This window comes from Rhodoferax ferrireducens (assembly GCF_003347515.1).
GTDB lineage: Bacteria > Pseudomonadota > Gammaproteobacteria > Burkholderiales > Burkholderiaceae_C > Rhodoferax.
Genome location: NZ_QEII01000271.1, coordinates 1 through 54,700 on the forward strand (window position 1 = coordinate 1; position 54,700 = coordinate 54,700).

Genomic DNA, 54,700 nt, shown 5'->3' on the forward strand with positions numbered 1-54,700 from the left:
CCTGTTCGAGGCTGATGGCAATGGTCTGGCGGTCCTGGTAGTCCAGCTGGCTGTAGCGAGGTTCTGATTTCATGGGCACACCTTAAGGGAAATTAAAGGTGTGTTGCACTTCACTTTTGAGGCCGCTCCTGATAGAACCTGCGCAATTCGCTTCTTTTTTTGCAGCAAATCGCTATGTCGTTCGTTCAGCGTTTGCTCTTGGGACTGCAGTTGTTGCAGATGGCTGTTCAGCGCCTCAGCGTCGCTTTCCTTATCGACCAGAGCCAGCAGCTCAGCTTCGCGTTTGGCCAGTTCTTCCAGCGGGCGCTCGAAGTCGCGCGTGCTGTCGCGCTGGCTGGCGGCGCTGTCGCGCTCCTGCAGCAGGCGGGCTTCTTCAGCCTCGGCCTGGCTGCGCGCCTCCAGCAGGGTCAGCAGCTCGGCGTTCTTTTGCGCGCGCTCGGCCTTGGCCTGTGCGCTCTGGTGGCGTTGGCGGCGGTGTTCGCGGCTGCGCTCGGTCAGCTTTTGCCGCTGGCCGTGCCACTCCAACACAGGCAGCACTTCGGTGGCCAGGCGTTCGCGCTCGTGTACCAGATGCTGCCAGCGCTGGTAATTGGTGACCCTGTTTTGCAGCTCGGCCAGCTGCGCCTTGCTGTGGTCCAGCTCTTTGACGGCCTGCTGCATCTCCCGCGTGAGCTGTTGCTGGTGCTCGCGCGCGGTGTCGTAGTGGTTGAGCACTTCCTGGTCGCCAAACACGTCAAACACCAGGCGCAGCAGTTCCCGCGGGCTGTACTCACACAAGCGGTCGGTTTGGCCCTGCTCCAGCGACAACACTTTGGCAATGGCGGGCGACAGGCCGGCGTCGGACAAGACGCGATTCCAGGCCTCCACGCCCATGGTGCGCAGCTCTTTGTCGGGGCGCTCGGTCAGTTCTTCAATGCTGGCGTCGCCCTCCACCACCATGTAGCGGCGAGCCCAATCGCCGCCATTGCGGTCGATGCGGCAGGCCAGCGTGACCTGATCGCTGTACATGAGCTGGCGCGCGAATGGCCGGCTGGAAGTCTGGCGGGTGCGCGCACGGTTGTCTACTACCGCGCGCAGCCACGCCACGTTGGCGCCCGCATGGCGGGCATAGGTCTTGAAGTCGCGCGGCTGCGAACATTTCAGCCCCAGCAAGGTCCGCATGGCGTCCAGCAAGGTGGTTTTGCCCGAGCCGTTCGGTCCGGCGATGGTGATGATGGAAGCGTCCAGCGGCAAACTCACGCGCTGGCAATAGTCCCAATGCACGAGTTCAAGGTTTTGCAGGTGAAACATGGGATCAGTTCGGTGTCAGGTTGTCGGCGATGGCGGCCGTGGCCGCACTGTTGTCTTGCTCGGCCCGCTGGGCTTGCTCGCGGGCCAGGACATCGGCCAGCGCGCCATTGAGAATGCGTGGCGCGAGGACGTCATAGTCCAGCAGCACATCAAGCAGCGGGCCTTCCCGGATGTCGTCTTGCGCGCGGACGATGAAGCCATGGCGCTCCAGGAGCTTGAGGTTGGCGTCCAGCCGGATGCGTTTACCCAATTGGTTGCCATAGTCTTCCAGCAAGGCCTTGTAAGACAGCACCGGACTGACGCTGCGCGTTTGAGGCAACGGTTTGCTGCTGGCGAACATTTCGTTTTGCGGAACATCCGCCTCCACGCGACTGGCCTGGCGTTCGCGCTTCGGTAAAACGATGAGCGCCCACACCACCACCAGCAAGGCGACCGCATCACGCGGCAAATCCAGGTTGTTGTTGGCGTTGATGCCCGCGTCGCCCAGCACTTGGGCCAAGGGCGCGGGCAAGAGGGTCAAGGTAACGTGGTCGGCATACACGTTGTCCATCCAGCGCAAGCCCACTTGGGCCAGCCTTTGCTCCACAGCCAAAAACAATTCGGCATCGGAGAGTGCTTTTTTGACACGGGGATGGGTACGCGGCAGGTATTTGCGCGTCAGCAATTCTGCAATCAGGTGCGCGGCTTCGTCGGCAATATTAGTCATGGTGTTCGGGGGAAGGTGTGGCGTTGAGATGCTCAAGCTGGCCACTGCTCAAATGGGAAATAGCGGGGTGCGCCAAAGGCGTCAGGACGTTATGCCACTGCAGCCGCCAGGGTTGGCGCGCTAGGTCACCGGTCGCACCCGGCAGGTCTTGGGCCTGGGCATCGCCCAGCAAAGGCAAAAGCTGCGCCTTGTAGGCCACTTGGGCATAGCGCGCAGCCTGGCCATCGGCGTCCGCCAACAAAGCGGCGTGTACTGTGCGCAAAGCCAGACCCTCGGTGTCCGCAGTTGGGCTGTTGTTGATTTGTGCCCATTCGGCCAATAGCGCAGACAAGTCACCCAACTCTTGCGGCAGCGCCACCGCCGTGAGATCGCCCTCCGGCGCGATTTGCGCTGCAGGCAAAGACTCAAAGCGCAAGGCCTCGGGGCGGTCGCGCTCAAACTCGGCCTCGGTCACATCCAGCATTTCGTGCGGCGCCAGCACTGCAAGGGCTACGGGGCGGTGCAATGCCACTTCGGCCAGGCGCTCCAGGTGGGTTTGGGTTTGCAGCCACAGCTTCACATCGGTGCTGGCAATGCCGGTGGTGCCCAGGGTGACGCGCTGGCGATCGACTTGCTGCAAGGCCCGGTTGAATTGGCTGGCCATGGCCAACAAGCGCGATTGCGCCAGGCCCAGCGCGCGCGCCGCCTGCTCCAGGGCCCGCTGCCCCCGCGCATTGCTGATGATGGCAGTGATGGTGTCAGAAGCTTTATCAATCAGTCGCGCAGCCCGGTCATAGCGCTTGCGTGCTTCGCGCAAGCGAAACTCCGAACCGCTGGCAATCGCATCGGCGAATTCATGGTGCAAACGAAGCAGCTGTGCCTGCAACATGTGCACCTGATTGCCCTGCAGTGTGCCCAATTGATCTGCTCCCACGACTTGGCTAAGCAAACCGGCCAATTCATCGTGCACGGGCTGGCCCACGGGGGTGAGCATGGTCGCGATGTGCTGCGCCATGGGGGTGAGCCCATGCTGGCGCAGCGAATCGTCCCAAGTGAGCAAGGCGGCTTCGCGAAAGCGCTTGATCACACTGTCCACTGCTTCTGAACGGACCGCATAAAAAAGCTGGTCCAACTCCTCACGCACCAGGAACGCTTTGCCTTGACCGACCAGGGTGAACAGCATCCACAGCCGCAAGCGCACCAGCCCGGCAGGCCCCTGAAACAGCGAGCGCAAGGCATCAACCAAATCCGCATTGTTTTCAACCTGCCAAGCCACGGGGGAATCCATCAGGGCATCGGTGTCGCGAAAATAATCCGATAACGCCGACTCCCCTTCTGACAGCGTGCTGCGCAAGTTGGGCAGCAGGTCTTTATCCAGAAATCGCTCCACCTCGTCGCGCTTGGTGTTGGGTGTGCTCATGGCCAATATTCTCTTCAGGCGTAAGGGATGAATGCGTTGCCGTCATCGGCCAGCAACTGCATGAGTTTGGGGTGAATAAATAGCTTTTCTTTACCCGCCTGCACTTCGCGCAGGACGCCAATGGCGGTCAGCTCTTTCAGGTAGCGCGAGGCCGACTGACGCTGGGCAATGTTTTTTTCGACCAGGTTGCCAATGCGGCAATAGGGCTGCTCAAAGATCACGTCCACCAGCTCACGGGTGTAGATCTTGGGCAGGCGCTCGCGCACATGGGCGGTAGTGTGCTCGGCCAGCCTGCGGATGGCGGCAATCTTGCCGGTGGTCCACTTGGCGGTTTCTTCCACGGCCTGCAGCATGAAGATGACCCAAGGCTCCCAGTGGCCGGTGCGGGTGGTGTCTAGCAGCAGGCGGTAGTAGTCGGCCTTGTGGGCCATGATGTGGCGACTGAGATAGAGGATAGGCAGCGTCAGCAGCTCAGCCTGAATCAAATACAAAATATTCAGCACCCGGCCCGTGCGGCCGTTGCCGTCTGCAAACGGGTGAATGGCTTCAAACTGGTAGTGGCCCACCGCCATGCGGATAAGGGGGTCCAGATCAGTCTGGTTGTGCAAAAAGCGCTCCCAGTTGGCGAGCAGGTCGCGCAGGCAGGCTTCGCCTTCGGGCGGGGTGTAGATGACCTCGCCCGTGCGGTCATTCATGAGCTGGGTGCCGGGCGTGCGGCGGATGTCCAGGTCGGAGGCCTTGATGGTGCGACAAACTTCAACGGCCGTGGCGGTGCACAACGGACGTGCGGCCAAAGACTGATAACCCAGGTACAGCGCCGTGCGGTAGCGCAGTGCCTCTTTGGTGGCGGCATTGGCCAGGTTGTCGCCACCCTGGGCGTATTGAAACAGCTGGTCGGTGGTGGTAACGATGTTTTCTATTTCCGAGCTGTCTTTGGCTTCGAGCAGCGGAATGGTGTTGATGAGCATCGTCTGGTTGGGAATCAGCTCAGCGGCCTGCTTGAGCTCGGCCAGCGCTGCCCGGGCCGTAATGCACTGCTTGAGCACCAAGCGGGTCTCAAGCTCCACCGCCGGGGGCAGTGGCGGCAATTGGTTCCAGGGTTTGTCAGCGCGCCAAACAGGGCTTGAATCAGTCATGTCGATATTCGTTTATTTTTAGACATGAAGCCAATACATGTCGATGTCAGCGACATGTGGGCAGAACGTGTCTACATTTCTTAATTTAATCGACACATTAAACCACGGAGCAGCGAATGCAAAACAAGGGCTCGCTGCAGCTGGCGCGATGCCCCGCCTGTCGACCGTGGCGGTGGCCAGGCAAGCTGGTAAGCCCCAAAGTGACTATGGATATAAATAAAAAAGACCGCCAACCCTCGTCGAGACAGCGCGACACGCTATCGTTTGTGCAGCAAAAGTGTTACTTGCGTGCTGGCGGCGAATCCGTGCAACTGCCTTGCGCAATCTTCCCCGCGAAGCGAGAGCGCTGTCAGGCGCGCAAGGACCAACGTCCCAGCACCTCATGCACGCCTTTGCCTACATGGCTATTGACAAGGACAAATTCCTTCGCCGTCCAGGTGATGGGCTCAGTGGCGTGTTCGGCAATGGGGTGGCGATCATACAAAACAGTCATATGCGGCGTAAAGCTACGCTTCACAGGTAGGCCCGCATGGCCCATCGCCAGGCCAAGGCTCTGGCGGAACGCCGTGAGTTGGGCAATGCCAGCGCCACCACACAGAACGTAGGTTCTACTGCTCGGAAAACTCATCGCGCGGTCAAAGACCACATCGAATGCAGGTGCCGCCACAGCGTCACCGGCCTCTCGGGCCGTCTTGACCATGTCTGGCGGCAATTCGCCATACCCACCGAGGTCGTGCAGCGTGACGTGCAAGCGATGTGCCAGCAGCGGTTGGCCGACCAGTCCATGCGCGCGCCCCAAATGCGCTGCTTGAATCGCGATGGCCTTGGCAGCGTCGGCGTCCGGAAAAATGGCGAAGAACAAGGTATGGGGCGCCCGCCCGCGCGGAACTTTTGCCGATACTTTTGCCGAAGGTGGGACGCCTGACGGGGCGCCCTCAAACCCGGGCAACGTGGACTGGTCAAACATACAAACTCCTTACATCGAACCCGCGTTTTTGGCGCGAAGAAATAACTATTTTCGCGCTAAAGAAACGTCAATACAACGGCCGTAAGCAATCTCTGCCGCCATGCTGATACGTGAGGTGTTCGGTACCGCCAGGATGGGGTAGGGACAAAGGTAAAAGCAAAGAGCGCGAGTAGACGCAGTGTGAGGCCGACGACGCTACCCGGATGGATTGCCGCGCTTTCGCGCAAGCAATCTTGGGTTCCTGACTACGCGCCGGCGGTAAGTCGGTGCGACTACCGTGCGCCACTTCCACTGCCCAGAATTAGCATGCGCTTGGGGATAAAAGTCCAGTTTTCACCTGCGTTTGCAACCATGCAACAAACGTCTCCACCGCTGGACTTTGAGACTGTGTGCTGCGATAGCAGACATAGTAGCCGCGCCCGGTAGAGACAAGTAAGTTGAACGGCATGACCAATTGCCCTGTCGCCAGCTCGTTTTCTATCAAGCAAGGCTGAATCACCGTGACGCCCATGCCCGCGCATGCGGCGACGATGAGGTTGTTACCAAGGTCAAAGCCGGCACCCAATACCGGTTTAGCGTGACGCAAACCTGCACCGCGCAACCAAACCGCCCAATTGTCCGGGAAGTTGGTGTGGTGCAGCAGAGTCTCGGCCAGCAAATCTTGCGCTGTCTTTAACCTCGCGGCGATGGCGGGGATGCAAACTGGGGCCATCTCCTTGCCCAACAAATACTCAGCCTGATAGCCACGCGGCCACGCTTTGGGGCGTTTGACGTCTATCCAAACATCCACATCGTCGCGCCTGAAGTCTTCATCATGATGAAACTGCCGTAATTCCACCGCTATATCTGGGTATGCAGATTGAAATTGGGCCAAACGCGGCATCAGCCAGCGCGTGCCCAAGGTGGGAATCAAGCTGAGGCGCAGCTTGCTTTTGGACGCCACCATCGCCTTGTTCCCGCTGGTGAAGTGCGCCATCGCTTCCTCCAAGCCCGCCACATGCGTCTCAACCAGAGATTGAAACGCACGCCCGCGCGCTGTCGGCGTTACGCCAGCGGCTGTGCGGTCAAACAGATTGCATTCCAGCCGCTGCTCCAACCGCTGCACAGCCCGACTCACCGCAGCCTGCGTGACGAAAAGCACAAGCGCCGCGCGGCTAAAACTACCTAGCTGGCAAACAGCCAAAAACGCGTGCAGCTCAGGCAAAGAAGGTGATTTGAACTTCATTGGACTATTACATCATGTTATGACCCAGGATCAAAATGTCGTTTGTCCACGGGCTTTCATGTGAATACAGTCAATACATGGTCAAAATAGAACTACCCAAACTACTACATGCGCCCAACATTCCCTTGGTCTGCGACTCGCCCCATAGTGGCACGCATTACCCTGCCGACTTCAATTACGCCGTTGATTTGGCAGACCTGCGTAAATGCGAGGACACCCACGTTGAAAAGTTGTGGGAAGGCGTGCCAGCCGTCGGCGGAACACTGGTACACGCCACGTTCCCACGCAGTTATATCGACACCAACCGAACCGAGCACGATATTGATGTGACGATGCTGGCTATCGACTGGCCGGGTCGCGCCGAACCGTCGCCACGTTGTATTCAACTGGGCAACGGCCTGGTGTTTAGCAAAACAACAACGCTGCAGAATATCTATCAAAGGCAACTTTCCGTTGATGAGGTGCAGCACCGCATCAATTCCTGCTGGCGACCCTACCGCGAAGCGTTAACCCAGGCGTTAGCAGCAGCAAGCCAGCAGCACAACAAGCGCTGGCACTTGAACCTGCATTCCATGCCCAGCAATGCCTATGAGCGCCTGGGTTTGCCAAAGGGCAAGGTCTTGGCGGACGTGGTGTTGGGCGATTTGCATGGCGCGGCGTGCAGCCCCGAAGTTACAGATGTTGTTGCAGAGGCATTCAAACGACATGGATACACGGTCTCTGTCAACGACCCGTATGCAGGCATGGATTTGATTCGCCAGCACGGCAACCCATCACGGGGGCATAACAGTCTGCAGATTGAGCTGAACCGTGCGTTGTACTTGAACGAACAAACACGCGAACCACTGCTTCGATTTAGCCAGATCCAAAATGATCTGTCACAGATACTGGCAACCCTTGCCACCTATATTCGTCAACAACTTTAATCCCGGAGCAAGCATGATCTCAAGTAGCCAACAACACCCAAATCGCCGTCAATTTCTAGGCACAGCAAGTGCGGTCGCTGGTGCCATCGCCTTGCCAACTTATGCGCAAGAAGCCAAATACCCCAGCAAAACCATCACATTGGTTGTGCCGTTTCCGGCGGGCGGATCGGTTGACGTTGCAGGCCGTGCGATTGGCGAGAGGTTAAGCAAGGTTTTAGGTCAAGCCGTGATCATCGACAACAAAGGCGGCGCAGGTGGCGCGATTGGTAGCACCTTTGCGGCCAAAGCTAAACCCGATGGCTATACCTTGGTGGTTACATCGCAATCGTCGCACGTCGCCAATCCCGCCTTCACGCCCAACCTGCCTTACGATGCGATCAAAGATTTCGCCCCCATCACGCTGATTGAACGCCTGCCCAATGTGCTGCTGATCAACCCCGCGCTTCCAGTTAAAAACATGGCTGAGTTTGTGGCCTACGCCAAAGCCAACCCGGGCAAGCTGAACTACGCTTCTTCTGGCAATGGCTCCATGCTGCAACTGAACATGGAGTTATTGAAGTCTCAATACGGCATCTTCTTGACCCATATTCCTTACCGTGTCGCAGGTACGACGTTGACCGACTTGATGTCTGGCCAGGTGCACGCCATGTTCACCAACATACAAGCCAGCAATGTCAGCTTCGTCAAGCAAGACAAACTGCGTGCACTGGCGGTGGCATCACCCATGAGATCGGCTTTATTGCCTGATGTTCCTACGTTTGGCGAACTCAAACAACCGGAATTGAATATGACCTCATGGACAGGTCTAGCCGCACCTGCCGGTACACCGGAACCGATTGTTCAGCAACTTTATGAAGCAGTGCGCACCATCTTGCAAGACCCCAGCACCATAGCCGCATGGAAGCAGCGTGGCGCCATCGTGCCAGAGGCGGTGCGGCCCGCAGAGTACAAAAAAGAAATCGCGGATCGAATCGCCTTCTACAAGAAACTCGTTAAAACCAATAATCTCTCAGCGGAGTAAAAGGTATGAAGGAGTGCGCATGAATACCGTCCAAGCCCAAGCCGCCATCGACTGGCTGGCCGATCAACGCCCCGCGATGCAAGCGGCCCTGGCGACGCTGGTCAATATTGACTCCAGCAGCCACGACAAGGCCGGCACGGACCGCGTGGCCCAAGCCATGGCGGGCTGGTTGCAAGCGGCCGGCGTGGAGGCCGAGCACCGGGGTGACCCGGCCCAGGGCGATGTCCTGCTGGCGCGCCTGCCCGGAGCGCAACCCACGGCCGCGCCCGTGGTCCTGATGGGGCACCGTGATACGGTGTTTCCGACCGGCACCGTGACGCAGCGTCCCTGGCGCGTCGAAGGCGAGCGCGGCTATGGGCCCGGCGTGTCCGACATGAAGTCCGGCTTGGTGCTGCAATGTTTTGTGCTGATGGCGCTGCAAAAACTCCCCCTCTTGCCCTTCCCGGTGCTGGGCCTGTTCACGGCCGACGAGGAAATCGGCTCCCAAAACGGGCGCTTGGCCATCGAGGCGCATGCGCGTGGCGCGCGAGCCGTTTTCAATTCAGAGCCGGGCCGCGTCAGCGGCAATCTGGTGACCGAGCGCAAGGGTGGCGCGACCTTTCAGATCGATGTCAAGGGGCGTGCTGCCCACGCCGGCATGAACCATGCGGACGGCGCCAGTGCCATCGAGGCGCTGGCGCGTACAGTGCAGGCCTTGCACGCCTTGACAGACTACACGACCGGCATCACCACCAATGTGGGCTTGATCAGCGGCGGCATGTCCAGCAACACGGTGGCACCGACTGCGCAGGCCACGCTGGACGTACGCTTTCGCACGCTGGCCGAACGTGAAGCTGTTTTCGCAAAAATCCACGCACTTGCTGAGGTAACCGGCGTGCCGGAACCCCAAGTCAGCATCACGCAAACCTCGGAGTCATTGCCGCTGGAGCCCGAAGCAAGCCAGGACTTGATGCAGCGTTACCACGCCAGTGCGGCTGAGGTCGGGTTTGACGTGGCGGGTGAAGCCACAGGCGGCTGCTCAGACGCCGGGTTCACGGCGTCGCTGGGCATTCCTACGCTGTGCGGGGTCGGCCCGGTCGGGGCCAAAGCGCATACCGACGCGGAATACTGCTGCCTCGACACACTGGTGCCGCGTGCGCAAGCGCTGCTCAAAACCATTCTGGGATTGGAGGAAAAACAGCCACCAGCCCTCACGGAATCAGCGCGGAAAGCTACTGAATTTGTAGCGTATTAGGTGGCTTCCCGGCGTTACTTGCGCGCTGGCGGTAAATCCGTGCAGCTACCGTGCGCGACTTCCGCCGCCATGCCGATGCTCTCGCCCAGCGTCGGATGCGGGTGAATCGTCTTGCCGATATCGACGGCGTCGGCGCCCATCTCGATGGCCAGCGCGATCTCGCCAATCATGTCGCCGGCATGCGTGCCAACCATGCCGCCGCCCAGGATCTTGCCGTGGCAGTGGGCCTCGGGTGAATCGTCAAACAGCAGTTTGGTGACGCCTTCGTCGCGGCCATTGGCGATGGCGCGGCCGGAGGCGGTCCAGGGGAACAGGCCCTTCTTGACCTTGATGCCTTGCGCCTTGGCCTGGTCTTCGGTAAGGCCAACCCAGGCCACTTCGGGGTCGGTGTAGGCGACGCTTGGAATCACGCGGGCGTTGAAGGCGGCTGCGGCCAGTTCCTTGTTGCCTTGCAGTTCGCCGGCAATCACTTCGGCTGCGACATGCGCTTCATGCACGGCCTTGTGCGCCAGCATCGGCTGGCCGACGATGTCGCCAATGGCGAAGATGTGGGGCACGTTGGTGCGCATCTGGATATCGACGTTGATAAAGCCGCGCTCGGTCACGGCGACGCCGGCCTTCTCGGCGGCGATTTTCTTGCCGTTCGGTGTGCGGCCCACCGCTTGCAGCACCAGGTCGTACAGCTGCGGTGCCGGGGCGGTTCCGCCCTCTTCTGCCGCCGCGAACGTCACCTCAATGCCTTCGGGGGTGGCCTTCGCGCCCACGGTTTTGGTCTTGAGCATGATGTTGTCAAAACGCGGGGTGTTCATCTTTTGCCAGATCTTGACCAAGTCACGGTCGGCGCCCTGCATCAGGCCGTCCAGCATTTCGACCACGTCCAGGCGGGCGCCCAGCGTGCTGTAGACCGTGCCCATTTCCAGGCCGATGATGCCGCCGCCCAGGATCAGCATGCGCTTGAGCGCCACCATCGTGCCGTGTCGCGCTACCCGTGGGCCCTGCTACCGGCGCGGATAGACGAGGCCTTCCCGCTGCTGTGCCAGATCTGCCACGGACAGATACGGACCATCGCCTTCGTCAACGACTCCGGGTCGGTGGACCGAATACTCGATCAGCGTACGCTTGGTGACGAGTGATTTCCGCCCGCCACATGAGATCCTTGCGCGCCCCGGGGGCAGCGCTGGATTGATGATGCGACACTGGGAATTTTCCGGCACTACCGGTGTGAGTGCGGGCAAACGTTGGGCGGCTTTACGGGGGCAGTTCAGGAAAACTGGTATTGACTAGTTTTCGTCCGCCCAGGATACTCCGCTCACGCGGTTGGGTTGAAATCCCTAGCCCTCCGACCGCCAGGCGCTTCGCCCAGCCGCCACATGTCGTGGCCCCAAACCATGCACGTCGCGCTTACAGAGGAACCGTCATGCCCTTGAACAGCCTTGTCGACTCGGGAATTCGCCTGCCGCCACCGGATATCCAGAGAACCACGTTCTCTATCGACGGACTGGCACGGTTAACGTGCAATACGTGGGAGGAAATCCTCGGCGCGCAAGCCGGCAGCGAGTTCGATGTCGTCATCGTCGGCTCCGGCATGTACGGCGCCTACGCGGCGGCGAAGCTATTCGAGTTAGGCCGGAGAATGGAACGGGAGCTGGATGCGCCGCGCGTCCTCGTGCTGGAGTCGGGCCCGTTCCTCATCACCGAGCACATCCAGAACATCGCTCGACGGGATTCCGGTCTCGGTGCCACGGTCGCCGAAGACCTCGTCGACCCGGGCCAGACGAACGAGCCTTCGCTGGTCAAGCATTCGCGGTGCGTCGGCGGCAAGTCGATGTTCTGGGGCGGATGGGCCCCGCGTTACCAGGCGGAGGACATGCAACGGGTCGATGCGGCCGGCGATCGGCTCTGGCCGCAGGAGGTAGAGACCTACCTTTTCCAGACCGGTTACCGCGGTGGCTATGAGTACAGCGAGAAGGAGATCGGCGCCTATCCGGTTCAGGATTTCATCAAGGGACCGCTGTACGACGCCTTGAAGGCGATTGCCGAGAACGTCGTCACCAGCGCTGCGGTGCCGTCGCTGAAGGTGGTCGTGCCGCCGCCGATCGCCGTCCAGGGAGAGGCGCCCGGCTCGGGTTTGTTCAGTTTCGACAAGTACAGCAGTGTCTCGTTGCTACACGACTCGCTGCGCGAGGACGCCGAGATCAGCAATGGCGACGATGCGGCGCGCAGATTGTTCCTCGTACCGTGCTCGGAGGTTCTCCGTCTGGAAACCGTCAATGGCCGCGTGCAGCAGATCGTCGTCGCGCTGGCGGATCCGGCGGCCCCGCGCGACAAGTCAAGGGCGCGCGTGGTGCGCCTGAATCTCAAGTCGAGCGCGATGATCGTGCTGGCCGGCAACACGATCAACTCGACGCGCCTGGCGCTGAACTCCTTTCCACGCCCGGCGCCGTTGAATGTGAACGGCGAGCTGATGGGGCGCAATTTGATGTTCCACTCGCGCAGCAATTTCGTCTGGCGCGTCAAGCGCAGCGCGATGGGTCTGCCGCCGCCGGACCCGGCCAACATCACCACGGCAGCGCTGCACATCACCGGGTCCGCGGCGACAACCGGAAGCGGCGTGGGCCAATTCCACCTGCAGTTCTATGCCGCGCCCAGCATGGATGCGCCGATGTTTCCCGGAGCCGGCAAGGACCCGGAGCGTTTCCTCTATCAGATGGCGCCGAACATCGAAGACGTCGAGTCGATCCGGGAGGCGCAGACCGGTCTGGGCAACGACCGCGTTGCCATCGGCATCCGCACCGTCGGCGAGACCTTCGGCGATCGCGTGAGTCCTATCGCGAGCAATCTCGCGGTGAGCTGGATGAACGTCAGTCCGTTCGGCGGCTCCGGCGATGATGTCTATTTCGAAAGCGGCAATGCACTGCGCATTCCCAAGGCTTATGTGCACCTCGTGAAGACGAGTGACGATGATGACGTGCAGGCGGTGCAGGATGCGGCGGCTGTGGCCCTAATCAACGCGATGGCCAACGTGCCGGCAGGCGGCGGGGGACCGGCCCCGGCACCGGCCTTCGAAGTGATCGCCCAGGTGCCCGTCAACGTCATCCCGATCAACACTTATCGGACCGAGAACACAACCGCCGGTCGCATGTTCGTCGGCAGTTTCGGCGGACAGTTCCGGGTGGTAGACGGGACGTGCACGCACGAAGGCTGCTTCGTCAGTTGGTTCGCTGGCCAGAACCAATTCGATTGCCCCTGCCACGCGGCGCGCTTTGCTGCCGACGGCATGAACATCTCGGGGCCACCTCAGAGACCGCTGGACAAGCCCGGTTTCCGGATCCAGGGCGCCAACCTCGAAATCCTGCGTCCGATTTCCACCGAGCCAGTCGGGATTGTCAGCGGCGGATCGGACGGCATCGGCACCAGTTATCACGAAGCGGGCACCCTGTGGCTGGGCACGGATTTCACGAAATCCGTGACGGACGTGAATGGGCGTTTCCACCATGTCACCAACGCGTATTGCATCGATCAATCGATCTTTCCCTCGGTCGGTTCGGCCAATCCCGTGCTGACCGGGATTTCGCTATCGCGCAAGATCGCCCAATCGATGATCGATCGCTACGTGTCCGCCGACAACGCCGCGCCGGAAGCCGGATTTACCAGCTTGTATACGGGAAACTTCGCCGCCGATGGCTGGCAGATGGTGCCGGGAGGCGGCCAGAATTTCTTTGACGTGGCCGATGCGGATCACCCGGTGCTCGGCGTAGGCGTGGACAACCCGGTCGCCTCCTTGGGTGTGCTGCGGTACTCGGTCAAGACGTTCAAGGATTTCATCCTGAAACTCGATTGGAAGGCGTATGACGTCGCGGCCAATTCAGGCATCTTCCTGCGCATGCCCACCACGCCACTCGTTCTCGACGGCGGCTTCTATGACTCGACGATCGAAGTGCAGATCGACGAACACGGGTACGACGCCGGCACCAATGTCTACGGTTCCCCTTTGCACAAGACGGGCGCGGTTTACGAGGTATTCCCCGCCCGACTGTGGGCCGCAAAGGTTGTGCACCCCCGCGGTTCAGGCCGAACCACCTTCTGGAATAGCTGCGAGATCACGCTGCAAGGCACAAGCATCGAAGTCAAGCTGAACGGGCTGCCAGTTTCCAAGGGAGAGTTCCCGAACCTGTTGACTGCAAACGCGCCGAGTCTGGGCAAGACAAAACGGGATGAAGGCTTCATCGGGCTTCAGTGCCACACCGAGGTCGTACAGTTTCGCAACATCCGCATCAAAGAACTCTGAGCCCGATGCAGGAGCGCGCGCTTCAAATGCAACGCTGAAGACCATTGACTGCTCCGCGCCCGACCGGGACGGCAATGCCGGCAATCACCTGGCCGGGTTGATCGATGCACCGCTCAGCAGTGTGTTCATCGGCACCGGCGCGGCAGGGTTGGTCCGGGCGACTCGCGGCACCATTCTGTTCCCGCCATCAGGCGATCCAGCCCAGTTCCTCATCGGGATGTATTTGATTGGCGCTGCCGCAACGGGCACGTTCACCCCTAAAAAGCCCTGCCACCGGGTACGCTAGTCGCAGGACTACCCCGCAGCGAGTCTGAATCGCCGCTTGTGCCCCTCACCAATTGACGCGCTGATCAACCTCGTAGTCGGGTGCCGGTTGCGCAGCCAGATCCCAGTCCGGCTCGATTTGCGCCCCGTCGTCCACCTGCGCGTCACAGTCATCCCACAGCGGTGGCCCGCGTGTGGGGGATATGCGCGAGGGCTGGGAGTCGACACCGATGTGGTCCAGAAATCTTCCTGATTTGTGTGCCCTCAGCAATGAACGCGATCAGGCGCATCTGCCCACCGCACATCGGACACAGCAGCGGAAAAACCTCGTAGATGCGTGCGATCAAAACGGCCCACAGGTAGTGCGCCGGTGAGCGCTTGGGCGGCGCGGGCTCGGGCTGGATTTGGACAGTTTTGCCCACTGGCGCCACCGGTGCTGATGCGAATGTGGCTTTGCCTGCGACTACGCTGTGGTTATCGGCGAGTGACTGGCTAGTGGTGATCAGAGCTTCGGTATTGCCAGCACTCTATAGGCCTAGTAACTCCACAACCGGTCAGCGAGTTCTCGGGCTGCCAATGCCTCGTGCTACGCCAGCAGACGATGTTGAGAGCATCCCCCGCAAAGAGCAAAAAGCCCGGACGGTTTCCCGTCCGGGCTTTTGTCTTGTCAGAGTTAAGTCTACTTACTTGCGCGCCGGCGGCAAATCCGTGCAACTGCCGTGCGCGACTTCCGCCGCCATGCCGATGCTCTCACCCAGCGTCGGATGCGGATGAATGGTCTTGCCGATATCGACGGCGTCGGCGCCCATCTCGATGGCCAGCGCGATCTCGCCGATCATGTCGCCGGCGTGGGTGCCGACCATGCCGCCGCCCAGGATCTTGCCGTGGCCATGCGCTTCCGGCGAATCATCAAACAGCAGTTTGGTGACGCCTTCGTCGCGACCATTGGCGATGGCGCGGCCGGACGCGGTCCAGGGGAACAGGCCCTTCTTGACCTTGATGCCTTGCGCCTTGGCCTGGTCTTCGGTGAGGCCGACCCAGGCCACTTCGGGGTCGGTGTAGGCCACGCTTGGGATCACGCGAGCATTGAAGGCGGCTGCCGCCAGTTCCTTGTTGCCTTGCAGTTCGCCGGCAATCACTTCGGCCGCCACATGGGCTTCGTGCACCGCCTTGTGCGCCAGCATCGGCTGGCCGACGATGTCGCCGATGGCGAAGATATGCGGCACGTTGGTGCGCATCTGGATATCGACGTTGATGAAGCCACGGTCCGTCACGGCGACGCCGGCTTTCTCGGCGGCGATCTTCTTGCCGTTCGGTGTGCGGCCCACGGCTTGCAACACCAGGTCGTAAGTCTGCGGCGCTGGCGCGGTGCCGCCCTCCTCCGCTGGCGCAAACGTCACCTCGATGCCTTCGGGCGTGGCTTTGGCGCCGACGGTTTTGGTCTTGAGCATGATGTTGTCAAAACGCGGCGCGTTCATCTTCTGCCAGATCTTGACCAGGTCGCGGTCGGCGCCCTGCATCAGGCCGTCCAGCATTTCGACCACGTCCAGGCGTGCGCCCAGCGTGCTGTAGACCGTGCCCATTTCCAGGCCGATGATGCCGCCGCCCAAAATCAGCATGCGCTTGGGGACTTCTTTCAGTTCCAGTGCGCCGGTCGAATCCACCACGCGCGGATCGTTCGGCATGAAGGGCAGGCGCACGGCTTGACTGCCGGCGGCGATGATGCACTTCTTGAAGGCAATGGTCTGGCTCTTGCCGGTTTTCTCCTGGGCCGTGCCCGTGGTTTCTTCCACCCGCACATGGTTGGCGCCGACGAACGCGCCGTAGCCGCGCACCACCGTGACCTTGCGCATCTTGGCCATGGCCGCCAGGCCGCCGGTGAGCTTGGTGACGACTTTTTGCTTGTGGCCGCGCAGCGTGTCCACGTTGACCTTGGGCGCACCAAAGTCAACGCCGAGTGCCGCCATGTGACTGACTTCGTCGATAACAGCCGCCACATGCAGCAGCGCCTTGCTCGGGATGCAACCCACGTTCAGGCACACGCCACCGAGTGCTGCGTAACGTTCGACCAGGATGACTTTCAGGCCGAGATCAGCAGCGCGGAAGGCGGCCGAATAGCCGCCGGGGCCGGCGCCGAGCACCAGCAAATCGCAGTCCAGATCGGCGGTGCCGGCAAAGCTGGCGGCGGCAGGCGCCGCTGAAGCCGCCACAGCCGGCGCCGGAGTTGCTACCGTTTGCGTAGCTGCTTGCGCAGGAGCTGCGGGGGCTGCAGCCTGTTTTTTCTCCGAAACTGGCGCAGCGGCCTCGCCCGCCGCCTCCAGCACCAGAACCACAGAGCCTTCTTTGACCTTGTCGCCCAGCTTGACCTTGAGCTCTTTCACCACGCCGCCGTGGCTGGAGGGGATCTCCATGGAGGCTTTGTCGCTCTCCACGGTGATCAGGCTCTGCTCGGGCTGGATGGTGTCGCCTACTTTGACCATGAGTTCGATGACGGTGACTTCAGCGAAGTCGCCGATATCCGGTACTTTGATGTCTATGGATGCCATGTGGTGTCTCTCTTTATTACTTCTTCAACTTGACCGTGAACACTTCAATCGGTCCGGCGGAATTTTTGTCAAATTCGCAGCCGGCGTGAACGCCGATGCTGGCCAGTTCGCGCGCCGTCTTGGCGCTGCCCCAGCTTGCGTGCATGGCGCCCAGCGCAAAGCCGCGCCCGGAGCCAATGCCCCAGAATTCATTGAATTCAAACACTTCGCGGTAGCTGTACAGGCCATAAATGCCGGTGGCATTCGCAATCAGCACGCTGAACTGGCTGGACTCGTAGGGGTCGTTGTCGTCTTCCTTGGTCTGCAGGAAAAACGTTTCCTTCAGCAGCGGGTGCAGCCGGGTGAACGTGTCAAACACTTCGTCCTTGCTGCCCAGCTTGAGCTGGTCCTTGGGCAGGGCCGTCATGGCCTTGCGCAGCACCGGAAAGTGCGCCACGGTACCGGCCACGCCCACATAGCTCGGGCCCGCCGGCGTATCCACCTTGAACAGCTTGCTATTGGGCTCAAACCGGTGACTCAGGCGGGTATCGCCAAAAGTCACCAGCGTGTCCGCCGCGATGGCCACTTGCCCGGCCTTCTTGACAACGACAACGGTGGTCACTCCGAGCGCTCCGACAGCGGGTAAGAAACCGTCGGGTTCGTCATAGCAGGACCCGGCGGAAGTCGCCCAGGATCTGGCCCAGATAAACGTTGAAGCGCGCCGCCGCGGCCCCGTCGATCACGCGGTGATCCCAGGTCAGGCTCAGCGGCAACATCAGGCGCGGCTGGAAGGCCTTGCCATCCCACACCGGCTGGATGGTCGATTTGCAGACCCCCAGAATCGCCACCTCGGGTGCATTGATGATGGGCGTGAAATAACGCCCGCCAATGCCGCCCAGGCTGGAAATGGTGAAGGAGGCGCCCGACATTTCGGCCGGACTCAGCTTGCCATCGCGTGCCTTTTTGGCCAGCTCGCCCATCTCGATCGAGATTTGCATAATGCCTTTTTTGTCGGCATCCTTGATCACCGGCACCATCAGGCCATTGGGCGTATCGGCGGCAAAACCGATGTGGAAGTACTGCTTGTAAATCAGCGCATCGCCGTCGAGCGAGCTGTTGAACTCGGGAAACTTCTTGAGCGCCGCCACGCAGGCCTTGATCAGGAAGGCCAGCATGGTGACCTTGACGCCCGACTTCTCGTTTTCCTTGTTGGTGGAAACGCGGAAGGCTTCCAGGTCGGTGATGTCGCAGTCGTCATGGTTGGTGACGGCCGGAATCATGATGGCGTTGCGCAACAGGTTGGCGCCGCTGATCTTCTTGATGCGCGACATCTCCTTGCGCTCGGTCGGACCGAACTTGGTGAAATCCACCTTTGGCCACGGAATCAGGCCCAGGCCCGCACCGTCGTTGCCGCCTGCAGCGCTCTTGGACTGAGCGCTGGCGGCCAGCGTTTGAATGGCACCGCTCATCACGGAACGGGTGAACGATTGCACGTCGGCGTCGGTGATGCGACCTTTGAGGCCACTACCTTTAACCTCGTTCAAAGGCACACCGAGCTCGCGGGCGAACTTGCGCACGGAGGGCGAGGCATGGGGCAGACCCAGCGGCGCCGCGCCAGGAGTGTGGGCGGGAACCGTCTGCGCAGCGGCCGTGGGGGCGGATGCAGCAGCGGCAGCCGGGGCCGCCGCCACGGCGGCACCTGCCTGTGCAGCTGCTGCAACAGGCGCAGCCGGTGCCGAGGCAGCCGCAGGTGCTGCGCCTTCCAGAATCGCCAGCAAGTCGCCAATATTGACCTTGTCGCCAACCTTGATCTTGAGTTCCTTGAGCACACCGGCGGCACTGGACGGGATCTCCATCGCCGCCTTGTCGGACTCGACCGTGACCAAAGACTGCTCCACGCGGATGTTGTCGCCCGGCTTGACCATGATCTCGATCACGGCTACGTCCTTGAAGTCGCCAATGTCGGGCACGCGCACCTCGATCGGGCCACTACTGGCCGCTACGGAAGTAGTAGCTGCCTGCGCAGAAGCGACGGGGGCTGCAGCCTGTTTTTTCTCTGAAACAGGTGCGACAGGCGCCGCTGCAGCAGGCGCTGGCGTGGCAGCCGCCCCAGCCGCATCCGCCACTTCCAGCATCAGCACCAGGGAGCCTTCTTTCACCTTGTCGCCCAAGCCCACCCGGAGTTCCTTGACCACGCCGGCATGGCTGGACGGAATTTCCATGGAGGCTTTATCGGACTCGACGGTGATCAGGGACTGCTCGGCTTTCACCGTGTCGCCTGGTTTGACCATCAACTCAATCACGGTCACTTCGGCGAAGTCGCCGATATCCGGCACTTTGATTTCTATTAAAGACATGCGTGTCTCCTTGCGTTCTTGTTATTAGGCGTACAGCGGATTGACCTTGTCGGTCTGAATGCCGTATTTGGCAATCGCTTCCACCACTTTGGCGACCGGCACGGTGCCGTCTTCACTCAAGGCCTTGAGCGCGGCCACGACGATGTAGTGGCGATTGATCTCGAAGTGCTCACGCAGCTTGCTGCGGAAATCGCTGCGACCAAAACCATCGGTGCCCAACACTTTGTAGGTGCGACCCTTGGGAATAAACGGACGAATCTGCTCGGCATAAGCCTTCATGTAGTCGGTAGACGCCACGACGGGGCCGGTCGATGCTGCCAGTTGTTGCCCGACAAACGACACACGTTGCTCGGCAGCCGGGTGCAGCAGGTTGTAGCGCTCGGCGTCCTGGCCTTCGCGGGTCAGTTCGTTAAAGCTGGGGCAGCTCCAGACATCGGCGGCGACACCCCAGTCTTGCTCCAGCAACTCTTGCGCGGCAATCGATTCACGCAGGATGGTGCCCGAGCCCAACAGTTGCACGCGCGGAGCAGCCGACGCAGACGCGGCGCCTGGCTTGCACAGGTACATGCCCTTGATGATCTGCTCCTCGGTGCCGGCGGTGAGGCCAGGCATGGGGTAGTTTTCATTCAACAGCGTGATGTAGTAATACACATTGTCCTGCTTCTCCACCATGCGTTTGAGGCCATGGTGCAGGATGACGCCGACTTCATGCGCGAAGGTTGGGTCGTAGCTGACGCAGTTCGGAATCGTGCCCGCCATGATGTGGCTGTGGCCGTCTTCGTGCTGCAAGCCTTCGCCGTTGAGCGTGGTGCGCCCCGAGGTGCCGCCCAGCAGGAAGCCGCGCGCCTGCATGTCGCCGGCCGCCCAGGCCAGATCGCCAATGCGCTGGAAGCCGAACATCGAGTAGTACACGTAGAACGGCACCATGATGCGGTTGTTGGTGCTGTAGCTGGTGGCCGCTGCAATCCAGCTGCTCATGCCGCCGGCTTCGTTAATGCCTTCCTGCAGGATCTGACCCTTCTTGTCTTCCTTGTAGTACATCACCTGGTCTTTGTCGACTGGCGTGTATTTCTGGCCTTCCGGGTTGTAAATGCCGATCTGGCGGAACAGGCCTTCCATACCGAAGGTGCGGGCCTCGTCCACCAGAATCGGCACCACACGCGGGCCCAAGGCCTGATCACGCAAGAGCGTTGTCAGGAAGCGCACATAGGCCTGCGTGGTCGAGATTTCGCGGCCTTCGGCGGTGGGCTCCATCACCGACTTGAACGTCTCCAGCGAGGGCACAGTAAATTGCTCATCGGCCTTGGTGCGGCGGTGCGGCAGATAGCCACCGAGGGCCTGGCGGCGCTCGTGCAGATACTTCATCTCGGGTGTGTCGTCGGCCGGCTTGTAGAACGGAATCTCGGCCAGCTGGCTGTCAGGGATTGGGATGTTGAAGCGGTCGCGGAAGATCTTGATGTCTTCGTCCGTCAACTTCTTGGTCTGGTGCACATTGTTCTTGCCTTCACCACTCTTGCCCATGCCAAAACCCTTGACGGTCTTGATCAGCAGCACAGTCGGCTGGCCTTCGTGCTTGACGGCGGCGGCGTAAGCGGCATAGACCTTTTTCGGATCGTGGCCGCCGCGGCGCAAGGCCCAGATCTCGTCGTCGCTCATGTGCGCGACCATCTCCAGCGTTTTCGGGTCACGGCCAAAGAAATGCTTGCGCACGTAGGCACCGTCATTGGCCTTGAACGACTGGTAGTCGCCGTCCAGCGTGTCCATCATCAGTTTCTTCAAAGCGCCTTCTTTATCTCGCGCCAGCAGAGGATCCCAATCGCTGCCCCACAACAGCTTGATCACGTTCCAGCCAGCGCCACGGAACTCGCCTTCAAGCTCTTGCACGATCTTGCCGTTGCCCCGCACCGGGCCATCCAGGCGCTGCAGGTTGCAGTTGATGACGAAAATCAGGTTATCCAGCTTTTCGCGGGCAGCCAATCCGATGGCACCCAAAGACTCCACCTCGTCCATTTCGCCGTCACCGCAGAATACCCAGACCTTGCGGTTCGCGGTATCGGCAATACCCCGGGCGTGCAGGTACTTCAAGAAGCGCGCCTGGTAAATCGCCATCAGCGGACCCAGCCCCATGGACACCGTGGGGAACTGCCAGAACTCGGGCATCAGCTTGGGGTGCGGGTAGCTGGACAGGCCTTTGCCGCCGACCTCTTGTCGGAAGTTGAGCAACTGCTCTTCGGTCAGCCGCCCTTCGAGGTAAGCGCGGGCATAAACGCCCGGCGAAACGTGACCCTGAATGTAGAGGCAATCACCGCCGTGGTTTTCACTCTCGGCGTGCCAGAAATGATTGAAGCCGGCGCCAAACATGTGGGCCAGCGAGGCGAACGAGCCGATGTGGCCGCCCAGATCGCCGCCATCCACCGGGTGATGGCGATTGGCCTTGACCACCATGGCCATGGCGTTCCAGCGCATGTAGGAACGCAGGCGCTCCTCGATCTCGATATTACCGGGACAACGCTCTTCCTGATCCACCTCAATGGTGTTGACATAGCCCGTGTTGGCTGAGAACGGCATGTCAATGCTGCTCTGGCGGGCATGCTCCAGCAACTGCTCCAGCAAGAAATGAGCGCGCTCGGGGCCCTCGCTCTGAATCACGGCGGACAGGGCGTCCATCCACTCTCGGGTTTCCTGGCTGTCCGCGTCTTGCGCGGTAGAGCCTGATAGGTTCTCGGGAACTGCTGACATGCTTGTCTCCTAGGTTTTTCTAACTAATTGCGATTTTTAACACGACGATTTAATTTTCTCATATTTATTTGGAAATTTCAAATGGCGCTTAAACATTTCATATTAAGAAATAGAAACAATTTGACAGACACGTTTGAAATAGCCACGATGTCTCATCGGAACAGTGCGTCACCTACACTTGATCCATGCCTTTGCCCCGTCCGATATCATTTCCCAATCCCATGAAGCTCCCCCCTGTGGCCGGCTTGCAGAGTTGGTGGCAGCGCTTGACACCGCAACGGCAGGATCGTTTCGCGGTGCTGGCGCCGCTTGCCGCGGTACTCCTGTTCCTGGCCGCCATCGTGGCGGTGTTTGGTTATTTGCGCCTGGAAGAAATTGACCGTGAACAGGAAGCGGTCCAGAGGGATGTGGAATACACGCAACAGCGCCTTCGTCTGCGTCTGCTGGAGCGGCAAGAGCAGCTCATGCGCATCGCCCGCGAAATGTCCAACCGTGAGCTCGATGTCGACGAGTTCCAGAGTCGGGCGGAGGCGATGGTCAACCAGTACCCCGAATTGCAGGGCATGACCTGGATTGACAACCGCAAGCGCGTCAAAGCGAGCTTCGGCACCGCCAGCCTGGCGCCCAATCAGCTCCGAACAGTGGGAAGCACCCTTAAGGCGGGAGACACCGAAAATACCTTTCGACTGACTCAGGAACTCCAGCAACCGATTTATTCGCAAAGTGTGGCGGTGGCGGACACCCCTGGCACGCTGCAACTGCACATCCCTTTGAACGACCGGGCCGGTTTTGCAGGTATTTTGCTGGCCGAATATTCCGTCGACGGCTTGTTTCGCTACGGTGTTCCGGCCGAGGTGTCGGCGCGCTATGCGGTCTCATTCCACGACGCCAACGGGGGCCTCCTGGCCGGTACCAGCATTCCGTCGCGCAAGCGGGCCGCCAGCCTGTCGCCCTGGGCCCCTCCGGCCAACGCCTACGAAGTGCCGGTGTCGCCCGTGGGCAATGGGCTCGTGATACGGGGCCAGGCGTATCGGACGTCGCTGGGCGTGATCGGCAGCGGTCTGTTCTGGCTGGTCGCCGTCCTGAGCGGCATGACGGCCTGGATGCTGATCGCCAATTGGCGCCATACCCGCCGTCGCATGAAAGTCCAGCATACGCTGATATTGGAAACAAGCTTCCGCCGCGCCATGGAAAACTCCATGCTGACCGGCATGCGGGCGCTGGATATGCAAGGTCGCATCACTTACGTCAATGCGGCTTTTTGCCAGATGACCGGCTGGAGTGAGTCCGACCTGGTGGGGCAAACCGCGCCCTTCCCCTATTGGCCGGAAGAAGATCGTGATTCACTGGCCTCGCGGCTGGAGGAAGAGCTGGCCGGCAAGACCCTGCCGGGCGGCATTCAGGTGCGCGTGAAGCGCCCGGACGGGACCATCTTTGACGCCCGGCTGTATGTCTCACCACTGATAGACGCCCGTGGCATTCAGACCGGCTGGATGACCTCGATGACCGACATTACCGAACCCAACCGGATTCGAGAACAACTGTCGGCGTCACATGAACGCTTCACGACCGTGTTGGAAGCGCTGGACGCATCCATCTCGGTGGCACCACTGGGCAGTGACGAATTGTTGTTTGCCAACAAGCTATACCGGCTCTGGTTTGGCACCCAGGCGGGCGGCCATCTGCAGCTCGTCGCCCAGGCGGGCGTGCCCGAGACGCACCCCAGCGACGAGTCCCTGGACAACGTCGACGCCTTCGCCGGCCTGCCGACCAACCTGCTGCCCGACACGGAAGCCGAAAGCGCCGAGATCTATCTGGAAACCCTGGGCAAATGGCTGGAGGTTCGCACCCGGTACCTGAGCTGGGTCGATGGACGCCTGGCGCAGATGGTAATTGCCACCGACATCACGGCGCGCCGTCTTGCCGAGGAACAATCGGCGGCGCAGACCGAGCGGGCCCAGACCGCCAGCCGCTTGATCACCATGGGCGAAATGGCGTCCAGCGTGGCACATGAGCTGAACCAGCCGCTCACCGCCATCAACAACTACTGCAATGGCATGGTGTCGCGCATCAAGGCCAAGCAGATCAGTGAAGAGGATTTGTTGGGTGCGCTGGAAAAAACCGCCAAACAAGCACACCGGGCCGGTCAGATCATCCAGCGCATTCGCTCGTTCGTCAAACGCAGCGAGCCCAATCGTTCCGTGGCGAATATCTCGGGCATGGTGGACGAGGCGGTTGAACTGGCCGAGATTGAACTGCGTCGTCGCAACGTGCGGCTGACGCACTACGTGGCACCGCGCATGCCAACCCTGCTGGTAGACCCGATTCTGATCGAGCAGGTACTGGTCAACCTGCTCAAGAATGCGGCCGAATCGATTGACTCGGCCCAGCGACCCACGGCGCAACGCAGCGTCAAATTGCGGGTGGCTCCCACGCTGGTGGATGACAAACCGGTGATTGAGTTCAAGGTCGTCGACTCGGGCAAGGGACTCGCGCCCGAAGTGATGGCGCGCCTGTATGAAGCTTTTTATTCAACCAAGGCCGACGGCATGGGCATCGGCCTGAGTCTGTGCCGCTCGATCGTGGAATCGCACATGGGCCGAATGAAAGCCCAGAACCTCTACAATGGCGACGAGGTAACAGGGTGCTGTTTCTCGTTCTGGATTCCCGTCACGGAATCCATGTCGATCAGGGCACAGCTGCCGCTAAAACAACCAAGGACGCCAGAGTAAAACATGAGTTTGATACCTAAAAAGGGCACGGTTTACGTGGTGGACGACGACGAAGCGGTCCGCGACTCGCTTCAATGGCTGCTGGAAGGCAAGGACTACCGCGTTCGCTGCTTTGAATCCGCCGAGTCATTTTTGAGCCGCTACGACGCGCGCGAGGTGGCTTGTCTGATTGTGGACATCCGCATGGGCGGCATGACCGGCCTTGAGTTGCAAAGCCGCCTGATCGAGGCCCACTCACCGCTACCCATCGTGTTCATCACCGGCCACGGCGACGTGCCCATGGCCGTGGACACCATGAAAAAAGGCGCGATGGACTTCATCCAGAAGCCGTTCAAGGAAGACCAATTGCTGGCGCTGGTGGAACGCATGCTGGACCAGGCCAAAGACTCCTTTGCCGAGCACCAGAGCGCAGCCAGCCGTGGCGTGCTCATGGCCCGCCTGACGCTGCGCGAAGCGCAGGTGCTGGAGCGCATTGTGGCCGGGCGCCTGAACAAGCAGATTGCCGACGATCTGGGCATCAGCATCAAGACGGTGGAGGCGCACCGCGCCAACATCATGGAAAAGCTCAACGCCAATACCGTGGCGGATCTCCTGAAAATTGCTTTGGGACAAGCCGCCGCCAAAGCCTGACGCTACTTAATTTATAGCTATCTACGCCCGCCCAGTAAGCACTAGCGGGCTTTTTTACTTGTGGAATTGAAACTATGACAACCCAACAACGTGGCCAACTCATTGATGGCATCGCCCTCTCCGCCCGCCTGCGCGCGGACGTCGCCACCCGTGTGCTGGCACTCAAGGCCCGCGGCGTCACGCCCGGCCTGGCGGTCATTCTGGTGGGTGAAGACCCGGCCAGCGCCGTCTACGTGCGCAACAAGGTCAAAGGCTGTTCGGATACCGGTGTTCACTCGATCTTTGAGAAGTTCGACGCCACCCTGTCGGAGGTCGAGCTGCTGGCACGCATCGCCGCGCTCAATGTGGACCCGAGCATCCACGGCATTCTGGTGCAGATGCCTTTGCCCAAACACATCAACCCGCACAAAGTGATTGAAGCCATTTCCACCGCCAAAGACGTGGACGGCTATGCCACCTTGAGCGCCGGTGAATTGATGACTGGCCAGCCCGGCTTTCGACCCTGCACGCCCTATGGCTGCATGAAACTGATCGAGAGCACCGGCCTCGATTTGCGCGGCAAACACGCGGTCGTCATTGGCCGCAGCAACACCGTGGGCAAACCGATGGCGCTGTTGCTGCTGCAAGCCAACGCCACGGTCACCGTTTGCCATAGCGCCACCACCGACATCGGTTACCACACCCGACAGGCCGACGTGATCGTCGCGGCGGTCGGCAAGCGCAATGTGCTGACGGCCGACATGGTCAAGCCCGGCGCGGTGGTCATCGACGTCGGCATGAACCGCAACGACGAAGGCAAGCTGTGTGGTGACGTGGACTTTGCCGGTGTCAAGGAAGTAGCCAGCTTCATTACCCCGGTGCCCGGTGGGGTCGGTCCCATGACCATTACGATGTTGCTGGTCAACACCCTTGAAGCCGCCGAACGCGCCGCAAAATAAGCACTTATGAACAACCCCCTGCTTTCTTTTGACGATCTTCCCCTGTTTGACCGGATCGCCCCCGAACACGTCGCGCCGGCCATTGAGCAATTGCTCACTCAGGCCAATACGGCGTTGGAGACCGTGACAGCGCCCGATTTTCCGGCAAGCTGGACCGACATTGCGAGTGTGCTGGATGTCTCCACTGAGAAACTGGGGCGCGCCTGGGGTGTTGTGAGCCACTTGAACAGCGTGGCCGACACACCCGAGCTACGCGCCGCTTATAACGAAGCCCTGCCCAAGATCACCGAATTCTTCACCCGACTGGGGGCGGACGAACGTCTGTATGCCAAGTACAAGGCGATTGACCTGGCCACACTCAACGCCGAGCAACGCCAGGCCCATAAGAACGCCATGCGCAATTTTGTGCTGGGCGGCGCGGAACTGGTGGGGGCCGACCGCGAGCGTTTTGCCGCCATTCAGGAGCGCCAGGCCGAGCTGGGCCAGAAGTTCAGCGAGAACGCGCTGGATGCCACCGACGCCTTTGCCTACTACGCCGATGCTTCAGAGCTGGACGGCGTGCCGGATGATGTGAAGCAGGCCGCCTTGGCCGCGGCCAAAGCAGAGAACAAGGAAGGTTACAAGCTCACGCTGAAAATGCCGTGCTACCTGCCGGTGATGCAGTTTGCCCGCAGCAGTGCCCTGCGCGAAAAACTGTATCGCGCCTACGTGACCCGTGCCTCCGACCAGGCCGACACCGAGACCCGCAAGTTCGACAACTCCGCCCTGATTGCCGAGATGCTGGCCCTGCGGCTGGAAGAAGCCAAACTGCTGGGTTATCGCAACTTTGGTGAACTCTCCGTCGTTCCCAAAATGGCCGAGTCGCCAGAGCACGTCATCACCTTTTTGCGCGACCTCGCCACCAAGGCGCGCCCGTTCGCCGAGAAAGACCTGGCCGACCTGCGCGAGTTTGCAGTGCAACCGCTGAACCTGCCGAATCCACAAGCTTGGGACTGGCCGTATGTGAGCGAAAAACTCAAGGAAGCGCGCTACGCCTTCAGCGAGCAGGAAGTCAAACAGTACTTCCCGGCGCCCAAGGTCTTGGCCGGTCTGTTCAAGATTGTCGAAACGCTGTTTGACGTGAACATCAAAAAAGACACGGCCCCGGTGTGGAACCCCGGTGTCGAGTTCTTCCGCATTGAGCGCGCCAGCAGTCTGGTCGGCCAGTTCTATCTGGACCCGTCAGCCCGCACCGGCAAACGCGGCGGCGCGTGGATGGACGACGTGCGAACCCGCTGGTTGCGCCCCGACACGCACCAGCTGCAAACGCCGGTGGCCCATCTGGTCTGCAACTTCGCAACCGGCGTGGACGGCAAACCCGCCTTGCTGACGCACGACGATGTCACCACGCTGTTTCACGAATTCGGCCACGGATTGCATCACCTGCTGACACAGGTCAATGAACACGACGTGTCAGGCATCAGCGGCGTGGAGTGGGACGCGGTGGAATTGCCCAGCCAGTTTATGGAAAACTTCTGCTGGGAATGGGACGTTCTGCGCCACATGACCGCGCATGTGGAGACCGGCGAGCCGCTGCCGCGCGCGCTGTTCGACAAGATGCTGGCCGCCAAGAACTTCCAGAGCGGCATGCAGACCCTGCGCCAAATCGAGTTTTCACTGTTCGACATGCTGCTGCACACAGCCCACGACCCTGCGCAGGACTTGATGCCTCTGCTGAATCAGGTTCGCGCCGAAGTGGCGGTGCTGCAGCCGCCAGAATGGAGCCGCACGGCCCACACCTTCAGCCATATTTTTGCCGGCGGCTATGCTGCCGGTTACTACAGCTATAAATGGGCAGAGGTGCTGAGCGCCGATGCCTACGCCGCCTTTGAGGAAACCGTAGGCAGCGACGGCTTGCCCAATGTCGAGACTGGCAGAAAATACCGCCAGGCTATTCTGGAAGCCGGTGGCAGCCGCCCCGCCATTGAGTCGTTCAAGGCTTTTCGCGGGCGTGAACCAAGTCTGGAAGCCTTGCTGCGCCATCAGGGCATGTCTGAACCAAAGTGAAGGGGTCGATCTTGAGAAACACAAGCCATCAAACCAGCCAGAAAATCCGGGTTGTTTGTGCTGCCGTGCTGCTGATGGCAGGCCAGGCGCAGGCCCAGACGGTCTACCGAGTGGTCGGGCCCGACGGCAAGGTGACCTTCTCCGACAAGCCACCGGCCGCGTCCGAGCAAGCCACGGCCACGGGCGCTGGCGGCAAGCCACTGGGCAGTGGAGGCACGGCGCTGCCGTTCGAGTTGCGCCAAGTCGCCAGCAAATACCCGGTGACCCTGTACACGTCCAGCAACTGTGCACCCTGTGGCTCGGGTCGCGCGCTGCTCAGCAGTCGTGGCATCCCCTTTGCCGAGAAGACCGTTAGCACCAGCGAAGATTCCGACGCGCTGCAACGCATCAGCGGCGAAAGTTCGTTGCCCTTTTTGACCATCGGCGGCCAGCAGATCAAGGGCTACTCGGATGCGGAGTGGACGCAGTTTTTGGACGCCGCCGGCTACCCGAAAGCTTCGGTCTTGCCCGCCAGCTACCGCGGCCCCGCAGCCACACCCTTGGTTGCGGTGCAAAAACCGGCACCCGCCGCCAAGCCTGAAGAGACGCAGGCCCCGCGTGCTCCTGCAGCGCCCAGCCGCCCAGCAGTGGCCCCCCCGGCCAATCCGGCAGGCATCACGTTTTAGAACACATATAACGTCATTGCGACTTTACAGAAGTGCCGTCTAGAAGGTCAGCGTTTTGACGCCACTGACCGTGCCCAGCAGGCAAACCTGGGCTTTCTGGAAGGCGAACACGCCAACCGTCACCACACCCGGCCACTGGCTGACCTGAGACTCAAAGGCCAGCGGATCGGCAATCTGCAAGCCCGTCACATCCACAATGATCTGGCCGTTGTCCGTCACCAGGGGCTGGCCGTCTTTCAGGCGGATCTGCGCCTGACCACCCATGGCCGAAAACTGGCGCATCACGCGCTTGGCCGCCATCGGAATCACCTCGACCGGCAGGGGGAACTTGCCCAGGGTCTGCACCAGTTTGGACTCGTCCGCAATGCAGACAAACTTGCGCGACTGGGCGGCCACGATCTTCTCGCGTGTCAGTGCCGCGCCGCCGCCCTTGACCATGTTGCCGTGGCCGTCGATCTCATCGGCACCATCGATATAAACCGACAACTCGTCCACATCATTGGAGTCAAACACGGGAATGCCCAGCGCCAGCAAACGCTCGGTGCTGGCCACCGAACTGGACACTGCGCCCTTGATCTGGCCCTTCATAGCCGCCAGTGCATCAATAAATTTATTGACTGTGGAGCCAGTGCCCACGCCGACAATGTCGCCGGGCACCACGTACTGAAGGGCAGCCTGACCGACCAGGGTTTTGAGTTCGTCTTGTGACAAGACGGTGTTGGGCTGGGAATTGAGGTTTGTCATCTGGGAAAATCGGGTGAGTTAAAGAAGCCAAGTACAAAAACTATTCAGGAATTATCCAATGTCTCTCGTCCCCTACGCCCTCGCCCGCCCGTTTTTGTTCAGCCTGGACCCGGAGGCGGCCCACGACTTAACGCTGAAATCCCTAGCGGCCGTGCAAGGCACCCCTTTCCAGCTGGCCTTTTGTGCCGGCCGGGTCGACGACCCGATTGCGCTGGCCGGCCTGACTTTTCCGAACCGGGTCGGCCTGGCCGCCGGGCTGGACAAGAACGCCCGCTGCATTGATGGCCTGGGCGCCATGGGCTTCGGCTTCGTCGAAGTCGGCACCGTCACGCCGCTGGCACAGCCGGGCAACCCGAAACCCCGCATGTTTCGCCTGCCCAAGGCCGAAGCGCTGATCAACCGCCTGGGCTTCAACAACGAGGGCTTGGACGCCTTTGTTGCCAACGTCAAACGTTCCGCCTTGTACCGGCAACGCCAGAGCGCTGCAGCGACAAAAACGCCGCCGCCGATGCTGCTGGGTCTGAACATCGGCAAGAACGCTGCCACGCCGATTGAAAATGCCACGGATGACTATCTGGCCTGCCTGGACGGCGTCTACCCTTACGCCGACTACGTCACCATCAATATCTCCAGCCCCAACACCAAAAATCTGCGCGCGCTGCAAAGCGATGAAGCGCTGGATGGCCTGCTGGGCGCCATTGCCCAACGCCGTGAAACGCTGGCCACGCAACACGGCAAACGCACCCCGATCTTCGTGAAGATCGCGCCGGACCTGGACGAGGCCCAGGTCGGTGTGATTGCTGCCACCTTGAAGCGCCACGGCATGGACGGCGTCATCGCCACCAACACCACGCTGAGCCGGGACGCCGTCAAGGGACAGGCACATGCCGAGGAAACCGGTGGCCTGTCGGGCGCACCGGTGCTGGCCATGAGCAACCGCATCATCACGCAACTGCGCGCCGCTTTAGGGACAGGCTATCCCATCATCGGCGTGGGCGGCGTCATGAGCGCGGAGGATGCGGTGAGCAAAATCAAGGCCGGCGCCGATGTGGTGCAAATCTATACGGGTTTGATCTACAAAGGGCCAGACTTGGTCAAACAGGCCGCAATGCTGATTAAAAATACCGTCTAGCTGCTGGCCGCCCGCCCAAAAAGGCCGTGATATGCTTGACCCATGTTGTGCAGTCCAGCCCTTACCCCAGCAAACGTCAGCGTTTTGACGGGTGCTGGGATGTCCGCAATTTCGCGGACGATGGACGCACACATGATTACCACCATTATGAACACGGCCGCCTGAGCGTCGTTCAGGTGGCCGTTCCGGCTGCCTACTGGTGTATCTCTTTGAACAAACCCAGCACAGGCAGCTGGGGTCTCAACTGTTCGGAGAGTTTTATGTACCAAGATCTTCATGCAAGTTTTGCTGTTCGCAACCATGGCAGTGTTGCGCCCTCGCAAGTCGACCCCCCGCTGCGTGTCGGCCTGCTCGGCCTGGGCACCGTGGGCGCAGGCACCTACCGCGTCCTGCAACGCAACGCGAATCTGATTGCAGCCCGATCCGGCCGACGCATCGAGATAGCCATGGTCGCCGTGCGCAACCTGGCCCGCGCCGCCAGCCTGGTGGACCGCGACGCCGTGCTGGTGGATGACCCGTTTCAAGTCGTCAACCACCCGGACATTGACGTAGTGGTCGAGGTGATTGGCGGCACGACGATCGCCAAGGAACTGGTGCTGCAGGCGATCGCCAATGGCAAGCACGTGGTCACTGCCAACAAGGCCCTGCTGGCCTTGCACGGCAGCGAGATTTTTGCCGCAGCCCAGGCACAGGGCGTGGTGGTGGCCTATGAAGGTGCGGTGGCGGTCAGCATCCCCATCATCAAGGCCCTGCGCGAAGGCATGACTGCGAACCGCATCGAATGGATCGCCGGCATCATCAACGGCACCACCAACTACATCCTCTCGGAAATGAAGACCAAGGGCGCGAGTTTTGCCGACGCCTTGGCCGATGCCCAGCGCCTGGGCTTTGCGGAGGCCGACCCCGCGTTCGATGTGCAGGGCACAGACGCCGCGCACAAACTCACGCTGCTGGCATCCAATGCGTTTGGCGTGCCCACCCGGTTTGACAAGGTCCATGTCGAGGGCATCGCCCAACTGGAGTCAGCAGATATTGCCTTTGCCGAACGCCTGGGCTACCGCGTCAAGCTACTGGGCATTGCCAAACGCGGCGCGCAGGGCCTGGAGCTGCGCGTACACCCCACGCTGATCGCCGCCGACCATCTGTTGGCGCACGTCAACGGTTCCATGAACGCCGTGATGGTGAAGAGCGACGCCGCCGGTGTCACCCTGTACTACGGCGCCGGTGCGGGCTCCGAGCAGACGGCCTCTGCCGTCATTGCCGACCTGGTGGATTTGTGCCGCACAGCCGACACATCCCACCGGCATCGGGTGCCCTATCTCGCATTTCAACCCACTGCCATGGTGGACTTAGCCGTGGCCGCCATTGCCGATGTGGTGAGCCGTTACTACCTGCGGCTGGACGTTGCCAGCCAGACGCGTACCGTACCGAAAATTCTGGGCCATTTGGCAGAGGCCGGTGTGCGGGTGCAACAACTGGAAGTCTTTGACCATCCCAGCGACCAGGCGTTGAACGCCATGGTGCTGCTCACCGACCCGACACAAGAGCATGTGCTGCGCGGCGCGCTGGCTGCGTTGGAGCTGTGGCCCTCGGTGATGGGTTTTGTGAAAACGATCCGCATGGAGCATCTGGACTGAAGGCGCAGGTATCATCGCGCCTCGCACCCCAACACCTTCTGTGCTGTTGGCTGCCACTACGAGCAAACTGAGGCAACCCATGCACCGAGCCGCCTGGCCTCCATTGACGATTAGCTGAACGCATATTGCTGCCGTGCACTTGGTGCACCTGGCCAGCATGCTGCCTCTTGGCCTGCGCGAGCACGCTCGCACGGGCCACCTGGCTATGCCCGAAATTCGCCGACGCATTACGCCGGACCGGGTGAAGCCGTTTGCTTTTTCTTTTGGATACCCCCATGCAACTCCTCAATACTTGGGTGGCCCGCGCCATCCCTTGGATCCCTCGCACACTGGTTCAAAAAATCTCGCGTCGTTATATCGCTGGTGACAGCCTCGCCGAGGCCGTTGTACGCATCCGCCACCTGAATGCAGTGGGCTACCGTGCCACGGTCGACGTGCTGGGTGAAACCGTTTCTACTTTGCAAGAGGCGCAAAACACTGCGGACGAATACATCCGGGTGCTGAATGCCATTCAGACCCATAACCTGAATGCGACCATTTCTGTCAAGCCCACCGCGATGGGTTTGCTACTGGACCTGCCGCAATGTGAACAGATGCTGGAGCGACTTCTCGAATCCGCCAAACTCCACACTAGCTCAGTTTGTATTGACATGGAGGATGTCAGCTGCACACAAGCGGAAATCGATTTATTTCAGCGGCTCAAGGCGCGCCATGGCAACGTCAGCCTGGCATTGCAGTCCTACTTGCGGCGCACCGACCAGGACCTGGAGACACTCTTGCGTGATAGCAGCGAGTTGCGTATCTGCAAGGGCATCTATCTGGAAGATTCGTCACACCTGGTGATGGATGCCTCGCGTGACCGTAGCGCCATCAATCCGCATTTCCTTCGCCATGTTGCGCGCTGCTTTGCAATGGAAGTGTTTGTGGCCATTGCCACGCACGACACCGAGCTTATCGACCAAACCATCGCGCTTGCCCGCAGCAGCGGCGTAGACCCATCGATGTTTGAGTTCCAAATGCTGCTGGGCGTGTGCGAACCCCTGCGCGACAAACTGTTGCAGATGGGGTTTGGCGTACGCATCTATGTTCCCTACGGAAAAGACTGGTACGGCTACAGCACGCGCAGGCTCAAAGAGAATCCCCGTATCGCCGGCCACATTTTGAAATCACTGATCCACCGCTGATGGTTATTCACAGCTCAGCGACGGAGCGGTCCGCGAGCAGATCCCTTACATAGTCCCCGATGGCCAGCGCGCTGGTCAGGCCCGGCGACTCAATGCCAAACAGGTTGACGAGGCCCGGCACGCCATGGTCAGCCGGGCCCTGAATGACAAAGTCGCACGCCGCCTGGTCAGGAGCGTGAATTTTGGGGCGTATCCCGGCGTAGCCCGGAATCAGCGCACCGTCCGCCAGCGATGGCCAGTATTTGCGCACCTCGGCATAAAAGGCATCGCCCCGTGCCGGGTCGACCACCAGATCATCGGGAGATTCGACCCATTGCACATCGGGGCCGAACTTGGCCTGACCACCCAGATCGAGCGTGAGGTGCACGCCCAAACCGGCGGCTTGCGGCAGCGGATAAATCAGATGACTGAACGGCGCACGGCCCGCCAGCGTGAAGTAATTGCCCTTGGCAAACCAGGCGCGCGGCACATGGCGCGGGTCCAACCCTTTGAAGCGTCCCGCCAGGGCCGGCGCCTGCAGGCCCGCGGCGTTCAGCACTGTGCTGGCCTGCAGTTGCGTACCGTCATTTGCCACCAAATTAATAGCGCCTTGCGCATATTCGGCGTGGGCTAGAGGCGAATTAAGCACAACAATGCCGCCGGCATTCTCGACATCACCCTGCAGCGCCAGCATCAGGCCATGGCTGTCGACAATGCCGGTGCTGGGCGAGTAGACCGCCGCTTCGCAGGCCAACTGGGGCTCCAGCGCCCGGGCTTGGGCAGCGCTCAAGAGCACCAGATCGTCAACGCCATTGCGCCTAGCCTTGTCGATCACGTCCTGCAGCTGCGCCAACTGCGCCGGCGCGGTGGCCACCAGCAGTTTGCCGCAACGCCGATGGCCGATGCCGCGCTCGGCGCAGTAGTCGTACAACATCGCCTTGCCCTGCACACACAGCCGCGCCTTCAGGGAGCCGGCGGCGTAATAAATGCCGGCATGAATCACCTCGCTGTTGCGCGAGCTGGTGCCGGTGCCGATGGCCGATGCCGCCTCCAGCACCAAGACCTCGCGCCCGGCCAGCGCCAAGGCGCGCGCCACGGCCAGCCCAACCACACCCGCGCCGATGACGACGCACTCCACCTGATCCATGTTTCAGCCTTGGTGAAAAAAAATTAAAGCACCCGCGGGTCGGTCTGCAATAGCATCACCACCAGCGAACGCAAACTCGTCTGCAAGAGCGCAAAACCTTCGGTGATTTCCAGTGTCTGCTCATCCATGTAGAGCTTGCGGTTGATTTCCAGCTGGATGCTGTGGCGCTGGCGCGCCGGGTCGCTGTGGCGGCGCACCAGCTCAACCCCCTTGTAGGGATGGTTGTAGGACACGCTATAGCCCAGGCCGGCCAGATGCTCGCAAATCTGCCGCGAAAGCAGACCGGAGGCCGTGGACTCGTCACGATTGCCAATCACAAAATCCGCATGCGCCTCCCCCGGAAATTCCGTGGCGTGGCTGGATGCCACGGCCGGCATGGAATGGCAGTTCAGGTGAATGCTGTAGCCATGGCGCGCATGTGCCGCATCAATCGCCGCACCCACTGCCGCATGGTAGGGCACCCAGCAGCGCTCGATGCGCTCGCGCACCTCGGCCACCGAGAGCGGGCGGTCGTAAATGGCAATACCGTCATCCGTCATGCGCCAGATCAGCCCCTTGCCGAGCCGGACCTTGGACAAGATCACCGGGTCGGTCTCAACCGGATCTGGCCAGGCTTCATCAAACAGGCTGGTGTCGATCTCCGTGGTATTGCGATTGGCGTCGAGGTAGCTGCGCGGAAAGTAGGCTTCAATCCACGCCACCCCCAGCTCAGGCACAAAGTCGTAGAGCTTTTCCACATGAGTATCTTCGGCCCGGCGCAGCCCGGCCAGTTCACACGAAAAATTGAAGTCAGCGGGATAACGCGTTCCACTGTGCGGCGAATCGAGCACCAGGGGGCTCGTGCCCGGCAAAGAGCGAAGCAATGAAGTCATGGTGTGGATTTTGCCGCAGCCGCCGGCCGGGGCCGGGACTGTACGCCTCAAGACCCTGACAGCAAGACCGGGCTTTGCCCCTGCAGGCGATGAGAGGCATCGGCCAGCCGGAAGGTAGACACCAGCTGCGCCAGTCGCTGGGCCTGTTCGCGCAGGCTCTCCGCCGCTGCGGCCGACTGCTCCACCAGCGCCGCATTCTGCTGCGTCATCTGGTCGAGTTCCGTCACCGCGGTGTTGACCTGCGAGATCCCGTCGCTTTGCTCCGAGGAGGCGGCAGAAATCTCGCCAATGATGTCGGATACGCGTTTGACCGAATTCACGATTTCGGTCATGGTCTTGCCGGCATCGGCCACCAGACGCGTTCCCGAATCCACCTTGTCGACGGACACGCCGATCAGGTTCTTGATTTCCTTGGCCGCCTGGGCCGAACGTCCGGCCAGACTGCGCACCTCGCTGGCCACCACGGCAAAGCCGCGCCCCTGCTCGCCGGCACGGGCCGCTTCCACGGCAGCATTCAAGGCCAGGATATTGGTCTGAAACGCGATGCCGTCGATGACGCTGATGATGTCGGAAATCTTTCGCGCGCTGCTATTGATCTCCTCCATGGTGGAGACCACCTGGGCCACCACCGCGCCTCCGCGCACCGCCACCTCGGTCGCCGAAGCTGCGAGCTGGTTGGCCTGGCGCGCGGCGTCGGCCGATTGCCGGACGGTGCCGGTGAGTTGCTCTGTGGAGGACGCCGCCCGCTGCAAATTGGTCGCCGTCTGTTCGGTGCGATTGGCCAGGTCCTGGTTGCCGGTGGCAATCTCGGCGCTGGCCAGACGAATGGACTCAGAGGAGCCATGCACCGTGGCGATGGACTGGTTCAGCTGCCCTGTCATGCTGCCCAGCGCGCGCATCAGGTCGCCCACCTCGTCCTGGCGCGCGCTGCTGGCGTCAACATTCAGGTTGCCGCCCGCCACCCCTTGTGTGAGCACCACCGCCCGGGCCAGCTCAGCCACCAGCTTGCGCTGCATCAGCCAGGACAAGCCAACGGCGACACCCGCCACCACCAGACCAAGCGCTCCCAGCAGCAGATTGGTGGTGCGCGATCTTTGCTGCGACGCCGCGATGACCGCGTGTGAGCCGGCCTCACCGGCTGCCACGATGGTCGACAGGGTCTTGTTCAGCCCGGCAAACGTGGCATCTGCGCCCTGCATCGCCGCAATACCGGTGTTGGGATCCACGGACGACAGGTCAATGGCCGAATCCGTCTGCTTGGCGTATTTGTCAAGCTGCTGGCCCACCTCGGAGATGGTGGTTCGCAGTCCTGCGTCTGCACTCCCGGCTTCGGCCAAAGCGGCCGAAGCACGCTTGATGCCGCCAAGCTGCTGGGCCAAATCACCGCGAAAAGCCTTGATCTTGGGTTCATCCAGCGAACCGATCAAGGCGACCGTTTTATAGACGCTGGCGTGAACCAGGCCGAGCTGCAACTGCACACCGGCAACCGTTTTGAAGTCAGCCAGACTGGCTTTGGAACTGGATTGGCCCTTGTCGGCCTCCTGGCTCATCAATACGGTGTTGAGCTGCCCGGCCAGCAACACCACCACGGCGGTCAACAAAGGCGCCGCCAACAATTTCATACCCAACTTCATGGTGACTCCCTATACCTCCCTGCCATTCCAGCAGGTCTTCAAGTCACAAAAAAACATCCGCGCAATCAGCGGATGTTGACCGGCCTTACTTGTAAATTCCACCACAGACAGCGGCATCGTCGAGCTTTTCGCAGTACATGCTCTTGGGTGCAATTTTCTTGGTCGTTGGATCGGTAAATTTATAGTCCTGCCAAAAAGTGCCCTTGCTCTTGGCAAGCTCAACCCGCTCCTTGACAAATTCCTTGCCATCAACGTCCTTGAGATCAATCAGGTTTTTGCCGATCATCTTCTCGTTGGCACCGTGAGCACGCACGGTGCCGTCCAGCGCGTAGACCACCAGATACAGGTCGCGATCAATAAACTGGCCCGATTTATTGCTGATTTCAGCCTGCCCTTTGTCTTTGCCGTTGGCCTTCATGAAGGCCACGCCTTTTTTGACCATGGCCGTCGCCTCGGCGGCGGTGGCCTTGGTTTGGGCATGAACGCCATGAACAAAAGGAATGGCCAGCAGGCAGGCCAAGGAAGAAATGACGAGGGAACGCTTCATGTGGACTCCTGGAAGAACTAGTCGAATTAAAAAGACATTGACTTGATAAACCGCACGAACCATTCGACGGCTGTGTGCTCAGTATCGACCAACTGCGCGAAAAACTGACTAGGGTCTAACCCCACACCGGCACATGCTTGAGTCCCCACAGCAGCGCGCTGAGGGTGAAGAAAGAGGCAATCGTGGTGACCAGCAGCGCGGCGGCGGCGAGGTCCTCCAGACCATGTTTCTGCGCCAGGATGGGATAGATGCCCATCATCGGCATCGCCGCCGTGAGCACCACCACCGTACGCAACTGCGGGTCGCTGATGGGCACGAGCCATAGCAGCAGGAGCAGCACCGCCAGCGGATGCAGAATCAGTTTGCCAAAGGCAATGCGCGCCACCAGCCGGCGCATGCCCTTGACCTGCAGGCCCACCAGGGTGCCACCGATCACAAACAGCGCCAGCGCGCCACTGGCCTGAGAAAACAGATTGACCGTACGCGCCAGCGGCCCCGGTAACTGCCAACCCAGCAGCGAGAACAAAATCCTGCCACGATGGCGCCGATCATCGGGTTGCGCAGCAGGCGCTTCAGGGTCTGACCCAGGACACGTCGCCACTGGCCCCTGGCGGAGTCTGCGCCGTCCGTGATGTCCGCCATCACCATGAGCAGCGGCAGCAAGAGCAGGTTCTCCACGAGCATATTGAGCGCGAGCGACACGCCCGCCACCGAACCGCCCAGGGTCAGCAGCACCACCGGGTAGCCTACAAAGCCGCTGTTGGAGCACGACATGCCCATGGCGAGATAGCTGCTGTAGCTCAGGGTTCGGTGCTCCGCATAACGCGCCCACGCCAGCCCGCCAAACAGCACGGCGAACGAGCCCAGCGCATAGACCAGCAGGTAGTCGCCATTCATGATCTCGCTCAGGCGCCGCTGCGACAGGGCATTGAACAACAACGCGGGCAGCGCCAGATTGATGACGAACTTGCCGAAAACACGCATGTCGGCCTTGGCAAACAAGCCGAATCGGGTGGCGAGGTAGCCGGCAGCAATCGCGAGGTAAATGGGTCCGGTAATACCCAGGATGTCGAACATGGAAAAGGCTTGGCCCCGGTGCCTCAGGGCTTGCGCGCCGCCAGCAGGCGGTCGGCGTAATCCTGCCAACAGGCGTCTTTGCCGACGCCCTCAAACACCCCGTCGCGGCTTTGCTGCGCGATCCAGTCGTGTTTCTCGGCAATGGCCGCCGCCATCCAGGGCTCGAAACCCGCCTCGCGCACGGTGTTGGCGGCCTCGCGCATTTCTTCGGCGCGGCGCTTGCCGTGCTGGGCCACGCGGCTGAAGAAGTAAGCGCCTTGCTTTTCCCAATCGATGGACGGAAAAGTCTCGGTCAGGGTCGGGATCATGTGCTCTTCCACGCCGTATTTTCGGGCCGTGGTGTAGCTCTCAATCACCAGCGCTTCCAGCCCCTTGATCATCACGCTGCGGCACATCTTGATGGCCGACGCTACGCCGATCTCGGTCGCCACCGCCTTGGCGTCCATGCCGAAACTGCGCAATTTTTCGGCCAGTGCCTCGGCCTGATCGCCGCCCAGCAGCATGGGTACGCGAATACCGTAGGGTGGCACCGAGGTCATGACGCCGGCTTCGACGTAATGGGCACCCGCCGCCTCGATGAGCTGCGCCGCCTGCTGCTTGGTGCCGGGTGAAGCCGAGTTGAGGTCCAGAAAAATGGCACCGGGGCGAATGTGCTGGGCCGCCGTCTGCGCCACGGCCAGGGTGTTGGAGGCGGTCACGGCGGAGATGACGAAATAGGCGTTTTCGCACAGGGCCTGCATCGACAAACAGGCTTGGATGCCAGCCCGGGCCGCATGCGCCAACTCGGCGTCCCGTGTGGGGGCCGATGTGTTGGCGGCGTCAAACTTGAGATCCCAGGCGCTGACGGTGAGCACGCTGCTTTTGAGCCCGGCGGTAAAAATTTTGCCGACTTCACCGTAGCCGACCATGCCGATGTGTTCGAGTTTCATTGCGTGCTCCTCTTGCGGATGGGATTAACAGGCTTGCTTATTAGCGGCTTATTGTTTCGGAATTTTGGCGCGGGTGATCACCTCACCCCAGCGCTTGATTTCGCTGGCCAGCAGCTCGGACGCCTGCTCGGGCGAGCTGGCGCGGGCTTCAACATTCAGGTCAAGCAGTTTCTTCTTGACATCCGGGGCGTTGAGGGCCGCGACCACGTCCTTGTTCAGGCGGTCGATCACATTCTTCGGGGTTTTAGCTGGTGCGGCCAGCGCGTTCCAGCTGGACACCACAAAAGTCGGCAGTCCGCTCTCTTTGGCAGTGGGCACATCGGGCAGCACGGCCGCGCGTTTTTCGCCGGTCACCGCCAGCGCGCGCACGGCTTTGGCCTTGATTTGCGGCAGCATCGGACCCAATATCTCGACGGCGACATCAATCTGGCCACCCCGCAGCGCGGTGATCACGGCCGGGGTGCCGTTGAAAGGCACGATCTGCACGTCGGTGCCCGAGCTGGTTTTGAACAGCTCGGCCGCCAGGTTTTGCGTGCTGCCGATGTTGATGCTGCCCAGGTTGAGCTTGCCGGGGTTGGTTCTGGCAAACGCCAGCAGCTCGGCCAGCGTCTTGAATTTCGAATCTGCGGGAACGATGACCGCGATATCGAAGTAGCCCAGGGTGGACACCGGCGCAAAGTCGCGCACGGTGTCAAACGGCAGCGACTTGAACAGGTTGCTGCTGACCGCCGTGCCATTGGATATCAGCAGCAGCGTGTAGCCATCGGGCTCGGCCTTGGCCACCGTGTCGCCCGCCACGACGCCACCGGCGCCGGGTTTGTTGTCGATCACCACGGGCGCCCCCAGCGACTCGCTGAGCTTCTGCGCCACGGTGCGCGCCGTCAGGTCGGCCACGCCACCGGCACCGAAGGGCACGACGATGCGGATCGGCTTGCCGGGAAAGGTTTGGGCGAACGCGGCATGGGCCGCCAGCGTGGCCAACAGCAGGCTGGAAATGAAACGCTTGAGGCTCATGACGTCATCCTTGGTGGATAAATATTGATCGAATTGACCTCTAGCCCTCATGCAATAAGCGCAAGCAGCTATTAATTAAGGAGCAATCAGAAAACTACCGCGCCACACCCAGCAGCTTGTCCAGCAGCGCCGGTTGGTCCTGCAAGCTGCGCGCCGTGCCGGAATACACCACCGTGCCCCGGTCCAGCACGGCGGCCGTGTCGGAAATCGCCAGAATCGCCTGCGGGTGTTGCTCCACGATGATGGCCGACAGCCCTTCTTCGCGGGTGATGCGCCGGATGGCTCGCAACAACTCCTGCACGATGATGGGCGCCAGGCCTTCGCAGGGTTCGTCCAACAGCAGCAAGGTCGGGTTCAACACCAGGGCCCGGCCCAGGGCCAGCATCTGCTGCTCGCCACCGGAGAGCTGCGTGCCCAGATTGGTCTTGCGCTCGGCCAGGCGGGGAAACAGCTCGTAGACACGCTCAGGCGTCCACGGCGGAGAAGCGCGCCCGGCCCTGGCCGGTCGCGCCACGGCGGTGAGGTTCTCATGCACCGAGAGCGACTTGAAAATATTGCGCTCCTGCGGCACCCAGCCAATGCCGGCGGCGGCCCGCTCATGCGAGGGCAGTTTGTGCAGCGCCAACACGGACGATCCAGTCCCCAGCATGATGCTGCCACCGTGCTGGCGCGTGGCACCGGCCAGCGTGTTGATGAGGGTGGTCTTGCCGGTGCCGTTGCGCCCGAGCAGGGCCAGGGTCTGGCCTTCATCGAGCGTGAGCGACACGTCATGCAGCACCACGGCTTCGCCGTAACCGGCGCTCAAATCCTGAACTTTCAGCAACTCAGACATGGTGAATTTTCCCTGCAGTGGCCGGTTCCATGGCATCGTTGATCTCATCGCCGTGGCCGAGATAGACCGCCTTGACCCGTGAGTCGTTGGCAATTTGATCCGGGTCGCCCTCCGTCAACACCGTGCCGTTGACAAGCACCGTCATGCGGTTGGCGAAGCTGAACACCAAGTCCATGTCATGCTCGATCAACAACACCGACACATCGGCCGGCAAAGCCGCTACCGTTTGCAGCAGCTCTTCACGCTCGCCGGCGGGCACGCCCGCCACCGGCTCGTCCAGCAGCAGCACGCGCGGCTCGCAGGCCAGCGCAATCGCGATTTCCAACAGGCGGCGCTTGCCGTAGGCCAGCACCCGGGTCTCCTGCGCCATCACGGCCGTCAGGTGAAACTGCTCCAGCAACTGCTCGCAGCGCTCGGTCACGCGTTTTTGGGAACCCAGCGCCTGCCACCATTTGCCGCCCAGCCCCTGCTGCTGCGATACCGTCATGGCCAGCGTTTCCAGCGGCGTCAGGGTGTCAAACAACTGGTTGATCTGGAAGGTGCGCACCATGCCGCGGCGCACGCGCTGGTACGGCGCGAGCTCGGTGATGTCCTGGCCCTCCAGCACGATTTTTCCGGAGGTGGGTTGCAGCACGCCGGTCAGCAGATTGATGAGCGTGGTTTTGCCGGCGCCGTTGGGGCCGATCAAGGCATGACGGGCGCCCTTTTTCAGGTCCAGCGTGACGTTGTTGGTGGCGGTGATGCCGCCAAACTTCATCACCAGCCCTTGCGCGGATAGCACGGTCTCGGCGCCCGCCCGGATTTGTGGGATGGCGCTCATGATTTACTCCCTGCCGAGCGCGGCTTGTGCCAGGTCCAGGGGCGAATCAAACGCTCCCGCCCGACCAGCACCAGCACCACCAGGAACAGGCCAATCCAGAAGGTCCAGTATTGCGGCGTGATGCTTGAGATGAAGTCCTGCATCAGCTTGAACACAATGGCACCGGCCACGCCGCCATACAGCCAGCCGACACCGCCGATCACCAGGATCAGCATAACGTCGGCCGAGCGATGGAACTCGAACACATCCAGCGAAGCAAAGCCGGTGGTTTGCGCCAGCAAGGCACCAGCAGCACCGGCCAGTGCAGCCGCCACCGTGTACACCACGGCCAGGCGGCTGCTCACCGGAATGCCAATCGCCATGGCGCGCAGCCGGTTGTCACGAATTGCCTTGAGCGTGGCGCCAAACGGCGAGTTCACAAAGCGTCGCGCGATCACAAACACCAGCAGCAGTACGCTCAGTGAGTACCAGGCTGCCGTGCGCCCGCTCAAGTCAAACTCGAACTGGCCCAGGAGCGGCCCCATGACAACGCCCTGCAGCCCGTCGGCGCCGCCGGTCAGCCAGTCCATCTTGTTGGCCAATTCCATCAGGATCAGGCCGACACCCAAGGTCACCATCAAACGGGTCAGATCGGTGCCGCGCAGGATGGTGGCGCTGCACAGCGCGCCCAGCACGCCAGCCGTCGTCACCCCCACCACCAAGCCCAGGAGCGGGTCCGGCATCACCAGCTTGGCAAACAAGGCCGCCGAATAAGCGCCCATGCCGAAGAAAGCGGCGTGCCCGAGCGACACGATGCCGGTGTAGCCCAGAATCAAATCCAGCGACAGGGCAAACAGCGCCACGATGGCAATCTCATTGATGATCAGCGCGTGGCTGGACAGCACGAAGGGCGAGGCCAGCGCCAGCAACCACAGCGGGTATTCCCACAGCTTCCAGCGACCGCTCTGGAGTAGCAAATTTTGTGAGTTCGTCGACGAGTTCGTCATCACTTGCCCCCTTTGCGCACGAACAGGCCTTGCGGGCGCCAGATCAGAATCATGATCATCAAGCTATACACAATAAAACCACCGAGTTTGGGGATGTAGTACTTGCCCGCCACGTCGGCGATGCCCAGCAAGAGCGCGGCCAGCAACGGACCGGTGATGGAGGATGTGCCCCCCACTGCCACCACGATCAAAAAGTAAATCATGAATTTGAGCGGAAAGCTGGGGTCCAGCCCCAGCACTTCGGCGCCCAGCGCGCCGCCCAGCCCGGCCAGACCCGAGCCCACCGCGAAGGTACCCAGGAACACCACATTCACATTGATGCCCATGCCGGCCGCCACGCGCTGATCGTCCACCGAAGCACGCAAGCGGCTGCCAAAACGGGTTTTGGTCAGCACAAATTGCAGTGCCACCGTGAGCGCCGCACACACGGCAATGATGAACAGGCGGTAGTGGCCCATGCCCAGTATCCAGTCGCCCTGCCCCAGTTCGGTCCGGCCCTTGAGCCATTCGGGCAGCTGGATGATTTGCTGGCTGGAGCCGATGAAGTAGTCGGCCGTGGCCACCGCCATGAAGGTCAGGCCGATGGAAAACAACACCTGGTCCAGATGCGGCTTGTGGTACAGCGGGCGGTACAGCGTGCGCTCCAGCACGCCGCCCAGCAAGGCCGAGCCGAGAAAGGCCAGCGGCAGGCAGACCAGAAACGGCACGCCCATTTTCTGCATCAGCAGCACGGTGATGTAGCCGCCCACCATGGCGAAGGCGCCGTGCGCGAGATTGATGAAGTTCATCAGCCCCATGGTCACGGCCAGACCCACGGCCAGAATGAACAACAACATGCCATAGGCGATGCCGTCGAAAAGGATTGTCAACATAACTTATCCAAAGTAATGCGCATGCCGGGGCGAGCCCGACATGGCAGTTCAGGCTATCGCACGGTCAATTTACTTGGCTTTGCCCGGGTCCTTGACGTCCTTGATGACGTCAAATTCCACGTTGTAGAGCTGGCCGTCTTTGCGTTCCACCTTGCGCAGGTAGATGTTCTGCACCACGTCGCGGGTTTGCGCGTCGATGAACATTGGGCCGCGCGGGCTCTCAAAAATCTGACCCTTCATCGCCGCCAGCAAGGCATCGCCGCCGCCTGCACCTTTGGTGATCTTGAGCGCTTCGTAGATCACGCGCATGCCGTCATAACCGCCAATAGCCATGAAGTTGGGGCGCAGGTTCTTGTTGGCTTTGGTGAAGGCTTCGACGAACTTTTTGTTCGCGGCGGAAGGATGGGCGGTGGAATAGTGGTGCGAGGTGACCACGCCCAGGGCGCCGTCACCCATGTCGTTGAGTTGATCGTCATCGGTGATGTCGCCGGTGCCAATCAGCTTGATGCCGGCCTTGTCCATGCCGCGCTCCAGAAACTGCTTCATAACGGCCGCGCCGGCGCCAGACGGCACAAACACAAACAGGGCGTCGGGTTTCAGGTCACGCACTTTTTGCAGGAACGGTGCAAAGTCAGGACCCCGCAGCGGCACGCGCAGCGACTCCGATACCTGGCCGCCGTTGAAGATAAAGCGCTCTTTGAAATACTTTTCGGCATCGATGCCGGGACCGTAATCACTGACCAGGGTCACGACCTTCTTGATGCCATTTTTGGGTGCCCAGTCGCCCATGGCAACCGCCGCCTGCGGCAGCGTGAAGCTGGTGCGCACGATGTAAGGCGAGGCCTGCGTGATGCTGCTGGTCGCGGCCGCCATCACCACCAGCGGGGTCTTGGACTGCGTCGCTATCGGCGCGGTGGCCAGCGCCGAGGGCGTGATGCCGAAACCGGCCAGCACATTCACCTTGTCATTCACCACCAGTTCTTGCGCCAGGCGCTTGGTCACGTCGGGAATGCTGGTGTCGTCCTTGACGATCAATTCGATCTTTTTGCCAGCCACGGTGTCGCCGTTTTGCGCCATGTAAAGCCGGGCGGCCGCTTCGATCTGGCGTCCGGTGCTGGCTTGCTGCCCGGTCATGGGCAGGATCAGGCCAATTTTGAACTTGTTGTCCTGCGCTATTGAGTTTGTGGCGGATAGCGCAACAACGGCAAGGGCTGTGGCGTGAAGGAATTGTCTTTTTTGCATGTCTTGTCTCCAGTAGGATGATTGAATCCAGAAATCCCCTCTACTGTGACTGCAAATGTTACCAATCGCAATAGAGATTTCAGACTCTTTGTTATAACAGTTTGGAATAACCAAGCCACCGCAAACAGACATCCATGCGGCAAGCCAAATCCAGTGTACCGGACCCCACTCGCATGGCCCGCGAGCCTGGCGTTTTCATGTTGATACAAATCAAGGGGCTGAGCATAGGGCCGTTAGCTGCGTCGGCGGATCAGCCGCACGCCGGGTATCTGGTCCAGTTGCTGGCTTTGCACGGCTTGGCGCAGGTTGCGCTGGGCCATGCGGGAGTGCTCGCGCATCAGGCTCTCGGCGCGCGAGCCTTCACGCCGGTCAATGGCGTCGAGCACCTGCCAGTGCTGGTCTTGCGCCACGACCAGCATGTCGCGAGCCTTGGGCGAGTTGGCCTGCACCACCACAAAACCCGAGGGCGAGGCGAACGGCAGGCTGGACACGCGCTCCAGCTCTTTGGCGATCACCACACTGCCCGCCATTTCACTCAACAGCGCGTGGAAACGCGCATTCAAGGTCACGTAACTGGAAAACGCGTCATCGTTCAGTGCGGGCTGGCTCAGCACCGTGTCAATCTCGCGCAGGCATTCACGCGCTTCGTTCAGCACCACAGGCGGCGCACCGCGCTCGGCCGACAGCCGGGCTGACAGGCCTTCGAGCGTGCCGCGCAGCTCGATGGCCTCGGAGACATCGCGTTCGGAAAAGGTCTTGACGGCATAGCCGCCGTTGGGCAAGGCATCGAGCAGACCTTCCTGCTCCAGCCGCATCAAGGCAGCCCGAATCGGCGTGCGCGAAAAACCCAGCTTTTCGACGATAGACAGCTCGGCAATGCGGGCGCCACCCGGCAATTCACCGGCCAGAATCATCTCGCGCAGGCGCAACAAGGCCTGCACTTGCACACTGGCCTGGGCACTGATTTGCGCGTTCACCGGCAAAATTTCCGCATCATTTTGACCTCTGGCCCCCGTATCCATTGCGGAGTCAGCTATTGAAACAGTAGTGATTGGCATAAGAATTTTTATTTTCATGGATACGCAATGTATACATAAAACTGAATAATTTGAAAAATAAGGCAATTCAGATGCAAATTTCATGATTTATGTATTCAATGTAAGGACTTGAACTTGGCTTAGTATTTGGACTGCAACAAAACCACCGGAGAACCCCATGAACCAGGTCGTCGCCAAATTACCCGCCCACTATGACCATGTCGGCAGCTTTCTGCGCCCCAAGTACCTTCTGGATGCACGCGAGCAAAAAGCCAACGGCAGCATCACGCCGGAGCAGCTGCGCCGGGTGGAGGACAAGGCCATCACCGAGATCGTGAAGTTTCAGGAGGACGTGGGCCTGAAGAGCATCACCGACGGCGAGTTCCGCCGCACCTACTTTCATATCGACTTTCTGGAGCAGATTGGCGGCGTCAAGAGCGACATTCCGGTCACCATCCAGAAGCCCGACGGCACGCTGGAACTGGCGCCGCCGGTGATGCGCGTGATCGACAAGGTGCGCCATGTCAAGGACATCCAGTTGGCCGATTTTCAGTATTTGAAGAGCCAGGTGTCCGCCGGCAACACACCCAAAGTCACCATTCCCTCCCCCACCATGCTGCACTTTCGCGGTGGCCGCGCCGGCATCAGCCAACAGCATTACCCCGAACTCGACCCTGATTTTTACCAGGACGTGGCCAATGCCTATGGCGACGAACTGCGCAGCCTGGCCGCCGCCGGCTGCACCTATGTGCAGATGGACGACACCAATCTGGCCTATCTGTGCGACGAAAAAATGCGCGAAGCCGCGCGCCAGCGTGGTGATGACCCGAACGAGCTGCCCCACCGCTACGCCAAATTCATCAATCTGGTGGTGGCGCAGAAGCCGCCCGGCATGCTCTTGGCCATGCACTTGTGCCGCGGCAACTTCAAGAGCACGCACGCGGCATCGGGCAACTACGAGCCGGTGGCCGAAGCCCTGCTGAAAGAGATGAACCTGGACGCCTACTTCATGGAGTACGACGACGACCGCAGCGGCGACTTCAAACCCCTGCGCTACCTGCCCAAAGGCAAAACCGTGGTGCTGGGCCTGGTCACCACCAAGTTTGGCGCGATGGAAAGCAAGGACGACCTGAAACGCCGCATTGACGAAGCGGCCCGCTACGCGCCGCTGGAGCAGCTGGCGCTGTCACCACAGTGCGGCTTCAGCAGCACCGTGCATGGCAATGACATCGCGGTGGAAGCACAGCGCGCCAAGCTGCGCTTGGTGGTGGAGACGGCGCAGGAGGTCTGGGGCGCTTGAGCGCTCATCAATACGCCCACACCTCATGCCCCAAGACGCCACTGTTGAGCGTCTCGCGGCAGACCCGCCAGTTCGGCATGAAGCCATCCATCAAAGCCGTGAAGCGCTCGGAGTGTCTGCGCTCCAGCAGATGCACCAGTTCATGCACCACGATGTATTCCAGACACTGCACCGGCTTCTTGGCCAATTCCAGATTGAACCAAAGTCGCCCGGCCGTGGGGTTGCAGCTGCCCCACTTGGTCTTCATCTTCTTGATGCCCCAATGGTTGGCCTGAACACCAAGGACCGGTTGCCACTTTTCCAGCAAGGGCGGGATCAGCGCCTTGAGCTGCTCGCGATACCAATGCAAGAGCACAACTTCCCGCTGCGCGGCGTTGCTGCCGGGGCGCACAAACAGGTCAAGGCTGGCGATGCCGCGCAGCGCGACGCGGGCCGGGGCGTCTTGCTCATGCACTCGCAGGCGATAGCGCTTGCCCAGAAAGTAATGACTTTCGCCATTCACCATCTCGCGCTGTGACTGGCGCGCCTGTTCAATAAACCTGGCTTTCTGCCGCTTGATCCAGCCCAACTTGTCGATCACCGCCAGCCGCACGGCTTCATCATTGACCACCAGCGGCGCCGCCACCCTAACCCGGCCGTGGGGCGGATAAACGCCCAGGTGCAGGTTCTTGATGTCCTTGCGCACCACTTCCACCTTGATGCCGCCCACCTGAAGGTGGCTGGACTCAATAAGCATTTTGTTGTTTCACCAGCGCCAGCACCCGGTCGGTCTCCGTTTCCAGATTCGTCAATGGCAGGCCTTCGACATCCACCTGTCTGGCCTGCAAACCACGATTAGCCGGCATCGCTGTGTTCAACACAAACCATATCCCGTTGCGCACGCGCTTGGTCTTGCTGGCGTTGCTGCGCCAGTCATCTTGCAACGAGCTGTGCACCGCCACATCCACCGCCAGCGCCAACCGCTCGTCCTGGTCCAGGTTGTTATAGAGCGCCCGCTGCGCCGCCGTCGTCAAGCTCACCGGATAAGCGCCCGACCCACCGCCCGGCCATGTCACCTCCTTGGCCAGCCGGGCGATCTTCTCCAGATATTCCGTGTAGGTCAGCACACCCTGGCGCCGCTGCTCGATCAGCGCATCAAGCAGCTTGGACATCTTGTCGTAATAGGCGGGGTCCACCGGGGACTCGTTGATGATCAGCTTGCGCACGTTGTTCTCAATCGTCTCCGCCACCGCCTCGTCGCTCTTCATCACGCCCTTGATCTTGGCCGCCGCCTCATCCGGCCCGCGTTCCACGATGAGCTGAATCAGGCTCATGTCGTCAAAGGCAGAAATCTTCTCGCTCTCTTCCGCGCGGATGTAGGTGTCGATCAGGTGCCGCATGGCGGGCTCGTAGGCCTTCAGGTCGATGTAGTCGCCGCTGGCCAGCCGCACCTCGTCGCGCACCTTGCTGGCGTGGTCCACCTCGGCCTTGATCTTCTCGATCTGCTCGGGCGTGTAGCCCGCCTCCGCCAGTTCACTGGCGATGGCCGCATAGGCCCGGACCAGACTCGCCACAAACTTGTAGAGTTTCAGCCGCTTGGGCTCGTTCTCCTTGAGTTGATCGGCATTGCCTGAATCCCTGGTGCAAAAATAGTGCAAATAGGCGGACGAAACCCGAGGCACGGCCACCGGCTCGCACAGCGCCTTCACCGCCTCGCGGGCGTCTTCCAAATCTTCCCGCGCCTTGTCCAGCCGATTCTCCAGCAAGCCCTTCACATCGTCCTTGTCATAGCCGTCCAGCGCCCCGCTGGTGTAGTCGCCCACGGCACCCTCCAGACTTTGGAACAAATCCTTGTAGTCGATGATGTAGCCGTATTCCTTGTCGTCACCGTCCAGGCGATTGACACGGCAGATGGCTTGAAACAGCCCGTGGTCGCGCATCTGCTTGTCGATATAGAGATAAGTGGCCGAAGGCGCGTCAAAGCCGGTCAGCAGTTTGTCCACCACGATCAGCAGCTTCATCTGGCCCGGCTCGGCTATGAATTTCTTCTTCACCTCTTGCTCGAAACGGTCCACCTTGTTGACGGCTTTCTCGACCGGTTCATTGAACCAGTCGGCCAGCATCTGGCTGTACACCGCGTATTTCAGCAGCTTGTCGGTGACGCCCTCGCCCGTCGTCTCGCCTTTGGTATCAGTCACGCTGGGCGCGTAGCTGGTGACGATGGCGCACTGGCCCTTGAGTTCGGTCCTGGCAAACAGCTCATAAAACTTGCACGCCTCGTAAATGCTGCCCGCCACCAGCATGGCGTTGCCGTGGCCGTCCATCAGGCGCGGGCGCGTCGACATGTCCAGCAGAATGTCGGCCACGATTTTTTGCAGCCGGTCCTGGCTGGACAGCACGCGCTGCATCGTGCCCCACTTCTGCTTGAGCTGCGCGCGGGCCAGGTCGTTCAGGCCCCTGGTTTTGGCATCAAACCACTGGTCGATCTTGTCGCGGTTGGTCAGTGTCTGGTCAATGTCGCGCGCCTCGTAGCGCAAATCCAGCACCACGCCCTCGCGCACGGCCTGGTCAAATTTGTAGGTGTGGATGTAGCGACCAAACACCTCGATGCTCTTTTGCTTGTCGGCTTTGAGCAGCGGCGTGCCGGTGAAGCCGAAAAACAGCGCGTTGGGCAGCAGCGCCTTCATCGCCTTGTGCAGGTCGCCGCTCTGGGTGCGGTGGCACTCGTCCACAAACACATGGATGTCGCCCTTGGCATTGAAATCCGCCGGCACCTTCTGAAGCGCGGCAATGAACGCTTGGGTGCCCTCGTCACCCTCCGCGTCGCCGTTACCCTTGCCGCCAAACTTGTGTACCAGCGAGCAAATCAACGATTCCGTCGTTCCATTGAGCCGGCTGATCAGGTCGTCACCGCTGGTGGTGCGGTAGATCTGCTCGTTCACACCCTTGAATACCTTTTCAATCTGCTCATCCAGCTCGGTGCGGTCGGTGATGATCAGCACCCGCCCACCCGTGATGTTCTCGCGTATCCACTTGGCCAGCCACACCATGGTGAGCGACTTACCGCTACCTTGCGTGTGCCAGATGATGCCGCCCTCGCGGCGGTGGATGAACTGCTGCGCCGCCTTCACGCCGAAATACTGGTTCTGGCGACACAGCTTTTTGGTGCCGGCATCGAACACCACAAAGTCGTGCATCAGCTCCAGCAGCCGCGCCTTGTCGCAAACCTGCAAGAGGTGGCGGTCCAGCAGATTCGCCTCATCCGCATAGGGGCCGCTTTCCTCCACCCAGCGCAGGTAATACTTCTCGGGCGTCGAAAGAGTGGCATAACGCAAGCCCTCGCTGTCGTTGCCCGCCATCACCAGTTGCATGGTCGAGAAAAACGGCTGGATGAATTCCTTTTTTTGGTTGTCCAGATTCTGGCGAATGCCCTCGACCACCGAGACGGTGGAGCGCTTCAGCTCCAGCACCCCCAGCGCGATACCGTTGACGTAGAGCACCACGTCCGGGCGTTTGCTGCTGGCTTTGGCATCCGCGCCCTTCACCGTCACCTCTTCGGCAATGGCGAAGTGATTGGCCTGCGGGTGCTTCCAGTCGATCAACCAGACCGTCACCCGGTTCTCGCCCATGCCGGATTGAACCTTCACGCCGTAGCGCAGCAACTCATAGACCTCGCGATTACGGTCGTAGATGCTCTTGCTGGTGTCGGTTGCCACCTTGTTCAGCTCGTGCAGCGCCCGGCTGATCAGGCTGTCGCCCACGCCTTGCTTTTGCAGCCACGCCGTGAGTAGCGCGGGCTCGATGTTGCGGTTGTCGCGCTCGATGTGATTGCCCAGATAGTCGTAACCCAGGCGTTCCTGAAACAAGGCGACGATACGGGCTTGGGCGCGCTTCTCGATTTGGCCAACGGTGCTCATTTCAAAACCTCCAAAACTTCCCAGTGACCGCCCTTGCTTGGGCCGTAATACCGCAGCCGGCCTTGCATCACCAGCTTGGCGCTGGCCCGCTCGACTGCGCTGAGTGATTTTCCGATCTCAGCGGCTACCTCGGCCAGCGTCATGGTCGGGTTGGCAGGTTGTGATGAATGTTTGGCCATCAAACTCGCCAGCGTCCAATCCGGCGGCAACTGGCCCGCGTTCCACTCGATGTTCTGGTTTTCTTTCATATTCTTTTCCCTTGCCGCAGAGTGGCCAGCAGAGCCCGGCCCTTCTCGGTGATGCGGTACTTTTGCAGGCGGCTTTGGGGTTTATCAGGCAGCGTGTATTCCACCGTTTGATCGGCCAACAACACGCGAATGACCTGATTCAGTTGACCGGAAACCTCTTTTTGTCCGAGTGCGCTGGATATCTCCGACTTGGACAACGAAGCACTGCCAAGCAGCCCGAGCACCCGCTGCTCAAGCGACTGTGACTCTGGCCGTGACTCTGGCCGTGACTCTGGCTGCGACTCTGGCTGGGTAGGCACTTCCCCGATCTTGCGGCGAATCGTGGTCACAAACCCATCAGAAACCGAAAACTCCGGCTCCGGCAACCCGGCTTCCACGCAGCGGCGAATCATGTCGCCGGTGCCCGTGCCCATGCGCTCGATGTACTTGGTCAGGTAAAGCGGCTCCGCCAACTGCGGGTTGCCCGGCACCGAACCATGCGGATGGCGCAGTTTTTCCAACGTCAGCGAGGGCGGTAAACAACCGGGGTTCCACACCTCCAGCCGGTCGGCAAACAGCATCACCTGCACGCTACCGTTGCTGGTGTAATCCCGGTGCGCCACCGCATTCACGATTGCCTCGGCCACCACCTCGCGGGGAATCTCGTACGCCACCGGCACCTGCGGACCGGCCGCACGCGTGCCCACCCACAGGTTGATCTTGGACATCACAAAATCGACCGCCTGATCCACCAGATCAAACACCGTGCCCTTGTAAACCTGGTACGACGGGATCGGCTTGGCGGCATGAATGCCATGAAAGTGCGCGCACTTCACCTCGGAGGAAATCAGAAACCGCTGCGGCTGCCGCCCAAACAACAGCATGGCGGCATGCGTGGGACGACCTGCATCGAGCAAGTTCAGATGCGTCAGCAACTCAAAAGGCGTGGCCTCTTCCGGCAGCGGAAACCCGCGCGCGCGACGGGCACGACCCAGAAACGTCGCCATGCGCGTCTCATCGAGATCCGCCAGCGTGGCATTGCGGCACGGCGCGGCATCAAACGGCCCATTGCGAATCAGCTCATGCTCTTGCAGATATTGCACCAGCGCCGCATACAGCCCGGCCATCAACTCGGCGCCCGTCGCGTAACGGCGGCGAATTAACTCGTTGCCCACGCGCCGGATCAAGGCCTGCATCTTGGGGTGGCGGCCCTGGTCATCGGCCCCCTTCACAAAAATCAGGCGCGTCTTGTGGTGCGCGCCCGCCTGGGCATATTCCCGCTCGGTGGGCGAGACGCCTTCTGCATCTTCATAGCCATAGTCCTTGCCCAACAGTCCCACATACACATCGCAGGCCGCCACCTCATCGAGATACACCTCATCCGCCCGGCGGTCGGCGGCAGGCACATCCTCAAACAAAAACGGTTCGAAGAAGCGACGCATCAACGGATCGTTGCGCAACCAGTCGCGCAAGCTTGCCCGTTCCTCGGAAAACTCCTTTTGAACGCTGCTGATGAAGATGCGTATGGGGTTCATGGGCAATCGATTTCTACTAATTTATAGCCATGTATACGTCGTGGACCGTATACATCTGACGTGTTTCTTGTGAATGACCGTCATGGGAAAGTTTGCTCATACGAGCCGGATGCGGCCGGTCAACAGCTCTTGCATCATGCCTTGCTTGAGGGCACGGGTTTTGTCGCGGCGGGCTTCGAGGGCAGAAAGTTCAGAGTCCATGTCGGAGAGGATGGTGGCGATGGCGGTTTGCTCTTCCAGTTTCGGAATTGCCACCTCATAGTTCTTCACTACGTTCCAATCAGAGCGCGGCATGTGCGTGCCATAGGCAGTGCTTGCGGCTTCTATAAATGGGGCGAGCGTGACAACCTGGAACAGGAACACAGGCGCGACGAGATCGCGGTTTGCGACCAACGCCCATATTTCGGTTGAGCAAACTCCAGATCGATCCGCCAGCCAGTATTTACGGAGGTAGGCCCGCAATTTGCCGAACAAAACATCCTCGGCATGGAATACTGACTTGAGTGACGATTCTTCTCCGGTACTGCCACTGCCCGCGAGACACCCTGTTCCCTGCTCGATGTGTTCAAGTTCGATGCAGAATTCTTGAACCCCAGCCTTGCGTGGATCAATCCGATCCTTTCGTGGCACCGCCACTTCACCAAACCGCTTCACCTCCCACTCCCCGCTAAACCCCGGCAGGCGGGTCTGGCCGGTGAGGAGTTGCTGCATGGCGGCCTGTTTGAGGTCGCGCTTCTTGGCGATGAACGCATCCAGCTTGCCCAGCAGCGCATCCACATCTGACAGCGCGACGGCGATGGCGCGTTGCTCCACTACGGTGGGCAACGGAACAGTCAAGCCTCTAATCTTACTGTGTCATAAATTATGCTATCATAAACGCAGCGTGAATTTTGACTGGGGGCGTGATGGACATATCGCAGGAGTTCAATCGCTACGTTGATCATTTGTCTGCTGGGCTGGGCCATGCCG

General features: G+C 60.8%; 43 protein-coding genes and 2 pseudogenes. 13 read left to right on the forward strand and 32 right to left on the reverse strand.

From position 1 onward, the window contains the following. Positions 1-69 precede the first annotated feature (69 nt). The 6 genes from C5P05_RS12715 to C5P05_RS12740 all read right to left on the reverse strand — a co-directional run bounded on the left by C5P05_RS12715 (position 70) and on the right by C5P05_RS12740 (position 6,723). The gene (locus C5P05_RS12715) at positions 70-1,290 is read right to left on the reverse strand and encodes an ATP-binding protein (protein WP_114970224.1); all 1,221 of its coding nucleotides are present in this window, start codon (positions 1,288-1,290) and stop codon (positions 70-72) included. Between the two features lie 4 nt (positions 1,291-1,294). Then, on the reverse strand, positions 1,295-1,996 hold the full coding sequence (locus C5P05_RS12720; protein WP_114970225.1) for a hypothetical protein: 702 nt from the start codon (positions 1,994-1,996) through the stop codon (positions 1,295-1,297). Beyond that, positions 1,989-3,395, reverse strand: a complete 1,407-nt coding sequence (locus tag C5P05_RS12725) for a hypothetical protein (RefSeq protein ID WP_232834471.1) — start codon at positions 3,393-3,395, stop codon at positions 1,989-1,991. Before C5P05_RS12725 ends, C5P05_RS12720 begins: the two co-directional genes overlap by 8 nt. Before the next feature lie 14 nt (positions 3,396-3,409). Beyond that, positions 3,410-4,531: a protein adenylyltransferase Fic gene (gene fic / locus C5P05_RS12730; RefSeq protein WP_114970226.1), complete on the reverse strand. Its 1,122-nt coding sequence runs from the start codon at positions 4,529-4,531 to the stop codon at positions 3,410-3,412. A 349-nt stretch (positions 4,532-4,880) separates the two neighbouring features. Beyond that, positions 4,881-5,498 (reverse strand): 2'-5' RNA ligase family protein, encoded by a 618-nt coding sequence (locus tag C5P05_RS12735; protein WP_114970227.1) that lies wholly within the window; start codon positions 5,496-5,498, stop codon positions 4,881-4,883. A 301-nt stretch (positions 5,499-5,799) separates the two neighbouring features. After that, the gene (locus C5P05_RS12740) at positions 5,800-6,723 is read right to left on the reverse strand and encodes a LysR substrate-binding domain-containing protein (RefSeq protein WP_114970228.1); all 924 of its coding nucleotides are present in this window, start codon (positions 6,721-6,723) and stop codon (positions 5,800-5,802) included. A 35-nt stretch (positions 6,724-6,758) separates the two neighbouring features. On the opposite strand from C5P05_RS12740, the gene C5P05_RS12745 reads away from it, so the two are divergent. From C5P05_RS12745 to C5P05_RS12755, 3 genes are read left to right on the forward strand one after another with little or no spacing between them, the layout of a single operon-like run. Next, positions 6,759-7,649: an N-formylglutamate amidohydrolase gene (locus C5P05_RS12745; RefSeq protein ID WP_232834472.1), complete on the forward strand. Its 891-nt coding sequence runs from the start codon at positions 6,759-6,761 to the stop codon at positions 7,647-7,649. 13 nt (positions 7,650-7,662) lie between these two features. Continuing rightward, positions 7,663-8,670 (forward strand): Bug family tripartite tricarboxylate transporter substrate binding protein, encoded by a 1,008-nt coding sequence (locus C5P05_RS12750; RefSeq protein WP_114970230.1) that lies wholly within the window; start codon positions 7,663-7,665, stop codon positions 8,668-8,670. A 19-nt stretch (positions 8,671-8,689) separates the two neighbouring features. Further along, positions 8,690-9,904 (forward strand): M20 family metallopeptidase, encoded by a 1,215-nt coding sequence (locus C5P05_RS12755; RefSeq protein ID WP_114970231.1) that lies wholly within the window; start codon positions 8,690-8,692, stop codon positions 9,902-9,904. Positions 9,905-9,918: 14 nt separating this feature from the next. On the opposite strand, the pseudogene C5P05_RS12760 reads toward C5P05_RS12755, so the two are convergent. Further along, positions 9,919-10,860, reverse strand: a pseudogene (locus C5P05_RS12760) (dihydrolipoyl dehydrogenase family protein); the annotation flags it as partial. 461 nt (positions 10,861-11,321) lie between these two features. Here C5P05_RS12760 and C5P05_RS12765 point away from each other — a divergent pair. Then, entirely contained in the window at positions 11,322-14,192 is a 2,871-nt protein-coding gene (locus tag C5P05_RS12765) for a family 16 glycoside hydrolase (protein ID WP_114970232.1), read from the forward strand. Positions 14,193-14,523: 331 nt separating this feature from the next. On the opposite strand, the pseudogene C5P05_RS12770 reads toward C5P05_RS12765, so the two are convergent. The 5 genes and pseudogenes from C5P05_RS12770 to aceE all read right to left on the reverse strand — a co-directional run. Beyond that, positions 14,524-14,893: pseudogene (locus tag C5P05_RS12770) on the reverse strand (IS91 family transposase); the annotation flags it as partial. Between the two features lie 246 nt (positions 14,894-15,139). Then, complete coding sequence (gene lpdA, locus C5P05_RS12775; protein WP_114970233.1) at positions 15,140-17,002, reverse strand: dihydrolipoyl dehydrogenase; 1,863 nt, start codon at positions 17,000-17,002, stop codon at positions 15,140-15,142. A 16-nt stretch (positions 17,003-17,018) separates the two neighbouring features. Continuing rightward, a complete protein-coding gene (locus C5P05_RS12780) occupies positions 17,019-17,603 on the reverse strand; it encodes an MFS transporter (RefSeq protein WP_114970234.1) in 585 nt (194 codons plus the stop codon). 40 nt (positions 17,604-17,643) lie between these two features. Then, entirely contained in the window at positions 17,644-19,338 is a 1,695-nt protein-coding gene (gene aceF, locus C5P05_RS12785) for a dihydrolipoyllysine-residue acetyltransferase (protein ID WP_114970235.1), read from the reverse strand. 24 nt (positions 19,339-19,362) lie between these two features. Further along, positions 19,363-22,077, reverse strand: a complete 2,715-nt coding sequence (gene aceE, locus C5P05_RS12790) for a pyruvate dehydrogenase (acetyl-transferring), homodimeric type (RefSeq protein WP_114970236.1) — start codon at positions 22,075-22,077, stop codon at positions 19,363-19,365. A gap of 185 nt (positions 22,078-22,262) precedes the next feature. On the opposite strand from aceE, the gene C5P05_RS12795 reads away from it, so the two are divergent. From C5P05_RS12795 to C5P05_RS12815, 5 genes are all read left to right on the forward strand, one after another. Next, complete coding sequence (locus C5P05_RS12795; protein ID WP_114970237.1) at positions 22,263-24,809, forward strand: PAS domain-containing sensor histidine kinase; 2,547 nt, start codon at positions 22,263-22,265, stop codon at positions 24,807-24,809. Positions 24,810-24,812: 3 nt separating this feature from the next. Then, positions 24,813-25,439 (forward strand): response regulator transcription factor, encoded by a 627-nt coding sequence (locus tag C5P05_RS12800; RefSeq protein WP_114970238.1) that lies wholly within the window; start codon positions 24,813-24,815, stop codon positions 25,437-25,439. Between the two features lie 74 nt (positions 25,440-25,513). Then, positions 25,514-26,377, forward strand: a complete 864-nt coding sequence (gene folD / locus C5P05_RS12805) for a bifunctional methylenetetrahydrofolate dehydrogenase/methenyltetrahydrofolate cyclohydrolase FolD (RefSeq protein ID WP_114970239.1) — start codon at positions 25,514-25,516, stop codon at positions 26,375-26,377. Positions 26,378-26,383: 6 nt separating this feature from the next. After that, a complete protein-coding gene (locus C5P05_RS12810; RefSeq protein ID WP_114970240.1) occupies positions 26,384-28,423 on the forward strand; it encodes a M3 family metallopeptidase in 2,040 nt (679 codons plus the stop codon). Between the two features lie 74 nt (positions 28,424-28,497). After that, complete coding sequence (locus C5P05_RS12815; protein ID WP_114970263.1) at positions 28,498-29,088, forward strand: glutaredoxin family protein; 591 nt, start codon at positions 28,498-28,500, stop codon at positions 29,086-29,088. A 39-nt stretch (positions 29,089-29,127) separates the two neighbouring features. Here the strand turns inward: C5P05_RS12815 and rpiA are convergent, their stop codons facing one another. Further along, complete coding sequence (rpiA, locus tag C5P05_RS12820; RefSeq protein ID WP_114970241.1) at positions 29,128-29,832, reverse strand: ribose-5-phosphate isomerase RpiA; 705 nt, start codon at positions 29,830-29,832, stop codon at positions 29,128-29,130. A gap of 58 nt (positions 29,833-29,890) precedes the next feature. Here rpiA and C5P05_RS12825 point away from each other — a divergent pair, with 58 nt between their 5' ends. From C5P05_RS12825 to C5P05_RS12835, 3 genes are all read left to right on the forward strand, one after another. After that, entirely contained in the window at positions 29,891-30,964 is a 1,074-nt protein-coding gene (locus tag C5P05_RS12825; protein ID WP_114970242.1) for a quinone-dependent dihydroorotate dehydrogenase, read from the forward strand. A 260-nt stretch (positions 30,965-31,224) separates the two neighbouring features. Then, positions 31,225-32,601 carry a homoserine dehydrogenase gene (locus C5P05_RS12830; RefSeq protein ID WP_114970264.1) on the forward strand — a complete coding sequence of 459 codons (1,377 nt, stop codon included), beginning with the start codon at positions 31,225-31,227 and terminating at the stop codon, positions 32,599-32,601. 275 nt (positions 32,602-32,876) lie between these two features. Next, positions 32,877-33,785 (forward strand): proline dehydrogenase family protein, encoded by a 909-nt coding sequence (locus C5P05_RS12835; protein WP_114970243.1) that lies wholly within the window; start codon positions 32,877-32,879, stop codon positions 33,783-33,785. Positions 33,786-33,792: 7 nt separating this feature from the next. Here the strand turns inward: C5P05_RS12835 and C5P05_RS12840 are convergent, their stop codons facing one another. From C5P05_RS12840 to C5P05_RS12900, 14 genes are all read right to left on the reverse strand, one after another. After that, a complete protein-coding gene (locus C5P05_RS12840) occupies positions 33,793-34,911 on the reverse strand; it encodes an NAD(P)/FAD-dependent oxidoreductase (RefSeq protein ID WP_114970244.1) in 1,119 nt (372 codons plus the stop codon). A 23-nt stretch (positions 34,912-34,934) separates the two neighbouring features. Then, positions 34,935-35,783 (reverse strand): N-formylglutamate amidohydrolase, encoded by an 849-nt coding sequence (locus C5P05_RS12845; protein WP_114970245.1) that lies wholly within the window; start codon positions 35,781-35,783, stop codon positions 34,935-34,937. Positions 35,784-35,830: 47 nt separating this feature from the next. Then, a complete protein-coding gene (locus C5P05_RS34970) occupies positions 35,831-37,417 on the reverse strand; it encodes a methyl-accepting chemotaxis protein (protein WP_114970246.1) in 1,587 nt (528 codons plus the stop codon). Positions 37,418-37,502: 85 nt separating this feature from the next. Beyond that, on the reverse strand, positions 37,503-37,964 hold the full coding sequence (locus tag C5P05_RS12855) for a cache domain-containing protein (protein ID WP_114970247.1): 462 nt from the start codon (positions 37,962-37,964) through the stop codon (positions 37,503-37,505). Positions 37,965-38,079: 115 nt separating this feature from the next. Beyond that, positions 38,080-38,490, reverse strand: a complete 411-nt coding sequence (locus C5P05_RS35125; RefSeq protein ID WP_332871350.1) for an AEC family transporter — start codon at positions 38,488-38,490, stop codon at positions 38,080-38,082. Continuing rightward, the gene (locus tag C5P05_RS12860; protein ID WP_332871351.1) at positions 38,397-39,041 is read right to left on the reverse strand and encodes an AEC family transporter; all 645 of its coding nucleotides are present in this window, start codon (positions 39,039-39,041) and stop codon (positions 38,397-38,399) included. Before C5P05_RS12860 ends, C5P05_RS35125 begins: the two co-directional genes overlap by 94 nt. Before the next feature lie 23 nt (positions 39,042-39,064). Further along, on the reverse strand, positions 39,065-39,970 hold the full coding sequence (locus C5P05_RS12865; RefSeq protein ID WP_114970248.1) for an NAD(P)-dependent oxidoreductase: 906 nt from the start codon (positions 39,968-39,970) through the stop codon (positions 39,065-39,067). 48 nt (positions 39,971-40,018) lie between these two features. Beyond that, positions 40,019-40,984 carry a tripartite tricarboxylate transporter substrate binding protein gene (locus tag C5P05_RS12870; protein WP_114970249.1) on the reverse strand — a complete coding sequence of 322 codons (966 nt, stop codon included), beginning with the start codon at positions 40,982-40,984 and terminating at the stop codon, positions 40,019-40,021. A gap of 94 nt (positions 40,985-41,078) precedes the next feature. Continuing rightward, positions 41,079-41,816: an ABC transporter ATP-binding protein gene (locus C5P05_RS12875; protein WP_114970250.1), complete on the reverse strand. Its 738-nt coding sequence runs from the start codon at positions 41,814-41,816 to the stop codon at positions 41,079-41,081. Beyond that, a complete protein-coding gene (locus C5P05_RS12880) occupies positions 41,809-42,636 on the reverse strand; it encodes an ABC transporter ATP-binding protein (protein ID WP_114970251.1) in 828 nt (275 codons plus the stop codon). Before C5P05_RS12880 ends, C5P05_RS12875 begins: the two co-directional genes overlap by 8 nt. Further along, complete coding sequence (locus C5P05_RS12885; RefSeq protein ID WP_114970252.1) at positions 42,633-43,622, reverse strand: branched-chain amino acid ABC transporter permease; 990 nt, start codon at positions 43,620-43,622, stop codon at positions 42,633-42,635. The genes C5P05_RS12880 and C5P05_RS12885 overlap by 4 nt, the downstream gene beginning before the upstream one ends. Further along, on the reverse strand, positions 43,622-44,494 hold the full coding sequence (locus tag C5P05_RS12890) for a branched-chain amino acid ABC transporter permease (protein WP_114970253.1): 873 nt from the start codon (positions 44,492-44,494) through the stop codon (positions 43,622-43,624). The genes C5P05_RS12885 and C5P05_RS12890 overlap by 1 nt, the downstream gene beginning before the upstream one ends. Before the next feature lie 69 nt (positions 44,495-44,563). Further along, on the reverse strand, positions 44,564-45,736 hold the full coding sequence (locus C5P05_RS12895; protein ID WP_114970254.1) for an ABC transporter substrate-binding protein: 1,173 nt from the start codon (positions 45,734-45,736) through the stop codon (positions 44,564-44,566). A 233-nt stretch (positions 45,737-45,969) separates the two neighbouring features. Further along, on the reverse strand, positions 45,970-46,758 hold the full coding sequence (locus tag C5P05_RS12900; RefSeq protein WP_114970255.1) for a GntR family transcriptional regulator: 789 nt from the start codon (positions 46,756-46,758) through the stop codon (positions 45,970-45,972). 193 nt (positions 46,759-46,951) lie between these two features. On the opposite strand from C5P05_RS12900, the gene C5P05_RS12905 reads away from it, so the two are divergent. Continuing rightward, entirely contained in the window at positions 46,952-48,073 is a 1,122-nt protein-coding gene (locus tag C5P05_RS12905) for a 5-methyltetrahydropteroyltriglutamate--homocysteine S-methyltransferase (RefSeq protein ID WP_114970256.1), read from the forward strand. Positions 48,074-48,080: 7 nt separating this feature from the next. On the opposite strand, the gene C5P05_RS12910 is transcribed toward C5P05_RS12905, so the two are convergent. The 5 genes from C5P05_RS12910 to C5P05_RS12930 all read right to left on the reverse strand — a co-directional run bounded on the left by C5P05_RS12910 (position 48,081) and on the right by C5P05_RS12930 (position 54,568). Then, positions 48,081-48,809: a M48 family metallopeptidase gene (locus C5P05_RS12910; protein WP_114970257.1), complete on the reverse strand. Its 729-nt coding sequence runs from the start codon at positions 48,807-48,809 to the stop codon at positions 48,081-48,083. Beyond that, on the reverse strand, positions 48,799-51,969 hold the full coding sequence (locus C5P05_RS12915) for an HsdR family type I site-specific deoxyribonuclease (protein WP_114970258.1): 3,171 nt from the start codon (positions 51,967-51,969) through the stop codon (positions 48,799-48,801). Before C5P05_RS12915 ends, C5P05_RS12910 begins: the two co-directional genes overlap by 11 nt. Next, positions 51,966-52,217: a hypothetical protein gene (locus tag C5P05_RS12920; protein WP_114970259.1), complete on the reverse strand. Its 252-nt coding sequence runs from the start codon at positions 52,215-52,217 to the stop codon at positions 51,966-51,968. The genes C5P05_RS12915 and C5P05_RS12920 overlap by 4 nt, the downstream gene beginning before the upstream one ends. Next, positions 52,214-53,731, reverse strand: coding sequence for a DUF4062 domain-containing protein (locus C5P05_RS12925; protein WP_114970260.1), 1,518 nt, complete (start codon positions 53,729-53,731; stop codon positions 52,214-52,216). The genes C5P05_RS12920 and C5P05_RS12925 overlap by 4 nt, the downstream gene beginning before the upstream one ends. 96 nt (positions 53,732-53,827) lie before the next feature. Further along, positions 53,828-54,568, reverse strand: a complete 741-nt coding sequence (locus C5P05_RS12930) for a restriction endonuclease subunit S (protein ID WP_198674712.1) — start codon at positions 54,566-54,568, stop codon at positions 53,828-53,830. Between the last annotated feature and the right edge of the window lie 132 nt (positions 54,569-54,700).

Excerpts from the sequence above, each read along its gene's own strand:
- C5P05_RS12715 (WP_114970224.1), bottom strand. The coding sequence starts at position 1,290 with ATGTTTCACCTGCAAAACCTTGAACTCGTGCATTGGGACTATTGCCAG.
- C5P05_RS12720 (WP_114970225.1), bottom strand. The coding sequence starts at position 1,996 with ATGACTAATATTGCCGACGAAGCCGCGCACCTGATTGCAGAATTGCTG.
- C5P05_RS12725 (WP_232834471.1), bottom strand. The coding sequence starts at position 3,395 with ATGAGCACACCCAACACCAAGCGCGACGAGGTGGAGCGATTTCTGGAT.
- fic (WP_114970226.1), bottom strand. The coding sequence starts at position 4,531 with ATGACTGATTCAAGCCCTGTTTGGCGCGCTGACAAACCCTGGAACCAA.
- C5P05_RS12735 (WP_114970227.1), bottom strand. The coding sequence starts at position 5,498 with ATGTTTGACCAGTCCACGTTGCCCGGGTTTGAGGGCGCCCCGTCAGGC.
- C5P05_RS12740 (WP_114970228.1), bottom strand. The coding sequence starts at position 6,723 with ATGAAGTTCAAATCACCTTCTTTGCCTGAGCTGCACGCGTTTTTGGCT.
- C5P05_RS12745 (WP_232834472.1), top strand. The coding sequence starts at position 6,759 with ATGTCGTTTGTCCACGGGCTTTCATGTGAATACAGTCAATACATGGTC.
- C5P05_RS12750 (WP_114970230.1), top strand. The coding sequence starts at position 7,663 with ATGATCTCAAGTAGCCAACAACACCCAAATCGCCGTCAATTTCTAGGC.
- C5P05_RS12755 (WP_114970231.1), top strand. The coding sequence starts at position 8,690 with ATGAATACCGTCCAAGCCCAAGCCGCCATCGACTGGCTGGCCGATCAA.
- C5P05_RS12765 (WP_114970232.1), top strand. The coding sequence starts at position 11,322 with ATGCCCTTGAACAGCCTTGTCGACTCGGGAATTCGCCTGCCGCCACCG.
- lpdA (WP_114970233.1), bottom strand. The coding sequence starts at position 17,002 with ATGGCATCCATAGACATCAAAGTACCGGATATCGGCGACTTCGCTGAA.
- aceF (WP_114970235.1), bottom strand. The coding sequence starts at position 19,338 with ATGTCTTTAATAGAAATCAAAGTGCCGGATATCGGCGACTTCGCCGAA.
- aceE (WP_114970236.1), bottom strand. The coding sequence starts at position 22,077 with ATGTCAGCAGTTCCCGAGAACCTATCAGGCTCTACCGCGCAAGACGCG.
- C5P05_RS12795 (WP_114970237.1), top strand. The coding sequence starts at position 22,263 with ATGCCTTTGCCCCGTCCGATATCATTTCCCAATCCCATGAAGCTCCCC.
- C5P05_RS12800 (WP_114970238.1), top strand. The coding sequence starts at position 24,813 with ATGAGTTTGATACCTAAAAAGGGCACGGTTTACGTGGTGGACGACGAC.
- folD (WP_114970239.1), top strand. The coding sequence starts at position 25,514 with ATGACAACCCAACAACGTGGCCAACTCATTGATGGCATCGCCCTCTCC.
- C5P05_RS12810 (WP_114970240.1), top strand. The coding sequence starts at position 26,384 with ATGAACAACCCCCTGCTTTCTTTTGACGATCTTCCCCTGTTTGACCGG.
- C5P05_RS12815 (WP_114970263.1), top strand. The coding sequence starts at position 28,498 with ATGGCAGGCCAGGCGCAGGCCCAGACGGTCTACCGAGTGGTCGGGCCC.
- rpiA (WP_114970241.1), bottom strand. The coding sequence starts at position 29,832 with ATGACAAACCTCAATTCCCAGCCCAACACCGTCTTGTCACAAGACGAA.
- C5P05_RS12825 (WP_114970242.1), top strand. The coding sequence starts at position 29,891 with ATGTCTCTCGTCCCCTACGCCCTCGCCCGCCCGTTTTTGTTCAGCCTG.
- C5P05_RS12830 (WP_114970264.1), top strand. The coding sequence starts at position 31,225 with ATGTACCAAGATCTTCATGCAAGTTTTGCTGTTCGCAACCATGGCAGT.
- C5P05_RS12835 (WP_114970243.1), top strand. The coding sequence starts at position 32,877 with ATGCAACTCCTCAATACTTGGGTGGCCCGCGCCATCCCTTGGATCCCT.
- C5P05_RS12840 (WP_114970244.1), bottom strand. The coding sequence starts at position 34,911 with ATGGATCAGGTGGAGTGCGTCGTCATCGGCGCGGGTGTGGTTGGGCTG.
- C5P05_RS12845 (WP_114970245.1), bottom strand. The coding sequence starts at position 35,783 with ATGACTTCATTGCTTCGCTCTTTGCCGGGCACGAGCCCCCTGGTGCTC.
- C5P05_RS34970 (WP_114970246.1), bottom strand. The coding sequence starts at position 37,417 with ATGAAGTTGGGTATGAAATTGTTGGCGGCGCCTTTGTTGACCGCCGTG.
- C5P05_RS12855 (WP_114970247.1), bottom strand. The coding sequence starts at position 37,964 with ATGAAGCGTTCCCTCGTCATTTCTTCCTTGGCCTGCCTGCTGGCCATT.
- C5P05_RS12860 (WP_332871351.1), bottom strand. The coding sequence starts at position 39,041 with ATGTTCGACATCCTGGGTATTACCGGACCCATTTACCTCGCGATTGCT.
- C5P05_RS12865 (WP_114970248.1), bottom strand. The coding sequence starts at position 39,970 with ATGAAACTCGAACACATCGGCATGGTCGGCTACGGTGAAGTCGGCAAA.
- C5P05_RS12870 (WP_114970249.1), bottom strand. The coding sequence starts at position 40,984 with ATGAGCCTCAAGCGTTTCATTTCCAGCCTGCTGTTGGCCACGCTGGCG.
- C5P05_RS12875 (WP_114970250.1), bottom strand. The coding sequence starts at position 41,816 with ATGTCTGAGTTGCTGAAAGTTCAGGATTTGAGCGCCGGTTACGGCGAA.
- C5P05_RS12880 (WP_114970251.1), bottom strand. The coding sequence starts at position 42,636 with ATGAGCGCCATCCCACAAATCCGGGCGGGCGCCGAGACCGTGCTATCC.
- C5P05_RS12885 (WP_114970252.1), bottom strand. The coding sequence starts at position 43,622 with ATGACGAACTCGTCGACGAACTCACAAAATTTGCTACTCCAGAGCGGT.
- C5P05_RS12890 (WP_114970253.1), bottom strand. The coding sequence starts at position 44,494 with ATGTTGACAATCCTTTTCGACGGCATCGCCTATGGCATGTTGTTGTTC.
- C5P05_RS12895 (WP_114970254.1), bottom strand. The coding sequence starts at position 45,736 with ATGCAAAAAAGACAATTCCTTCACGCCACAGCCCTTGCCGTTGTTGCG.
- C5P05_RS12900 (WP_114970255.1), bottom strand. The coding sequence starts at position 46,758 with ATGGATACGGGGGCCAGAGGTCAAAATGATGCGGAAATTTTGCCGGTG.
- C5P05_RS12905 (WP_114970256.1), top strand. The coding sequence starts at position 46,952 with ATGAACCAGGTCGTCGCCAAATTACCCGCCCACTATGACCATGTCGGC.
- C5P05_RS12910 (WP_114970257.1), bottom strand. The coding sequence starts at position 48,809 with ATGCTTATTGAGTCCAGCCACCTTCAGGTGGGCGGCATCAAGGTGGAA.
- C5P05_RS12915 (WP_114970258.1), bottom strand. The coding sequence starts at position 51,969 with ATGAGCACCGTTGGCCAAATCGAGAAGCGCGCCCAAGCCCGTATCGTC.
- C5P05_RS12920 (WP_114970259.1), bottom strand. The coding sequence starts at position 52,217 with ATGAAAGAAAACCAGAACATCGAGTGGAACGCGGGCCAGTTGCCGCCG.
- C5P05_RS12925 (WP_114970260.1), bottom strand. The coding sequence starts at position 53,731 with ATGAACCCCATACGCATCTTCATCAGCAGCGTTCAAAAGGAGTTTTCC.